The organism is Variovorax saccharolyticus (assembly GCF_030316765.1).
Taxonomy (GTDB): Bacteria; Pseudomonadota; Gammaproteobacteria; order Burkholderiales; family Burkholderiaceae_C; genus Variovorax; species Variovorax saccharolyticus.
In genome coordinates this window covers 562,059-617,849 of the sequence record NZ_JASZYT010000003.1, presented here as the reverse complement: position 1 = coordinate 617,849, position 55,791 = coordinate 562,059, and the positions used below count along the sequence as shown (strand labels likewise).

At 68.1% G+C, this 55,791-nt stretch carries 54 protein-coding genes (2 of these 54 running past the window's edge); 28 read left to right on the top strand and 26 right to left on the bottom strand.

Annotation, left to right across the window (positions count from 1 at the left end):
* Positions 1-450, top strand: the 3' end of a protein-coding gene (locus QTI45_RS13545) for a polysaccharide biosynthesis tyrosine autokinase (protein WP_286368354.1). The gene continues 1,803 nt to the left of window position 1, outside the view; 450 of the gene's 2,253 nt are visible here — the last part of the coding sequence; the start codon falls outside the window, past its left edge; its stop codon occupies positions 448-450.
* Between the two features lie 178 nt (positions 451-628).
* On the opposite strand, the gene QTI45_RS13540 is transcribed toward QTI45_RS13545, so the two are convergent.
* The 9 genes from QTI45_RS13540 to QTI45_RS13500 form a co-directional block, all read right to left on the bottom strand.
* On the bottom strand, positions 629-1,855 hold the full coding sequence (locus QTI45_RS13540; RefSeq protein ID WP_286368355.1) for a glycosyltransferase WbuB: 1,227 nt from the start codon (positions 1,853-1,855) through the stop codon (positions 629-631).
* Positions 1,852-3,072: a glycosyltransferase gene (locus QTI45_RS13535; RefSeq protein ID WP_286368356.1), complete on the bottom strand. Its 1,221-nt coding sequence runs from the start codon at positions 3,070-3,072 to the stop codon at positions 1,852-1,854. Before QTI45_RS13535 ends, QTI45_RS13540 begins: the two co-directional genes overlap by 4 nt.
* Positions 3,069-4,415, bottom strand: a complete 1,347-nt coding sequence (locus QTI45_RS13530) for an O-antigen ligase family protein (protein WP_286368357.1) — start codon at positions 4,413-4,415, stop codon at positions 3,069-3,071. Before QTI45_RS13530 ends, QTI45_RS13535 begins: the two co-directional genes overlap by 4 nt.
* Positions 4,412-5,593: a glycosyltransferase family 4 protein gene (locus QTI45_RS13525; RefSeq protein ID WP_286368358.1), complete on the bottom strand. Its 1,182-nt coding sequence runs from the start codon at positions 5,591-5,593 to the stop codon at positions 4,412-4,414. The genes QTI45_RS13530 and QTI45_RS13525 overlap by 4 nt, the downstream gene beginning before the upstream one ends.
* Complete coding sequence (locus tag QTI45_RS13520) at positions 5,590-6,636, bottom strand: hypothetical protein (protein ID WP_286368359.1); 1,047 nt, start codon at positions 6,634-6,636, stop codon at positions 5,590-5,592. Before QTI45_RS13520 ends, QTI45_RS13525 begins: the two co-directional genes overlap by 4 nt.
* Before the next feature lie 31 nt (positions 6,637-6,667).
* Entirely contained in the window at positions 6,668-7,633 is a 966-nt protein-coding gene (fcl, locus tag QTI45_RS13515; protein ID WP_286368360.1) for a GDP-L-fucose synthase, read from the bottom strand.
* A 33-nt stretch (positions 7,634-7,666) separates the two neighbouring features.
* Entirely contained in the window at positions 7,667-9,103 is a 1,437-nt protein-coding gene (locus QTI45_RS13510) for a mannose-1-phosphate guanylyltransferase/mannose-6-phosphate isomerase (protein ID WP_286368361.1), read from the bottom strand.
* 19 nt (positions 9,104-9,122) lie between these two features.
* Complete coding sequence (locus tag QTI45_RS13505) at positions 9,123-9,845, bottom strand: sugar transferase (RefSeq protein WP_286368362.1); 723 nt, start codon at positions 9,843-9,845, stop codon at positions 9,123-9,125.
* Between the two features lie 485 nt (positions 9,846-10,330).
* Positions 10,331-13,432, bottom strand: a complete 3,102-nt coding sequence (locus QTI45_RS13500; protein WP_286654697.1) for an Rne/Rng family ribonuclease — start codon at positions 13,430-13,432, stop codon at positions 10,331-10,333.
* A gap of 542 nt (positions 13,433-13,974) precedes the next feature.
* On the opposite strand from QTI45_RS13500, the gene QTI45_RS13495 reads away from it, so the two are divergent.
* From QTI45_RS13495 to QTI45_RS13480, 4 genes are all read left to right on the top strand, one after another.
* Positions 13,975-15,024 carry an RluA family pseudouridine synthase gene (locus tag QTI45_RS13495; RefSeq protein WP_286368364.1) on the top strand — a complete coding sequence of 350 codons (1,050 nt, stop codon included), beginning with the start codon at positions 13,975-13,977 and terminating at the stop codon, positions 15,022-15,024.
* Positions 15,017-15,685, top strand: coding sequence for an HAD-IA family hydrolase (locus QTI45_RS13490; RefSeq protein WP_286368365.1), 669 nt, complete (start codon positions 15,017-15,019; stop codon positions 15,683-15,685). Before QTI45_RS13495 ends, QTI45_RS13490 begins: the two co-directional genes overlap by 8 nt.
* A gap of 30 nt (positions 15,686-15,715) precedes the next feature.
* Positions 15,716-16,081 (top strand): Rieske (2Fe-2S) protein, encoded by a 366-nt coding sequence (locus tag QTI45_RS13485; protein WP_286368366.1) that lies wholly within the window; start codon positions 15,716-15,718, stop codon positions 16,079-16,081.
* Between the two features lie 72 nt (positions 16,082-16,153).
* Entirely contained in the window at positions 16,154-17,194 is a 1,041-nt protein-coding gene (locus tag QTI45_RS13480) for a S49 family peptidase (RefSeq protein ID WP_286368367.1), read from the top strand.
* A 34-nt stretch (positions 17,195-17,228) separates the two neighbouring features.
* Here QTI45_RS13480 and QTI45_RS13475 read toward each other — a convergent pair whose 3' ends face one another.
* Genes QTI45_RS13475 through QTI45_RS13465 form a run of 3 tightly spaced genes read right to left on the bottom strand, consistent with a single transcriptional unit; the run spans position 17,229 to position 19,724 of the window.
* A complete protein-coding gene (locus QTI45_RS13475; protein WP_286368368.1) occupies positions 17,229-18,365 on the bottom strand; it encodes an MFS transporter in 1,137 nt (378 codons plus the stop codon).
* Positions 18,366-18,378: 13 nt separating this feature from the next.
* Positions 18,379-19,137 (bottom strand): SAM-dependent methyltransferase, encoded by a 759-nt coding sequence (locus tag QTI45_RS13470; RefSeq protein WP_286368787.1) that lies wholly within the window; start codon positions 19,135-19,137, stop codon positions 18,379-18,381.
* Positions 19,138-19,142: 5 nt separating this feature from the next.
* On the bottom strand, positions 19,143-19,724 hold the full coding sequence (locus tag QTI45_RS13465; RefSeq protein WP_286368369.1) for a Maf family protein: 582 nt from the start codon (positions 19,722-19,724) through the stop codon (positions 19,143-19,145).
* 37 nt (positions 19,725-19,761) lie between these two features.
* On the opposite strand from QTI45_RS13465, the gene QTI45_RS13460 reads away from it, so the two are divergent.
* The 22 genes from QTI45_RS13460 (at position 19,762) to nagZ (ending at position 39,105) form a co-directional block, all read left to right on the top strand.
* A complete protein-coding gene (locus QTI45_RS13460) occupies positions 19,762-20,316 on the top strand; it encodes a YceD family protein (protein ID WP_286368788.1) in 555 nt (184 codons plus the stop codon).
* Between the two features lie 167 nt (positions 20,317-20,483).
* Positions 20,484-20,666: a 50S ribosomal protein L32 gene (gene rpmF, locus QTI45_RS13455; RefSeq protein ID WP_028248601.1), complete on the top strand. Its 183-nt coding sequence runs from the start codon at positions 20,484-20,486 to the stop codon at positions 20,664-20,666.
* A gap of 96 nt (positions 20,667-20,762) precedes the next feature.
* The gene (gene plsX / locus QTI45_RS13450; protein ID WP_286654696.1) at positions 20,763-21,815 is read left to right on the top strand and encodes a phosphate acyltransferase PlsX; all 1,053 of its coding nucleotides are present in this window, start codon (positions 20,763-20,765) and stop codon (positions 21,813-21,815) included.
* Positions 21,815-22,792, top strand: coding sequence for a beta-ketoacyl-ACP synthase III (locus QTI45_RS13445; RefSeq protein WP_286368371.1), 978 nt, complete (start codon positions 21,815-21,817; stop codon positions 22,790-22,792). Before plsX ends, QTI45_RS13445 begins: the two co-directional genes overlap by 1 nt.
* A gap of 51 nt (positions 22,793-22,843) precedes the next feature.
* Positions 22,844-23,797 carry an ACP S-malonyltransferase gene (gene fabD, locus QTI45_RS13440; protein ID WP_286368372.1) on the top strand — a complete coding sequence of 318 codons (954 nt, stop codon included), beginning with the start codon at positions 22,844-22,846 and terminating at the stop codon, positions 23,795-23,797.
* Positions 23,798-23,820: 23 nt separating this feature from the next.
* A complete protein-coding gene (gene fabG, locus QTI45_RS13435) occupies positions 23,821-24,564 on the top strand; it encodes a 3-oxoacyl-ACP reductase FabG (RefSeq protein ID WP_286368373.1) in 744 nt (247 codons plus the stop codon).
* Between the two features lie 100 nt (positions 24,565-24,664).
* A complete protein-coding gene (acpP, locus tag QTI45_RS13430) occupies positions 24,665-24,904 on the top strand; it encodes an acyl carrier protein (protein WP_007830471.1) in 240 nt (79 codons plus the stop codon).
* A 93-nt stretch (positions 24,905-24,997) separates the two neighbouring features.
* Positions 24,998-26,242: a beta-ketoacyl-ACP synthase II gene (fabF, locus tag QTI45_RS13425; RefSeq protein ID WP_286368374.1), complete on the top strand. Its 1,245-nt coding sequence runs from the start codon at positions 24,998-25,000 to the stop codon at positions 26,240-26,242.
* 13 nt (positions 26,243-26,255) lie between these two features.
* Entirely contained in the window at positions 26,256-26,726 is a 471-nt protein-coding gene (locus QTI45_RS13420) for a hypothetical protein (protein ID WP_286368375.1), read from the top strand.
* Complete coding sequence (rpoE, locus tag QTI45_RS13415) at positions 26,723-27,397, top strand: RNA polymerase sigma factor RpoE (protein WP_286368376.1); 675 nt, start codon at positions 26,723-26,725, stop codon at positions 27,395-27,397. Before QTI45_RS13420 ends, rpoE begins: the two co-directional genes overlap by 4 nt.
* Positions 27,398-27,410: 13 nt before the next feature.
* Positions 27,411-28,052, top strand: coding sequence for a sigma-E factor negative regulatory protein (locus QTI45_RS13410; RefSeq protein WP_286368377.1), 642 nt, complete (start codon positions 27,411-27,413; stop codon positions 28,050-28,052).
* Positions 28,053-28,075: 23 nt separating this feature from the next.
* Positions 28,076-29,134: a MucB/RseB C-terminal domain-containing protein gene (locus QTI45_RS13405; RefSeq protein WP_286368378.1), complete on the top strand. Its 1,059-nt coding sequence runs from the start codon at positions 28,076-28,078 to the stop codon at positions 29,132-29,134.
* A 41-nt stretch (positions 29,135-29,175) separates the two neighbouring features.
* Positions 29,176-30,648 (top strand): DegQ family serine endoprotease, encoded by a 1,473-nt coding sequence (locus QTI45_RS13400; protein WP_286368379.1) that lies wholly within the window; start codon positions 29,176-29,178, stop codon positions 30,646-30,648.
* 566 nt (positions 30,649-31,214) lie between these two features.
* Positions 31,215-33,026, top strand: coding sequence for a translation elongation factor 4 (gene lepA / locus QTI45_RS13395; RefSeq protein ID WP_286368380.1), 1,812 nt, complete (start codon positions 31,215-31,217; stop codon positions 33,024-33,026).
* Between the two features lie 69 nt (positions 33,027-33,095).
* Positions 33,096-34,067, top strand: a complete 972-nt coding sequence (gene lepB, locus QTI45_RS13390; protein WP_286368381.1) for a signal peptidase I — start codon at positions 33,096-33,098, stop codon at positions 34,065-34,067.
* Between the two features lie 31 nt (positions 34,068-34,098).
* Positions 34,099-34,455, top strand: coding sequence for a DUF4845 domain-containing protein (locus tag QTI45_RS13385; RefSeq protein WP_286368382.1), 357 nt, complete (start codon positions 34,099-34,101; stop codon positions 34,453-34,455).
* A gap of 10 nt (positions 34,456-34,465) precedes the next feature.
* On the top strand, positions 34,466-35,164 hold the full coding sequence (rnc, locus tag QTI45_RS13380) for a ribonuclease III (protein WP_286368383.1): 699 nt from the start codon (positions 34,466-34,468) through the stop codon (positions 35,162-35,164).
* Positions 35,161-36,114, top strand: coding sequence for a GTPase Era (era, locus tag QTI45_RS13375; protein ID WP_286368384.1), 954 nt, complete (start codon positions 35,161-35,163; stop codon positions 36,112-36,114). The genes rnc and era overlap by 4 nt, the downstream gene beginning before the upstream one ends.
* On the top strand, positions 36,115-36,873 hold the full coding sequence (gene recO, locus QTI45_RS13370) for a DNA repair protein RecO (RefSeq protein WP_286368385.1): 759 nt from the start codon (positions 36,115-36,117) through the stop codon (positions 36,871-36,873).
* A gap of 8 nt (positions 36,874-36,881) precedes the next feature.
* A complete protein-coding gene (locus QTI45_RS13365; RefSeq protein ID WP_444813105.1) occupies positions 36,882-37,643 on the top strand; it encodes a pyridoxine 5'-phosphate synthase in 762 nt (253 codons plus the stop codon).
* On the top strand, positions 37,640-38,035 hold the full coding sequence (acpS, locus tag QTI45_RS13360; protein WP_286368387.1) for a holo-ACP synthase: 396 nt from the start codon (positions 37,640-37,642) through the stop codon (positions 38,033-38,035). Before QTI45_RS13365 ends, acpS begins: the two co-directional genes overlap by 4 nt.
* Entirely contained in the window at positions 38,032-39,105 is a 1,074-nt protein-coding gene (gene nagZ, locus QTI45_RS13355; RefSeq protein WP_286368388.1) for a beta-N-acetylhexosaminidase, read from the top strand. The genes acpS and nagZ overlap by 4 nt, the downstream gene beginning before the upstream one ends.
* Positions 39,106-39,109: 4 nt before the next feature.
* On the opposite strand, the gene QTI45_RS13350 is transcribed toward nagZ, so the two are convergent.
* Genes QTI45_RS13350 through QTI45_RS13335 form a run of 4 tightly spaced genes read right to left on the bottom strand, consistent with a single transcriptional unit; the run spans position 39,110 to position 43,173 of the window.
* Entirely contained in the window at positions 39,110-39,625 is a 516-nt protein-coding gene (locus QTI45_RS13350) for a M48 metallopeptidase family protein (protein WP_286368389.1), read from the bottom strand.
* Entirely contained in the window at positions 39,622-40,908 is a 1,287-nt protein-coding gene (locus QTI45_RS13345) for an Hsp70 family protein (RefSeq protein ID WP_286654695.1), read from the bottom strand. Before QTI45_RS13345 ends, QTI45_RS13350 begins: the two co-directional genes overlap by 4 nt.
* A complete protein-coding gene (gene lysS / locus QTI45_RS13340) occupies positions 40,905-42,467 on the bottom strand; it encodes a lysine--tRNA ligase (protein ID WP_286368391.1) in 1,563 nt (520 codons plus the stop codon). The genes QTI45_RS13345 and lysS overlap by 4 nt, the downstream gene beginning before the upstream one ends.
* A gap of 58 nt (positions 42,468-42,525) precedes the next feature.
* Positions 42,526-43,173 carry an LON peptidase substrate-binding domain-containing protein gene (locus QTI45_RS13335; RefSeq protein ID WP_286368392.1) on the bottom strand — a complete coding sequence of 216 codons (648 nt, stop codon included), beginning with the start codon at positions 43,171-43,173 and terminating at the stop codon, positions 42,526-42,528.
* A 49-nt stretch (positions 43,174-43,222) separates the two neighbouring features.
* Here QTI45_RS13335 and QTI45_RS13330 point away from each other — a divergent pair, with 49 nt between their 5' ends.
* Positions 43,223-43,780 carry a YggT family protein gene (locus tag QTI45_RS13330; protein ID WP_286368393.1) on the top strand — a complete coding sequence of 186 codons (558 nt, stop codon included), beginning with the start codon at positions 43,223-43,225 and terminating at the stop codon, positions 43,778-43,780.
* A gap of 131 nt (positions 43,781-43,911) precedes the next feature.
* On the opposite strand, the gene accD is transcribed toward QTI45_RS13330, so the two are convergent.
* The 10 genes from accD to leuC form a co-directional block, all read right to left on the bottom strand.
* Positions 43,912-44,784 carry an acetyl-CoA carboxylase, carboxyltransferase subunit beta gene (accD, locus tag QTI45_RS13325; RefSeq protein ID WP_286368394.1) on the bottom strand — a complete coding sequence of 291 codons (873 nt, stop codon included), beginning with the start codon at positions 44,782-44,784 and terminating at the stop codon, positions 43,912-43,914.
* 21 nt (positions 44,785-44,805) lie between these two features.
* A complete protein-coding gene (gene trpA, locus QTI45_RS13320; RefSeq protein WP_286368395.1) occupies positions 44,806-45,651 on the bottom strand; it encodes a tryptophan synthase subunit alpha in 846 nt (281 codons plus the stop codon).
* The gene (gene trpB / locus QTI45_RS13315) at positions 45,648-46,925 is read right to left on the bottom strand and encodes a tryptophan synthase subunit beta (RefSeq protein WP_286368396.1); all 1,278 of its coding nucleotides are present in this window, start codon (positions 46,923-46,925) and stop codon (positions 45,648-45,650) included. Before trpB ends, trpA begins: the two co-directional genes overlap by 4 nt.
* Positions 46,926-46,973: 48 nt before the next feature.
* The gene (locus tag QTI45_RS13310) at positions 46,974-47,660 is read right to left on the bottom strand and encodes a phosphoribosylanthranilate isomerase (RefSeq protein ID WP_286368397.1); all 687 of its coding nucleotides are present in this window, start codon (positions 47,658-47,660) and stop codon (positions 46,974-46,976) included.
* Positions 47,657-48,469 carry a tRNA pseudouridine(38-40) synthase TruA gene (gene truA / locus QTI45_RS13305; RefSeq protein WP_286368398.1) on the bottom strand — a complete coding sequence of 271 codons (813 nt, stop codon included), beginning with the start codon at positions 48,467-48,469 and terminating at the stop codon, positions 47,657-47,659. The genes QTI45_RS13310 and truA overlap by 4 nt, the downstream gene beginning before the upstream one ends.
* Positions 48,470-48,495: 26 nt before the next feature.
* Positions 48,496-51,249, bottom strand: coding sequence for a FimV/HubP family polar landmark protein (locus tag QTI45_RS13300; protein ID WP_286368399.1), 2,754 nt, complete (start codon positions 51,247-51,249; stop codon positions 48,496-48,498).
* 165 nt (positions 51,250-51,414) lie between these two features.
* A complete protein-coding gene (gene asd / locus QTI45_RS13295; RefSeq protein ID WP_286368400.1) occupies positions 51,415-52,557 on the bottom strand; it encodes an aspartate-semialdehyde dehydrogenase in 1,143 nt (380 codons plus the stop codon).
* An 86-nt stretch (positions 52,558-52,643) separates the two neighbouring features.
* Positions 52,644-53,732, bottom strand: a complete 1,089-nt coding sequence (gene leuB, locus QTI45_RS13290; protein ID WP_286368401.1) for a 3-isopropylmalate dehydrogenase — start codon at positions 53,730-53,732, stop codon at positions 52,644-52,646.
* Positions 53,733-53,857: 125 nt separating this feature from the next.
* Positions 53,858-54,511, bottom strand: a complete 654-nt coding sequence (gene leuD, locus QTI45_RS13285; protein ID WP_286654694.1) for a 3-isopropylmalate dehydratase small subunit — start codon at positions 54,509-54,511, stop codon at positions 53,858-53,860.
* Positions 54,512-54,576: 65 nt separating this feature from the next.
* A protein-coding gene (leuC, locus tag QTI45_RS13280; RefSeq protein WP_286654693.1) for a 3-isopropylmalate dehydratase large subunit crosses the window boundary here: on the bottom strand, positions 54,577-55,791 show its 3' portion. Its footprint extends 207 nt past the window's final position; only the last 1,215 of its 1,422 coding nucleotides appear in the window; its start codon lies beyond the right edge, outside the window — the gene reads right to left on this strand; it ends in the stop codon at positions 54,577-54,579.

The window sequence follows — 55,791 nt, the reverse complement described above, 5'->3', positions numbered from 1 at the left end:
GGCGGCCTGTCCGAACTGATCGCCGGCAGCCTGACGGTGCAGCAGACCGTGCACCGTCAGGTGGTGCCCAGCCTGGACTTCCTGGCCACCGGCCAGCTGCCGCCGAACCCGGCCGAACTGCTGGTGTCGGACTCCTTCAAGTCGAACCTCGAACGCCTGTCGGAGCAATACGACCTGGTCGTCATCGATGCGCCGCCGGTGCTGGTCGCCGCCGACACGAGCACGATCGCGACGCACGTCGGCACCCTGCTGCTGGTGGCGCGCGCCGACCTGTCGACGATGGGCGAACTCAAGGAGAGCACCCGTCGGCTCGTGATGGGCGGCAAGGCGGCCACCGGTGTGCTGCTCAACGGCATGAACGTGAGCCGCAGGGCTTATGCGGCCTACAAGTACGGGCGCTATCGCTACACCAACTACAACTACGAGAGCATCCTGCCGGAAGAGCAGTAGGCGGCTCACCCCCCAGGTTGCCCGGCACTTCGTGTCCGGGCGCCCACCCCCTACCGGGGGCAACACCAGCGGCCTGGCAAAGCCAGTTCCGCGGTGTTTCACCAACAAAAGGCCTGGCTTCGCCGGCCTTTTTGCCGTTTGCGGGCTGGCTTCCTGGTCGAGAGTTTCGCCGGCCTTTTCAGTTCTTGCGGCAGGCGGCCTGGAGGTCGCGCTCGAACTGCGCCAGGACGGCGTCCCGGTCGAAGTTGGCTTCGGCGAAGGCGCGGGCGCGCAGGCTCAGGTCGCGGCGCAAGGCGGGGTCGGAGGCCAGCTTGAGCACGGCATCGGCAAAAGCGCGGGCGTCGTCCGGAGCGACGGCGATGCCGCATTGCGAGGCGACCTTGCCGAGTTCGGTTTCGGGCCGCGCGCCGGCGACCACCGGGCGGCCGCTGCTGAGCATGCCGGTGAGCTTGGAGGGCATCACGAGATCGGCGGCGTCCGCGCGCTGCGGCAGCAGATGGATGTCGGCAAGGCCCAGCAGGTCGCCCAGGCGCTCGACCGGCTGCAGGTCGAGGAAGCGCACGTTCGCCAGCTTCTCGCAGCGCTGCATCAGGTCGGCGCGGCCGGCGCCGTTGCCGCAGAAGACGAACTCCAGGTCGGGCTGCCCTTGCAGCAGATGCGCCATCTCGGCCAGCAGTTCGAGGCCCTGCTTGGCACCCATGTTGCCGGAATAGAGGGCCACCACTGCATCCGGGCGGATGCCCAGTTCGGCGCGATAGGGGCTCGCAGTGCGCAGCGGCTGCACGGCCTTCACGTCGGCCCAGTTCGGCAGCGAGACCAGCCGCGCGTCGTCGGTGCCTTTGCTGCGGGCGCGCTCCATCATGCGCAGGGAAATGGTCGAGATGCGGTCGAAGCGGCGCATCAGGCCGCGTTCGACGGCGGCGACGAAGGCGCGCACGCGAGCCCCCTTGAGCAGGCCCAGTTCGAAGGCGGCGTCGACCTCGTAGTCCTGGATGTGCAGCCATGCCTTCGCCGAACGCAGGCGCGCGAAGGCCAGCGCCGCCGGCGTGCAGAACAGCGGCGGCTCGGTGACCCACACCACGTCGGGCTTCCAGCGCCATTGCGCGAGCAGGGCGGGAATGCTGGACAGCGCGAAGCTGGCCAGGTGGACCAGCCTTTTCAATCCCGTCACCTTGCGCGGTACCCACAGCGGCGTCCGGAAGACGGTGGCGCCGTTCCAGTCTTCCCGGGTGTAGCGCGAGCCCTTGTAGCCCGGCCAGACCGCCCAGTCCGGATAGTAGGGCGGTGCCGTCACCACCCGGACTTCGTGCCCCCTGGCCGCGAGCCAGGCCACCATCTCGCCTGTGTACTTGCCGATGCCGGTCAGTTCCGGCGTGAAATTGATTCCGTAGACGAGAAGTTTCATTGGCCCTCGGGCAGCATTCCGGTACCGTTCCGGCGTTTCTTCGACGGCGCCGAGGCGTCGAGCGCCGGCGCGTTCTCGCTGACGATCCGCAGCAGCTTTTCCGCCACCTCGCCGACCTGGAAGCGCTGCCGGAACGAGCGCCGCGCGGCCGTGCGCATCGCGTCGGCTTCGGCTGGCGCCAGCGCCAGCCAGCGCTGCAGCGTCTCGATCGTGCCGGCCAGCGTGTCGGAGGCCACGATGCCGGCGCCGTCCTGCTCGATCTCGCGCCAGATGTTGACCTTGTCGCTCAGCAGGGTGGGCTTGCCGCAGGCCAGGGCTTCCACCACGGCGATGCCGAAGTTCTCCTGGTGGGAGGGCAGGCAGAACACATCCGCCGCGTGAAAGGCGCCCCACTTGAGGTCGCCCTGCAGCATCCCGGTCCAGGTGATGCGGTTCGCGATGCCGAGTTCGTCGGCGCGGTGCTTGAGTTGCCGCACCAGCGCTTCTTCGCCCGGACCGGCCATCACGAGCCGCAGGTCGGGCTCCGCGCCGGCGACGCGGGCGAAGGCATCGACCAGGAGATCGCCGCCCTTCTTCTCGTGGATGCGCCCCAGATAGAGCAGCGCCCGCTTGCCCCGAAGCTCGGGAAACCGGGCCAGGAAGGCTTCGGTCAGGGCCGCTGCGTCCGACGGCGGCTCGGAGGTGCCGTAGGAGCCCACGACTTCGCGCGCGCGATAGAGCCAGAAGGACCGGCGGGCGAGCAGACGCTCCTCCTCGCAGGTGAAGATCACCGCGGCCGCATCGCGCAGCACCCGGTACTCGCCCCATGGCCAGTAGAGCCACTTCTTGAGGTGCTTCAGCGGATAGCGCCGCTTGAACCACGGATCGAGCATGCCGTGCGTGTAGACGAAGTAGGGCGTGGGCGATGCGCGCAGGGCGCGCCACGCGGCAAAGCCGGTGTACTGCCACAGGCCATTGACGATCACCGCGTCGTAGCCGGTCGCGTGTTCGCGCAGCCATTCGACCACCAGCGGCGTGTAGCCGTAGCTGGTGCGCGACGGACCCAGCGCGTGGACCGGTGCCGGGCATTCGCGCACGCTGGCCGAGGATGGGTCGTCCAGGCTCAGCAACTCGCTGTCGTGGCCGAGGCCGACGAGCGCTTCATGGATGCGCAGCACGCCTTCGATCGGGCCGCCGCCCCGGGGGTCGACCGAAGGGATCAGGTGGAGCAGTCTCACGTCGATGGCTTGCGAGGAGGAAAGAACTCGGTCGTCGGGTGCCTGAAGACGAGCAATCCGAAGGCCAGGATGAGGCCCAGCAGCCCGTGCGCCGAGAGCTGGCCGATGGCCGGCCAGGTGAGCAGCGCGACCGCCACGCTCAGCCACAGCAGCAGCGGATAAGGCGATTGCAGCCGGTAGGCCAGGCGCAGGCTCTTGCCAATGCAGACCACGATGACGACCACCTTCAGCGCCGTGAAGGCATAGCCGATCAAGCCGCCTTCCAGCAGGATCCGGCCGGCTTCGATCTCCGCGATCGTGAAGGCCTGGCTGCCGGTGCGCACGTAGCCCGCCAGGTTGGAGCCCAGGCCGATCCCCTGGCCGAGCCAGCTGAAGTTGTCGTAGACGTGGGCCTCGCCGATGAAGGTCATGAGCAGCCGGCCCCAGAAACCCTCGTCGGCCGCCGCCTGTTCGAAGCGCTGGCTGGTGTTCTCGATCGCGCCGCTGAAGGCATAGAGCAGCACCGCAATGAGCAGCACGCCGACGACGACCGTCACGCCGGCACGCACGCGCGCCTTGCCCCGCGCCAGCCAGAGCCGGCCCAGGAAGTAGGCCATCAGGATGGCGCCAGCGAAAAGCACGGCGGCCCGCGAGCCGCTGACCAGGCTGCCGACCGCGAAGCCGCCCAGCGCCGCCATGGCGAACAGCGATTGCGCCCGCGTTCGCTTGCGGGCCGCGACGACGCCGAAGACCAGCGGCGCCACCATCGCCAGGAAGGTGGCGTAGCCCAGCGTGAAGCTGAAGGTGCCGGTGGTGCGGACCACGCCCGGGACCACGGTGAAGACGGTGGTCTCGTCGCCGCCGTCCGTCTGGGCGTTGATGCGGGCGCTGGGTGGCGACAGGTACTGCAGCACGGCCAGAGGGGCCATGAGCACCAGGCAGCCGACGGCGACCAGCACCGCGGTCCGGTAGTCGGTCTCGTTCATCGACGCCGCCGCGGCCACCGCGAACCAGGCGTAGAAGAGCCAGAAGCGCAAGCCGATCAGCAGGATGGTGGGCGAACTCGCGCCGCCCACGAGTTGCATCAGGCCCCAGGCCACCACCAGGCAGGACCATGCGAGCATCACCGCGGTGGCGACCGGCTGCCGCTTCAGATGCCCGTGCGACCAGGCGTACATGATCACGTAGGCCGCCAGCACGTCGCGCAGCAGGATCAGCGGCAGCGTGGCGGACGACACCGCCCACTTGCGGATGGCGCCCTCGAGCACGACGACGAGCAGCACCCCGATGAACGCGTAGCCCGCCCGGCTCATCGAAGCCCGGCGAACCCGGTCGAACGGCAGGGAGGCCGCAGTGCTGTTCATCGAACGAACTCCTCGATCAGTTGTCCCGCCCGGTCCCGGTAGCTGGCCCACGAGAAGGTCTGGCCGGCGCGCAGCGCCGCCGGCCGTGCGGCGCGCAGCAGTCCGGGCTCTTCGATCAACCGGCGCGCCGTGGCATACAGAGAGTCGACCTCGGGCTCGACGATCCAGCCGGCGCCCGGGTGATTCTCGATCATTGCCTTGGCACCTGTCTGCGTCGACACGATGGCCGGCGTGCCGCAGGCCATCGCCTCGGCGACCACCATTCCGAACGAGTCGGAGCGCGACGGCAGCAGCAGGCAGTCGGCCTGCGACAGCACCGCATACAGCGTCTGCTGCGGTGCGTTGGCGCGATGGCGCGCATCGGGCGTCGCCTCGACCGCCGCCAGCAACGCCGGATCTGCGACACCGCCCATGAACTCCAGGTCGTAGCGCAGACCCTCGGCGTGCAGGCGGCGGAAGGCCTCGACGATCACGTCGACCGCCTTGCGGTGGCACAACGTGCCGGCGAAGACGAAGCGGGGCGCACCCGGGCCGGGCTGCCATGCCGGGATGTCCGCCGGCGGTTCGGCGCCGAGCAGGACGGGACGCAGCTTGTCCGCGGCGACGCCGTTCGAGACATAGCTTTCCGCCGCCAGCGGGGAGCAGGTGAGGATCAGGTCAGCGAGGCGGACTTCCTCGTCCTTGCGACGGTTGATCTCGGGCGTGTAGGGGGTGTCGAAGCCGCCGAAGAGCTCCTTGGCCGCCTGGTGGTGGAACGCCGCCGCATCCAGCACGCAGCGCGCGCCGATCGACCGCGCGGCCTGGAAGCTGTGGTAGGCCGCATTTTCGTAGGCGACCACGACCTTGGGCCTGTGCTTGAGGATCTGCCGCGCCGCCCAGGCGTCGAACCAATGGAAGATGCGGTGCGCGCCGTCCAGGCCCGGGCCGCCCCAGTGGAACTTCTGCGAGGCACGCATCGCGATCTGGAAACGCGCCGGGTGGCGGCGCAGCGCGCGCGGAATGTCGACGGTGCGGATCTTCTGCCGGTATTGCTCGGGCATCCACCAGGGCGCCGGTTCGCCTCTTGCGGCCACCGGCACGCCCGACCAGAACGATTGCAGCAGCGAGCGCTCGTGAAGCGCCAGGGCCAGCTGATGCGAATGCTGCAGCCCCGGATGGGTGACGAGCACGGGCGTCATGGTGGCGAGCCGACGCCGTGCATCGGCGGCTTGGCGACGCTCGGCAGCGCGCCGCGGCGGGCCTGCGCCGTCTGAGCCGCCAACTGTCGAAGCACCGCCTGGTGCGCCGACAGCCGATGCGGCTCGTACCAGTTCCTCGCCTCCCGGCCGACGCGTGCGGGATTGATTCCTGCATCGTCGAGCGCTTCGAATCCGAAGGCGTAGTGACGGTTGGCGACCAGTCCGTCCCTGGTCCGGTTCGAGGGCGACAACAAGATCGTGCAGAGCCCGTGCGCGCAATAGGCGGCGAAGACGCTGCTCTTCGCGACGTCCTCGGCCGGATAGGCCAGCGCCCCGTACCGGGCCTCGGCCATGCGGGCGTCCACTTCGTCGGCGGGCAGCTTGCCGTGGACCACGGCGCCGCTGGCTGCCAGGCGGGCGGCCAGCGCACTCTGGGGCGGGAAGGCCGGGCCGATGTCGTGGATCTGCAGGCCCTTGCGCTCGGCGCTGCGAAAGATCTCGCCGTCGGCCCATTGATAGACGTTCGCCCGCACGCCCGAGGTGCCGAAAACGACGATCTCGTCCTTGCGGGAGGTCGCGATCGCATCGGGCTCGCCCACGGTCGAGAAGATCGGCAGCACCCGGTGCGGCACGGCCCCGGCCCGCGACGCGAGCAGCCAGCGCGCCGAGTCGTCGCGGCTGGTGATCCAGAAATCAGCCATCGCCAGCATGTCGCGTGCAATGACCTTCTGGATGCCGCTGAGCCAGAAAGCCGAACGCCACGGCGGGCCGACCGCGAACAGCTCGTGAAAGACGAAACCGACGCTGTCGAAGCGAGGCCGCATCTCGCGCACGGCACGCACCAGCCACAACGGAACGCCGCGCTTCTGGTAGCCGTAGCCGCTGAAGTGCACCAGCAGCACGCGGCCGCCGAAGCCGTCGATCGGGGTCTGCGGCGTCAGCTCGACCAGCGGGGCGTCCAGCGCTGCGCCGACCAGCGAGGCGTAGTCCTTCACGCCGCCCGGTCCCGGCGGAATGATGGAAATGGAGGAAGAAGCGTTCATCCCTTGGATCGCGGCGACCACGGCCGGCCCTTCAGGCGACCAGCGCTTCGCTGCAGAAGTCCTCGTAGGCGTTGGCAATCCCTTCGCGCAGGGCCACCTCCGGCTGCCAGCCGAGCTTGCGGATGCGCGAGATGTCCAGCAGCTTGCGCGGCGTGCCGTCGGGCTTGCTGGTGTCGTACTGGATGCTGCCCTGGTAGCCGACCACGTCGCTGACCAGCTGCGCCAGATCTGCGATCGACAGGTCCTCGCCGGTGCCGACATTGATGTGGCTGGCCATGACCTCGGTGTGGGCTGCGTAGGTCTCGCGCGGCAGGTCCATGACGTGGACGCAGGCCCGCGCCATGTCGTCGACGTAGAGGAACTCGCGCTTGGGCGAACCCGTACCCCAGATCACGACGGCCGGGGCGTCGTTGAGCTTCGCCTCGTGGAAGCGCCGGATCATCGCCGGCAGCACATGGCTGTTCTCGGGGTGGTAGTTGTCGCCCGGCCCGTAGAGGTTGGTCGGCATCACGCTGCGGAAATCGCAGCCGTACTGGCGGTTGTAGCTCTCGCACAGCTTGATGCCGGCGATCTTGGCGATCGCGTAGGGCTCGTTGGTCGGCTCCAGCTTGCCCGTCAGCAGCGCGTCTTCCGACATCGGCTGCTGCGCGAGCCGCGGATAGATGCAGCTCGATCCCAGGAACAGCAGCTTGGCGACACTGGTGCGCCAGGCTTCGTGGATCAGGTTGGCCTCGACCATCAGGTTCGAATAGATGAACTCGGCCGGATAGCTGTTGTTGGCGTGGATGCCGCCGACCTTCGCGGCCGCGACATAGACCTCCTGCGGCTTCTCCTCGGCGAAGAAGGCCCGCACCTGCGCCTGGTCGGTCAGGTCGAGTTCGGAGCGGCTGCGGGCGATGATCCCGGTGTAGCCCTGCTGTTCGAGGCAGCGCACGATGGCGCTGCCGACCATGCCGCGGTGGCCCGCCACGAAAATCCGCTTCTGCAATTCGTTCATTTCAATATCGCCTGGGGCGCCGCCATCGGAAATTCAGGCCAGCTTTCTTGCATCGCCTAGGCCGGGCGACTCGACGTCGGCGATACGCACGATGTCGTCTTCGCCCAGGTAGCCGCCGGTCTGGACCTCGATCACCTCGAGCTCGGTCTTGCCGGCATTCTCGAGCCGATAGACCGCGCCAACTGGAATGTAGATCGACTCGTTCTCCTTCACCAGCACGGCCCGGTCGTCGCAGAGCACGCGGGCCGTGCCCTTGACCACCACCCAGTGCTCGGCACGATGGTGGTGCATCCGAAGGGCCAGGCGCGCACCGGGTTTGACCGTCAGCCGCTTGACCGCGAAGCGCTCGCCATCGTCGATGCTGTCGTAGGCGCCCCAGGGCCTCGGAATCCGACGATGCCGGGTGGCCTGGCTGTGGCCGTGCGTGGTCAGCAGCGCGACCACGTCCTTGACCTGCTCCGCGCATTCCCGGTGCACCACCAGCAGGGCGTCGGGGGTGTCGATCACCAGCAGATCCTTGGTCCCGAGCGCGACGACCGGACGGCTCGGCGCATGGATGAAGGTGTTGGTCGCACCCATCGCGAAGCCCTGGCCGCTGATGCGGTTGCCGTTGGCATCGGCGTCGTGGAGGTCGGCGACCGCGTTCCAGCTCCCGACGTCGCTCCAGCGACCCTGGAAGGGGATGACCGCCACGCGGTCGCATTTCTCGAGCACCGCGTAGTCGATGCTCTGGCTGCGGCAGCGGCCGAAGGCTGCGCTGTCCATCCGCAGGAAGTCGCCATCCGTCTCGATGGCGGCAGTGGCCTGCTTGCAGCTGTCGAGGATGTCCGGGGCATGCGCCTGCAGCGCCGCGATCAGGACCTTCGCCTGGACCAGCAGGATGCCTGCATTCCAGAGGTTGCCGCCTTCGAGCAGCAACTGTTCGGCGCGCTCGGCCGGCGGCTTCTCGATGAAGGCCGCGACCTTGCGGCCCGACTCGTTCTCCAGCGCGAGGTCGAGCTTGTCGCCCTGGCGGATGTAGCCGTAGGCCGTGCTCGGAAAGGATGGCTCGACGCCGAAGGTCACGAGATGGCCGGCGAGCGCCGCCGCCACGCCCATCTGGACCGTTGCCGCGAAGCGCTCCGGCTCGGGGATGTAGTGGTCGGCTGGCGCGAACAGCAGCAGCTGTTCAGGATCGGCCAGCAGGGCGGCCGCGGCCATGGCGGCGGCGGTGTTGCGCGCCACCGGTTCGAGCAGCTGCTTGCCGCTGACCCGGGCGGCATCGATCGCCTCCTGCACCAGGAAGCGGTGCTCTTCCGCGGCCACGCAGGTCACTTCGGGGTTGAGCAGGCGCAGGCGTTCGAGCGTGAGCAGCAACAAGCTCTTGTTGCCGACCAGCGGCGCGAACTGCTTGGGCAGGGTCTTGCGGGAAAGCGGCCACAAACGGGTGCCACTGCCACCGCACAGAACGACCGGCCGGATTCGGGTCATCGGCAAGTCTCCGCGCGGCTCATCGGGAGCCATCGCCCGTGACGACGGCGCGAACCGTCTTCAGCAGGATCTTGATGTCGAGCCACAGCGACCAGTTGTTCACGTATTCCACGTCGAGTTCGACGCGGCGGGCATAGGAGAGCCGATTGCGGCCGCTGACCTGCCAGAGGCCGGTGATGCCGGGACGCATTGCGCAATAGTGCTCCCAGCCCTTGCCGTAGAGGCTGCGCTGGCGCTCCATGCAGGGACGCGGGCCGACCAGGCTCATGTCGCCCTTGAGGACGTTCCAGAACTGCGGCAGTTCATCCAGGCTGAGCTTGCGGATGACCTGGCCGATCGGCGTGATGCGCGGGTCCTTCTCCAGCTTCTGGAAGGTGTCCCATTCGGTGCGGGCCATGTCGCTGCGGCTCAGAAACTCGTCCAGCACGTTGTCCGAGTTGCGCACCATCGAGCGGAACTTGTAAAAGCGGAAGCGCTGGCCGCGTTCGCCGAGCCGGGTCTGCCAGAAATGGACCGGACGTCCCATGCTGACCAGCACGCCCAGCGCCACCAGCAGGTAAATCGGCCCGAAGACGGCGAAGAAGAACAGCGCACCGGCGATGTCGAAGCCGCGTTTTGCGATGCGTGCGACGAGGGTCAGCCGCGGCGGCCGGGCCTGCACGGGGGGGGCGGAAGAGCCTCCGCCATCCGGGGGGAAGCGTCGGACCACGTTGCCGCTGGCGGTCGAATCGGAACGAAACATCTGATATTCCCCCGTAACGGGTGCTGCCTCAAACTAGAGCGTGGCAGTGTAACGCTTTACTACTATCCGCAAGAATTTGAACATATGTCGCAGCGGCTGTCGTGTCAACAAAAGCCGTACGTCGTCCGCCAAACGGCGTAGGCTGCCCCCTCTGTACGGACCTTCATCGAGGTCAATGGTGCAGCGCAACATCGTAAGTAAGAGTGTAGTCCTTTGGTATGACAAATTGTTAATGCGAATGCGCATCAAGGTGTTGTTTGTGCACGCCGTTCGTTGATTTGAGAACTAGTACCGATGGTTTCGTTTGTGAATAGCCACACAGCATCGGGGCGTCACGGTTTCCGCCGGCGGAACGGCCCTGCCGACGAACGGTCGGCGGCGGCGGACACGAAAGCACCATCGGCTGTCCGGCCGACGCCCGGCGCGGGTTCGGAAGACAAAAAAAGGGAGGCCGCGGCCTCCCTTTTTCGTAGGCGCCCGGCCTTTCAGTGTGCCGCGTCGGCTCCGCGTGCAGCGTCTTCGAACGGCAGCGTCATCGATCCGAGGTCGCGGCGGGTTTCCACCAGGACCAGCGGACCTTCGTCGATCACGATCGCCGGCGGGCGCTCGCGCGGAACGTGCTGGGGCTTGGGTTCGGCCGCAATCGCCGCGCGAACCGCCGCCACGCGCTCGGCGTCGGAATTGACCCAATGCAGGCCCGAGCCTTCCGCCACCTGCGCCAGTTCGTCCAGCGGCAGTTCGAAGGGCTGGACCTTCGGCAATGCGCGCGAGGACGGCGCCTTCGCTTCGACCACGATGGGCGTCGAAGGCGCCGCGACCGGGCGTTCCGTGCGCACCGGTGCCGGCGGCAAGGCCGTCCGGGCGACCGCTTCTTCGTCTTGCACGGCGGCCGCGGCGGCAGCAGCAGGCAGGGCCTCGGCGGCGTCTTCGCGCGGCGCGCGCTCGCGGCGATCGCGTCCGTAGCGGTCGCGCGACCGGCCACGTCGTTCGTCGCCTTCGCGGCGCGGCGCGGCCTCGCCCTGGTCTTCGCCGTTCGCGAACTCCGTGGTGGCACCGATCGCAGCTTCGGGCAGCGCAGCGTCGGCTGCTTCCGGTGTCGGCGCCGGTGCGTCGTTGCGGCGCTCCCGGCGGCCGTCGTTGCGTTCGCCGCGAGGCGGGCGGTCCTCGCCCCGGCCGTTGCGTGTGCCGCGCTCGCCCGAGGCGCCTTCCGGGACCACCTCGCCCTGAAAGTCGCGCGAGGCGTCGCCGTTGCGTTCGCGGGCGCCTTCTCCGCTACGTTCTCCAGTGCGCTCTCCAGTGCGCTCTCCGGTGCGCTCTCCGGTGCGTTCGCCGCGTTCGCCGCGTTCGCGGCGCTCGCCACGTCCGCGCGGTGCGCGCTCCGACGGGCTCGGCGACTCGTTGCCCTCGGCTGCGCTCGGCGCCAGCGCCTGGGCATCGATCTGGACGTCGGTGGCTTCGGCCGGCAGTTGGCGGGCTTCGCCGTCGCGGCGCTCGCCGCGTCCGCGACGCTCGCCGTCGCGCGGTGCCCGGGTCTCGCGGGGCTCACGCGGCTCGCGCTGCTCCCGGACCTGGGTCTCGGTGCGGGCTTCGCCTCGCCCTTCGCGGCGCTCGCCGTCGCGGCGTTCGCCGGAGCGTCCGCCTCGGCGCTCGCCGCCACGGCCTTCACCGTCGCGGCCACCGCGGCCTTCGCCCCGGCCGCCGCGGCGCTGTTCGCCGTCACGTGCTGCACGCGCGCCTTCGCCATCGCGACCGCCGCGGCCGTCGCGGCGCGGCTTCGGGGGTTCCACCGGAATCACGGCGGGGGCCGGAGCCGGGGCGGGAGCCGCCGTCGTGGCGCCGCCGAACAGGCTCTTGATCCAGCCGAACAAGCCCGATTCGGCCGATTTGGCAGGGATGGCCACCGGAGCGGGTGCCGCAGCGGCCGGCGCGGGTGCCGCCACCGGCGGACGCACCGCTTCGGGCTTCGGCACCGCGACCGGCGCCGGCGCGTCGGGCAGCACGCCCTTGATCACCGGCGTCTGCTTGTTGGTCGGCTCCTGCGAGCGGCGCGTGACCGAGGTCGGATCCTCGATCTCGTCGGCCATGCGGTAGCTGGCCTCGATGTGGTCGAGGCGCGGATCGTCGTGCTTGAGGCGTTCGAGCCTGTAGTTGGGCGTCTCGAGCGTCTTGTTGGGCACCATCAGCACGGTCACGCGCTGCTTGAGCTCGATCTTGGCGATCTCGGGGCGCTTTTCGTTCAGCAGGAACGACGCCACCTCGACCGGCACCTGGACGTGCACGGCGGCCGTGTTGTCCTTCATCGACTCTTCCTGAATGATGCGCAGGATCTGCAGCGCGCTCGATTCGGTGTCGCGGATGTGGCCCGAGCCGCCGCAGCGCGGGCAGGGGATCGACGAGCCTTCGCTGAGCGCCGGCTTCAGGCGCTGGCGGCTCATCTCCATCAGGCCGAACTTGCTGATCGAGCCGAACTGGACGCGGGCGCGGTCTTGCCGCAGCGCGTCGCGCAGGCGGCTTTCGACCTCGCGGCGGTTCTTCGACTCGTCCATGTCGATGAAGTCGATCACGATCAGGCCGCCGAGGTCGCGCAGGCGCATCTGGCGCGCGACTTCGTCGGCGGCTTCCAGGTTGGTGCGGGTGGCGGTTTCCTCGATGTCGCCGCCCTTGATCGCGCGGGCCGAGTTGACGTCGACCGAGACCAGCGCCTCGGTGTGGTCGATCACGATCGCGCCGCCGCTGGGCAGCTGCACCGTGCGGGCATAGGCCGATTCGATCTGGTGCTCGATCTGGAAGCGGCTGAACAGGGCGGCGTCGTCGCGGTAGCGCTTCACCCGGGCGGCATGCTCGGGCATCACGTGCGCCATGAACTGCTGCGCCTGGTCGTAGATGTCGTCGGTGTCGATCAGGATGTCGCCGATGTCGTGATTGAAATAGTCACGGATCGCGCGGATCACCAGCGAGGATTCCTGGTAGATCAGGAAGGCGCCCTTGGCGCCCTTGGCGGCGCCGTCGATGGCGCTCCAGAGCTTGAGCAGGTAGTTCAGGTCCCATTGCAGCTCGGGGGCCGAACGGCCGATGCCGGCGGTGCGGGCGATGATGCTGGCGCCCTTCGGGTACTCCAGCTGGTCCATCGCCTCCTTGAGCTCGGCCCGGTCGTCGCCCTCGATGCGCCGGCTGACGCCGCCGCCGCGCGGGTTGTTCGGCATCAGCACGACATAGCGGCCGGCCAGCGAGATGAAGGTGGTCAGGGCCGCGCCCTTGTTGCCGCGCTCTTCCTTCTCGACCTGCACGACCAGTTCCTGGCCTTCGCGGATCGCGTCCTGGATCCGGGCCTGGCTGGCCGAGACGCCTTCGGCGAAATACTGCTTGGAGATTTCCTTGAACGGCAGGAAGCCGTGGCGGTCTTCGCCGTAGTCGACGAAACAGGCTTCCAGCGAGGGCTCGACGCGCGTGACGACGGCCTTGTAGATGTTGCCCTTGCGCTGTTCGCGCCCTTCGATCTCGATTTCGTAGTCGAGGAGCTTCTGCCCGTCGACGATGGCCAGGCGGCGCTCTTCAGGCTGCGTGGCGTTGATCAGCATCCGTTTCATGATGCGTTGTCCTTATGTCTGTTCGTATCGCTCTTACCGGTCCATGACGGACCTAACGATGCACGGACGACGCTCGCGAAACGAAGGAATTGCCGCTAAACCCAGGCTGCTGGGGCCGCCGCGCGAACGCGGACAACCACACCGAGAGTCAACTCGATGTCAGACGGGGTGGGGGCGCGTGGATGAGCGCAAGCCGCATGAGGTGTCGATCTGCTATTGGTTTGATAGCAACTGGCGCAGGGGTGGCGCGCGCTGGCGGAGATTCAATGGCTGACGCTGCCGGCTTTTGCCAGCGCAGGATCAGTTGAATCAGCAGCATCAACACAAGGGACTCGCTTCGATCCGCCGGCAGATTGGGGCCTGCCGGCTGGGGTATTCCGTATCGGTGTTTCGTGGGCGTCGGCTTGACTCGGCTGCAGGGCCCGCCGCCTTGCGCTCTTGCGCGTGGCCTGCGGACGCTGCCTCAAAGCGGCATCGACCTCACAGCGCTCCCTGCAGTGCTCTAAACTTCTGATTAATCAAGCACTTACAAGACCGCGCTGGTGAAAAACATTATAGGTGCGAAGCCGGGCCCCGCGGCGGCAGAAGTTCGCTTTCTGACGGTCGACGAGGATTCCGCCGGCCAAAGGCTGGACAACTACCTGTTCCGCCATCTCAAGGGCGTGCCCAAGACCCACGTCTACCGGATCATCCGTTCCGGCGAGGTGCGCATCAACAAGGGACGTGCCCAGGCCGAGTCGCGGCTGGCCGCGGGCGACGTGCTGCGGCTGCCGCCGGTGCGGGTCGCGGCCCGTTCGGAGGAGGGTGGTGCGCCGGCGGCACCGGCGCGCGAATTCCCGCTGCTGCTCGAAGACGATGCCCTGCTGGCGATCGACAAGCCTGCCGGCGTCGCGGTGCACGGCGGCAGCGGCGTGAGCTTCGGCGTCATCGAGCAGCTGCGCCGGGCCCGGCCCGCGGCGCGCTTCCTCGAACTGGTGCACCGGCTCGATCGCGAAACCTCGGGCATCCTGCTGGTGGCCAAGAAGCGCAGCGCCCTGACCGCGCTGCAGGACCAGTTCCGCGAGCGCGAGACCGGCAAGACCTACCTGGCGCTGGTCGAGGGCGCCTGGCCGGCCAACAAGAAGGTGCTCGACGCGCCGCTGGCCAAGTACCTGCTGCCGCCGGCCGCGGGCGCCGCCGAAGGGGAGCGGCGCGTCCGCGTGGTCGCGAAGGACCATCCGGACGCGATGCGCGCGGTCACGCTGGTCAGGGTGCTCGCCCGTTTTCCGCTGGCCGGCGATGCCGCCGGCTTTTCGCTGCTGGCCGTGACCATCAAGACCGGCCGCACCCACCAGATCCGCGTCCACCTCGCCTCGGCCGGGCATCCGATCGCCGGCGATGACAAATACGGCGTCTTCGAGCGCAACAGGGCCTTGCAGAAGCTGGGCCTCAAGCGCATGTTCCTTCATGCGTGGCGGCTCCAGTTCACCCACCCCGCGAGCGCCGAGCGGGTCGCGCTGCAAGCCGACCTGCCGCCCGAACTGCATGCGCTGATGCCTCCGGCCGCGCTCGATGCACTCGCCACCCATCCCTTCGTCCAAGCCCATGACTGACACCCGACCCCGCCGTTTCGACCTGATCGCCTTCGACTGGGACGGCACCCTGTACGACTCCACGCGGCTGATCGCCCGCTGCATCCAGGCCGCCGTGGTCGACGTCGGCGGCGCCAGACCGAGCGAGAGCGATGCCGCCTGGGTGATCGGCCTCGGCCTGGCCGAGGCGCTGGCCCGCGCCGCGCCGGACGTGCCGAAGGAGAAGTACGCCGAGCTGGGCCACCGCTACCGCTTCCATTTCCTGCAGCACCAGGACGATCTGGTGCTGTTCGACGGCGTGCTGGAGATGCTCGATGCCCTTCGTGCGCGCGGTCACAAGCTGGCGGTCGCCACCGGCAAGTCGCGCCGCGGGCTCGACGAAGCCCTGTCCACCGTCGCGCTGCGCGATCGCTTCGACGCCTCCCGCACCGCCGACGAGACTTTCGGCAAGCCGCATCCGCGCATGCTGCTCGAACTCATGGAGGAGCTGGAGGTGCCGGCCGAGCGCACGCTCATGATCGGCGACACCACGCACGACCTGCAGCTGGCGATCAATGCCGGCTGTGCGAGCGTCGGCGTCAGCTACGGCGCGCACGAGCCGGGCAGCTTCGATGTGCTGGCGCCGCTGCATGTGGCGCATTCGGTGGACGGCCTCTCGCAGTGGCTGGTCGAGAATGCCTGAGCCCCGCCCGGCCGCGTTCCGGTGAGCCCCATGAGCGATCCGATTCCCCTCTGCAACTCGGCCGACTTGGTCGAAGGCGGCCATGCCGTTCCATTCGACGTGGTGCACGGCGGCGAGACCTGCCGGGCTTTCGCGGTGCGCTTCGAAGGCAGGCCGCATGCCTACCTGAACCGCTGCAGCCATGTGGCGATGGAAATGGACTTCCAGCCCGACCGCTTCTTCGACGACAGCGGCCAGTGGCTGCTGTGCGCGACCCACGGCGCGGTCTACAAGCCGGACACCGGTGAATGCGCAGGCGGCCCCTGCCGCGGGGGCCTGGTGAAGATCGCGCTGAGCGAGCGGGACGGCGTGGTGCACTGGCATACTGCCTGGAACCTCCAGGCCCTGGCTTTTTAGAATGAATCACCCCCCACGCTCATCACTCCGTGCATCGCGCCCCTTCGGGCGGCCGGACGGGCGCTGACCGACATGAACGATTCCAACCGCACGGAACCCGAAGGTTTCGAGCCTTTCGAGCGCACGGCGCCCACACTTTCCGCAGACGGCACCAGAAACATGGCAAAGAACGATCCGACGCAATCGGCTGGCTGGGAGCGCGCGACGCTCGAGAAGCTGGCCTTCGCGGCCGTGCGCGAACAGCGCGCCACGCGCCGCTGGAAGACCTTCGTCCGGCTGAGCTGGCTCGCCTTCTTCGTCTTCCTGCTCTGGTTCGCGATGTCGCGCGGCACGCCCGCGACCGCCAAGGCAACGCCGCACACCGCGGTGGTCGAGATCAAGGGCGAGATCGCCGCCGGCGCCGATGCCAGTGCCGAATTCGTGGTCGCGGCCATGAAGACGGCCTTCGAGGACGATGGCGCCAAGGGCATCGTGCTGCTGATCAATTCGCCGGGCGGCAGCCCGGTGCAGGCCGGCATCATCAACGACGAGATCAAGCGGATGCGCGCCAAGTACAACAAGCCGGTCTATGCGGTGGTCGAGGAAACCTGCGCGTCGGCGGCCTACTACATCGCTGCCGCGACCGACAAGATCTTCGTCGACAAGGCCAGCATCGTCGGCAGCATCGGCGTGCTGATGGACGGCTTCGGCTTCACCGGGCTCATGGACAAGGTGGGCGTGGAGCGCCGGCTGCTCACGGCCGGGGACAACAAGGGCTTCATGGACCCCTTCAGCCCGATGAACGATGCGCAGAAGGCGCACGCCCAGCAGATGCTCGACCAGATCCACGGCCAGTTCATCGAGGTGGTCAAGAACGGCCGCGGCGACCGGCTCAAGACCGGCACGCCCGGCTTGTTCAGCGGCCTCTTCTGGAGCGGCCAGCAGTCGATCGAGCTCGGCCTGGCCGACCAGCTCGGCAATGTCGATCTGGTCGCCCGCGACGTGATCAAGGCCGAAGAGGTCATCGACTACACGCGCCGCGACAACGTGGCCGAGAAACTGGCCAAGAAGTTCGGCGCTGCCCTCGGGGACGCCACGGTGCGGGCGATGCGCGCCGCGCCGGCGCTGCGCTGAGCCTCCGGCCCGGCCCCGGCGGCAGAACTCGCGTCTACGCCGGATCGGCGTAGCGGGCCGACATCGCCAGCGCTGCAGCGAAGGCCACGACCACGTAGAGCGCGTGGGTCAGCGAGCTCAGCTGGGCCAGGAAACCGATCACCGGCGGGCCGGCCATGAAGCCGAGATAGGCCATCGCCGAGACTGCTGCGATGCCGCGGGCGGGTTCCACGCCCGGCACGCGCGCCGAGGCTGCGAACAGGATCGGCACCACGTTGGCGAAGCCGACGCCGACGCCCGCGAATCCGACCAAGGCCAGCCAGGGCAGGTCGGTCAGCAGCACCAGCGTCATGGAGCCTGCGGCCACCAGCGCGCTGCCGCGCAGCAGCAGCGCCGGCGCGAAGCGGGCGCGCATCGCGTCGCCGCCGAAGCGGGCCAGCGCCATCGCCGCCGAGAAGCTGGCGTAGGCCAGCGCGGCCTGCTGCTGGGGGCTGGCCAGTTCCTGGTGCAGGTAGAGCACGCTCCAGTCGTAGATGGCGCCCTCGGCGATCAGGCCCAGTGCCGCCAGCAGACCCAGCAGCAGAAGCGTGCCGCGCGGAAGGCGGAAGCCGTTGCCCGCACCGGAGAACGCGGTCGCTTCCTTGGGGAGCATCGAGCGTGCCGCCACGGCGATGGTCAGGGCCATGCCCGCGGCCACGAGCAGCAGGTGGATCTGCGGCCGCAGGCCCGCCGCCAGGGCGGCGCTGCCGGTCACGGCGCCGACCATGCCGCCCAGGCTGAACATGCCGTGCATGCCGCTCATCAGCGGCTTGTCGTCCCGGAGCTCGAGCTGCGCCGCTTCGGTGTTGATCGCGACGTCGAACACGCTGGTCACGATGCCGAAGACGGCCAGCAGGCACAGCAGCGCGGAGTAGGCCGGCATCGCGAGCAGCCCGGCCAGCAGCAGGGCATAGGTGGCGCCGCAGACGCCGGCGCTGCGGCGGGCGCCGTAGCGGCCGATCCAGCGGCTCGCCTGCGTCAGGCCGAGGAGGGCGCCGACGCCGGCAGCCAGCATCGCCAGGCCGAGTTCGGCCTCGTCGACGCCGTAGTGGGACTTCACGGTCGGGATGTGCACGCCCCAGGTCGCGAAGACGAAGCCGGAGCAGAAGAATTGCGCGCGCGCGGCCCAGCGCATGCGATGGGAGATGTCCATGGACGAGAGCGGATCAGCGGCCGATCGCGAACACCGCGGGTGCGCGTTCGTCGGCCTGCTGCGGTTTGGCGCGCCAGCCCTTGACGGTCTCGCTGCGCACGCTGGCGGAGGCCAGCGTCAGTCCGCGCGCCACCGCCAGCCGGGTGTTGTGCTGCAGGGTCTGCGTCAGGGCCTGCAGCAGGGCGGCGTTGCGGTAGGGCGTTTCGATGAAAAGCTGGGTCTGGCCGGTACGCAGCGCAAGCGCTTCGAGCTCGCGGATCCGCTGGCTGCGGGCGTCCGAATCCTGCGGCAGGTAGCCGACGAAGGCGAAGTTCTGGCCGTTGAGCCCGCTGGCAGCCAGCGCCAGCAGCAGCGACACCGGCCCGGTCAACGGGATGACCGCGATGCCGAGCTCGTGCGCCGCCCGCGCCACCGAGGAGCCGGGGTCCGCGACCGCGGGCATCCCGGCCTCGCTCAGCAGGCCGACGTCGTGGCCGGCGAGGGCCGGCGCAAGAAGCGGCCGTGCATCGAACTGCCCCGCATGATCGCCCTTCTTGTGGACTTCGCGCGGCAACTCCTGGATCTGTTGCGCCTGCAGCGGTGCCGCCAACGGAATGACGGCGTCGATCCGCTTGAGGTAGGCGCGCGCCGACTTGGCGTTTTCGCAGATCCAGTGCGTGATGCCGGCGGCGGCGGCCAGCGTGCCGCGTGGCAGCGCCTCGTCGAGCGGCGCCTGCTCGTCGCAGCCGAAATCCAGCGGCGCGGGCACCAGGAAGAGCTTCCCGGGCGACACGGAGCTCACAGCAGGTCGACCCCGGCGGCGCGCAGCATGCGGGCGGTGCGGATCAGCGGCAGCCCCACGAGGGCGGTGGGGTCGTCGCTGTCGATCGATTCGAGCAGCGCGATGCCCAGGCCCTCGCTCTTGGCGCTGCCGGCGCAGTCGTAGGGTTGTTCGGCCTGCAGGTACTGCTCGATGGCGGCGTCGCCGAGCTCCCTGAACACCACGCGCACCGGCGCCAGGTCGCGCGCCTCGAAGCCGGTCGCGTGGCAGACCACCGCGACCGCGGTCTGGAAGATCAGGGTCTGGCCGCGCATCCGGCGCAGCTGTGCCGTGGCGCGTGCATGGTCGCCGGGCTTGCCGAGCGGTTCGCCGGCCAGGTCGGCGACCTGATCGGAGCCGATCACGATCGCCTCGGGGAAGCGCAGCGCGACCGCGCGCGCCTTCTCCAGCGCCAGGCGCTCGGCCAGCGCCCGCGGCGTCTCGTTCGCCAGCGGGGTTTCGTCCACTTCCGGTGCCTGGACCTCGAAGGGCAGGCGCAGGCGGGTCAGCAGTTCGAGTCGGTAGCGGGAGGTCGAGGCAAGAATCACTTGGCGTTGCATGGGCGTGATTGTGCGCGAGCGGTTTAGACTGGCGCCGATGACCAAAGAATTTGCCCCCGGGCGGCTCGACGTGAACGGCTTTGCCGAGGCGGCTGCGACCCTGTCCGGCAGCGATCCGCTGTCGGCCTTCGAGCGCCTGAGCGCCGAACTGGCCGAGCCGGCCGCCGACGCGACGGTGGCCTGGCAGGCTGCCGGCCAGTCGCGCAGCGGCGCCGATGACGTACCGGTGTCCTGGCTGCACCTCGACGCGCAGGCCACCGTGCCGCTGATCTGCCAGCGCTGCCTGCTGCCGGTCGATGTTGAGCTGAAGGTCGACCGCTGGTTCCGATTCGCCCCCGACGAAGACACGGCCGCGCTCGAGGACGAGGAGTCCGAAGAAGACGTGCTGGTCGCCAGCCGCGATTTCGATCTCCGCGTGCTGGTAGAGGACGAACTGCTGATGGAGATCCCGGTCACGCCGCGGCACGAGACCTGTCCGGAGCCGACCCGCCTGTCGGCCGCGGATCCCGATTTCGACCAGGCCGAGGCGGCCCGTCCGAACCCGTTCGCGGTGCTCGGTGCCCTGCGCTCGGACAAATCCGGAAAGCCCTGAAAGGGCCCTGCTAGAGGCTCTAAGGGCGACGGACTGGTCATGCGTCCGTGGATGGGCTATAATCATGGGCTTCGCGCGCGCCGTCGGGCATGTTCTATACCCCATGGAAGACATGAGCCGCCCCGCATGCACCCCGCCAACCCACCCCAACATTTCCAGGAGCCAGCATGGCCGTCCAGCAAAACAAGAAGTCGCCGTCGAAGCGCGGCATGCACCGTTCGCACAATGCGCTGGGCGTGCCCGGCATCGCCGTCGAGCCGACCACCGGCGAAACGCATCTGCGTCACCACATCAGCCCGAATGGCTTCTATCGTGGCCGCAAGGTTCTCAAGACCAAGTCCGAAGCCTGATTTCCGTTCCAAGGCCAAGGCCCGAAGCTACTTTTGGCGTAGCGTCGGGCCTTTGTTTTGATGGCCACGCCTTCAGCCTCCGTTCCAGGAACCGCCGTGATCACGCTCGCCGTTGATTGCATGGGCGGCGACCATGGGCCGCGCGTCACGCTTGCGGCCTGCAAGGCATTTCTCGATCGCCACGCGGAAGCCTCGCTGCTGCTGGTCGGTGCGCCGGCTGCGCTGGCCGGCTTTTCGCACCCGCGCGCCCGCATCGTCGGCGCCAGCGAAGTCGTCGGCATGGACGATCCGATCGAGGTGGCGCTGCGCAAGAAAAAAGACTCGTCGATGCGGGTCGCGATCCAGCAGGTCAAGGATGGTGCTGCCCAAGCCGCGATTTCTGCCGGTAACACGGGCGCATTGATGGCTATCGCGCGCTATCTTCTCAAGACCCTCGATGGCATCGACCGGCCGGCGATCGCTCCCCAGTTGCCCAACAGCAAGGGCGGCGCCACGACCGTGCTCGATCTCGGCGCCAATGTCGATTGCGACGCCGAGGACCTGCTGCAGTTCGCGGTGCTCGGTTCGGCGCTGGTCTCGGCCCTGACCGGCAACGAATCGCCCAGCGTCGGCTTGCTGAACGTCGGCGAAGAAGCCATCAAAGGCAGCGAAACCATCAAGAAAGCCAGCCAACTGCTGCGAAAAGCCGCGAGTTCGCAGGACCTGAACTTCTACGGCAATGTCGAGGGCAACGACATCTTCAAGGGCACGACAGACATCGTGGTCTGCGACGGCTTCGTCGGCAACGTGACCTTGAAGGCCACGGAAGGCGTGGCGTCGATGATCGTCGACTTCCTGAGAATCGAGTATTCGAGCGGCATTTTCAGTAAATTTGCGGCGATCGTTTCTTATCCGGTTCTAAAAGCGCTCAAAAAGCGCCTTGATCATCGTCGGTACAACGGTGCTGCACTGCTGGGCCTGCGCGGCCTGGTGTTCAAGAGCCACGGTTCGGCGGACGAGGTGGCCTTCGGCCATGCGCTCGATCGCGCTTATGATGCCGCTCGCAACAACCTGCTCGACCGCGTTCGGGCCCGCATCGCTCACGCCGCGCCTCTGCTGGCGCGGCAAGACCCGGCGGTGCCAGCCGACGCGCCGGCGCTCCACGTCTGATGACCCTCTTCTCCCGCATCACAGGCACCGGCAGTTTCCTGCCGCCCCGCCGCGTGACCAATGACGATCTGGCCAAGGAACTCGGCGCCCGTGGCATCGAGACTTCCGACCAGTGGATCATCGAGCGCACCGGTATCCGGGCGCGCCACTTCGCCGCTCCCGAAGTCACCAGCAGCGACCTCGCGCTGCAGGCCTCGAAGCATGCGCTCGAAGCCGCCGGGCGCAGCGCCGGCGATGTCGACCTGATCATCGTCGCGACCTCGACCCCGGACATGGTGTTCCCGTCCTCGGCGGCGATCCTCCAGCACAAGCTGGGCGTCGCCGGCTGCGCGGCCTTCGACGTCCAGGCGGTCTGCAGCGGCTTCGTCTATGCGCTGACGGTGGCCGACGCGATGATCCGCACCGGTTCCGCGAAGTGCGCACTGGTGGTCGGTGCCGAGGTGTTCTCCCGCATCCTGGATTTCAATGACCGCACGACTTGCGTGCTGTTCGGCGACGGCGCCGGCGCCGTGATCCTCGAGGCCAGCAGCGAGCCCGGCATCCTGGCGAGCGATCTGCATGCCGACGGCAAGCATGTCGGCATCCTGTGCGTGCCGGGTCAGGTCTCGGGCGGCGAAGTGCTTGGCAAGCCGCTGCTGCACATGGACGGCCAGGCCGTCTTCAAGCTCGCGGTGCGGGTGCTCGAGGAAGCCGCGCGCGCCACGCTCGCCAAGGCCGGCAAGACCGAGGCCGACATCGACTGGCTGATTCCGCACCAGGCCAACATCCGCATCATGGAAGGCACGGCCAAGAAGCTGAAGCTCGCGCGCGACAAGCTGATCGTCACCGTCGACGAGCACGGCAACACGTCGGCGGCTTCGATCCCGCTCGCGCTCGACCACGCGGTGCGCTCGGGCAAGGTGAAGAAGGGCGACACGCTGATGCTCGAAGGCGTTGGCGGCGGCTTCACCTGGGGCGCGGTGCTGTTGAACTATTAAGCAGAGCGCGCTGCCCGGCGTCGGGCGGCAGCCTCTTGGAGACACAAGATCATGAAGTCCTTTGCTTTCGTCTTTCCGGGTCAGGGTTCGCAGGCCGTCGGCATGCTCGACGCCTGGGGCGATCACCCGGCCGTGGCCGAAACGCTGCGCGAGGCCTCCGACGCGCTCGATGAAGACATCGCGCGCCTGATCCACGAAGGCCCCAAGGAAGCCCTGGCCCTGACCACCAACACCCAGCCCGTGATGCTGGTTGCAGCGATCGCCGCCTGGCGCGCCTGGCGGTCCGAAGGCGGCGCCGAGCCGTCGGTGGTGGCCGGCCATTCCCTGGGCGAGTACTCGGCCCTCGTGGCCTCGGGCGTGCTGACCCTCGCGCAGGCGGCGCCCCTGGTGCGTTTTCGCGCCCAGGCGATGCAGCAGGCCGTGCCTGTGGGCGTCGGTGCGATGGCCGCCGTGCTCGGCATGGAGGCCGCCAAGGTGCAGGCCGGCTGTGCCGAGGTCACGGCCTCGTTCGGCCCCGGCAGCGCCGAGGTGGTGGAGGCGGTGAACTTCAACGACCCGATGCAGACCGTGATCGCGGGCAGCAAGGCCGCGGTCGACAAGGCCTGCGAGGTCCTGAAGGCCAACGGTGCCAAGCGTGCGCTGCCGCTGCCGGTCTCGGCGCCGTTCCATTCGAGCCTGATGAAGCCGGCGGCCGAAGCGCTGCGCGAGCGGCTGGCTTCGGTCCAACTGGCGGCGCCTCGGATTCCGGTCGTCAACAACATCGATGTCGCGGTCGAGACCGATCCCGAGCGCATCCGCGCCGCCCTGGTGCGCCAGGCGGCCGGCCCGGTGCGCTGGGTCGAGACCGTGCAGGCCCTCGAGGCCCGCGGTGTCGAGGCCATCGTCGAATGCGGCCCCGGCAAGGTGCTGGCCGGCATGGCCAAGCGGATCGCACCGGCGCTGGCTGCGGCCACGGTCTACGATCCGGCGACGCTCGCCGAAACCAGGCAAACGCTCGGCGCCTGAGCGCCAGCCCAGAGGTTCTGTTCATGAGTACTGTCAAATTCGAAGGCCAGGTCGCCCTGGTCACCGGCGCGACCCGCGGCATCGGCGCCGCCATCGCGCTCGAGCTGGCCCAGCGCGGCCTCAAGGTCATCGGCACCGGCACCTCTGCGGACGGCGCCGCCAAGATCACCGCCGCCCTGGCGGCCCACGACGGCCGAGGCTGCGTGCTGGACGTCAATGACGGCGCCGCCGTCGAGGCCCTGATCGACGAGATCGTCAAGGTGTACGGCGCGCTCCACGTGCTGGTCAACAACGCCGGCATCACGCGCGACATGCTCGCCATGCGCCTCAAGGATGCCGACTGGGACGCCGTCATCGACACCAACCTGAAGGCCGTGTTCCGCCTGTCGCGCGCCGTGATCAGGCCCATGATGAAGCAGCGCTACGGCCGCATCATCAGCATCACCAGCGTGGTCGGCGCTTCCGGCAATGCCGGCCAGGCCAACTACGCGGCCGCCAAGGCCGGCGTGGCGGGCATGACGCGCGCGTTGGCGCGCGAGCTCGGCAGCCGCAACATCACGGTCAACTGCGTCGCCCCGGGCTTCATCGAGACCGACATGACGGCCAGCCTGCCCGAGGCCCAGCAGCAGGCGCTGCTGGCCCAGATTCCCCTCGGCCATCTCGGCAAACCCGCCGATATCGCCCATGCGGTGGCCTACCTGGCCTCGCCGCAGGCCGCCTATGTCACGGGGCAGGAACTGCACGTGAACGGCGGCATGCACATGTAGCCCCAGGAACGCAAGCGCTTTCACCCACGGCCGTGCGGCAAATGCCACAATGCGGCCGGCTAAAATCAACCGATTACCTACAACCCTCAGAGGGAACCAAATGAGCGATATCGAAGCACGTGTCAAGAAAATCATTGCCGAACAACTCGGCGTTGAAGAGTCCCAAGTCACCAATGAAAAGGCTTTCGTGGCCGACCTCGGCGCGGACTCGCTCGACACGGTCGAACTCGTGATGGCGCTCGAAGACGAATTCGGCATCGAGATCCCCGACGAAGACGCCGAGAAGATCACGACGGTGCAGAACGCCGTCGACTACGCCACCAAGAATCAAAAGGCCTGATACGGCCGCGCTGAGTCGCCGTCGCCTCGGTCCGCGGTTTCAACGCCTGCGTGCACCGGCCAGCGGCCTCAGCTTCCAGAAAGGTTTGCCGGCATGACCAAACGCCGCGTCGTCGTGACCGGACTCGGTTGCCTCGCTCCTGTCGGAAATTCCGTCGCCGAGTCCTGGGCCAACCTGTTGGCCGGGAATTCGGGCATCGACACCATCACCAAGTTCGATGTGAGCGCCTTCTCCTGCAAGTTCGCAGGCGAGGTCAAGGGTTTCGACATCAAGGACTACATCCCCGAGAAGGAAGCGCGTCACATGGACCGCTTCATCCATCTCGGGCTCGCCGCCGCCATCCAGGCGGTGCAGGACAGCGGCTTGCCCACCGGCGACGCACTGTCCGAAGAAGAGGCGGTGCGCATCGGTTGCAACATCGGCTCCGGGATCGGCGGCCTGCCGCTGATCGAGGATACGCACGCCGAACTGGTCAACCGCGGCCCGCGCCGCGTGTCGCCGTTCTTCGTGCCGGCGTCGATCATCAACATGATCTCGGGCCATGTTTCCATCAAGTATGGATTCAAGGGCCCGAACATCGCGATCGTCACCGCCTGCACCACCGGCCTGCATGCCATCGGCACCTCGGCCCGCATGATCGAGTACGGCGATGCCGACGTGATGATCGCCGGCGGCGCCGAATCGACCGTGTCGCCGCTCGGTCTCGGCGGCTTCGCAGCGGCCCGCGCGCTGTCCACCCGCAACGACGATCCCAAGACGGCCTCGCGCCCCTGGGACAAGGATCGCGACGGCTTCGTGCTGGGCGAGGGTGCCGGCGTCGTGGTGCTCGAGGAGTACGAGCGTGCCAAGGCGCGTGGCGCCAAGATCTATGCCGAAGTCTCGGGCTTCGGCATGAGCGGCGACGCCTTCCACATGACCGCGCCCAACGTCGACGGTCCGCGCCGCTCGATGCAGATGGCGCTGGCGAATGCGGGCGTCAATGCCGATCAGGTGCAGTACGTCAACGCGCACGGCACGTCGACCCCGCTGGGCGACCTGAACGAAACCAACGCGATCAAGAACGCCTTCGGCGACCATGCCGGCAAGCTGGTCGTGAATTCGACCAAGTCGATGACCGGCCACCTGCTGGGCGGCGCCGGCGGCATCGAGTCGGTGTTCACGGTGCTGGCGGTGCATCACCAGAAGAGCCCGCCCACCATCAACATCTTCAATCAGGACCCCGAGTGCGATCTCGACTACTGCGCCAATGAGGCGCGCGATCTCAAGATCGATGTCGCGGTCAAGAACAACTTCGGCTTCGGCGGCACCAACGGCACGCTGGTGTTCAAGCGCGTTTGATAGTTTCCGACCCATGCACAGCGCCCCGTCGGTGAACTATCCGGTGGGGCGTTCGCGCTATGCGCGGCGACTTCTGGTGCTGGTCTGGGCGATCGGCGTCGCCGTCGTCACGCTGGCGTCGATGCAGGCCGACGGTTTCGACTGGCGGCGCGCCATGCTGGCGCTGAGCGCGGTCGTGGCCAGCGCGGCCGCGTGGACCGGCCTGCTGCAAAGCGCGGCGCCGGCCCGGCTGGCCTTCGATGGCCGGCATTGGTCGATTTCCGGCGGCGCGCCGCTTCGGGCGGCCCGCGCCAGTGTCGCGCTGGACCTGCAATCCCTGCTCCTGCTGCGCCTGGACGAACCCGCGCGGCGCCGGCGCTGGGTGTGGGTCGACCGTCAGGCGATGCCGGAGCGCTGGCTGGATCTGCGCCGCGCGCTCCATGCGCGCGGTCTCGAGACCGGCCCGGACACCGGCGCTCCCACGGTGCATCATCCCGGCGTATGACAGTGACCCCGCCTCCCGTGCCGCCCGGCACCGGCCAGACCGACGCGCTTGCCGCAGCGGAAAGGCCGGGCGAGGTCGATTTCCAGCTGGTGCAGCGCACCGTCGCGGGCGACCAGAAGGCCTTCGAGCTGCTGGTCATCAAATACCAGCGGCGGATCGAGCGCCTGATCGGGCGCATGGTGCGCGACGTCAACCTGGTCGAGGACATCGCCCAGGAAACCTTCATCCGTGCCTACCGCGCCCTGCACCAGTTTCGTGGCGAGGCCCAGTTCTACACCTGGCTCTACCGGATCGCGGTCAATACGGCCAAGAAGGCGCTGGTCGACATGAAGCGCGACCCGACCATCTCGGAGAGCGCCTTGCGCTCGTCTTCTGATGACGAGGATGAAACTTACCGGCCCGGAAACGAACCAATCAGCGACGAGACCCCCGAAACCGTGATGGCGGCCAACGAAATCGCTGCGGCTGTCGAGGCGGCGATGGAAGCGCTGCCGGCCGAATTGCGGCAGGCCGTGACGCTGCGCGAGATCGAGGGCATGAGTTACGAAGAGATCGCCGAGGTCATGAACTGCCCGATCGGCACGGTGCGGTCGCGGATTTTCCGCGCCCGCGAGGCGATTTCGACCCGGGTCAAGCCCCTGCTGGACAACCAGTCGGGCAAGCGTTGGTAAGCAGGTGAACGAGATGAACCAGACAAATACAGTGCAAGAGCAGGTATCCGCGCTCGCCGACGGGCATTTGCCCGAGGACGAATTCGCCGAGGTGGTCGGCAAGCTCTGCGTCGACCCTCAATTGAGGGCCAGCTGGCAGACCTACCACCTGGTGGGCGATGTGCTGCGTTCGGGTGCCCATACGGTTTGCAGCGACAGTTCGGCCTTTCTCTCGCGGTTCCAGAGTCGCCTGGCGGCCGAGCCGGCGCTGCCGGCCCTCGTCTCCGTGCCCACGGAGGTCCGGCCGGTGCGGGCGCCGGTCGAAGCCGCCAACGAGCCGGTGTTCCGCTGGAAGCTGGTGGCCGGCGCGGCCTCGCTGGCGGCGGCGGCAGCGATCGGATGGAACTGGGTCGGCGGCGCCGGCTCCGGTGCCGCAGGCGCGCAGCTGGCGCTGCAGCGGGCGGCGCCGGCAGTCGTCGCCACGGCCGAAGCGCCCGCCCCGGCGGCGCCCGCCCTCTCGTCGACCCGGGTCATGATCGGCAACGGCAATCCGCAGGTGATGCTGCGCGATCCGCGGCTCGACCAGTTGCTCGAAGCCCACCAGCAAGCCGGCGGCGCCTCCCAGATGCCGTCGGGCTTCCTGCGCAACGCCACCTTCGATCGGCCCTCGCGCTGAGCCGCGCGCCCGCAGACAGTGCAATGAATCGTTCGATGCCGATCTCCGCGCGCGGATTCCTGGTTCTGGTGGCGGCGCTGTGCATGGCGCAGGTGTCGCTCGCACAGAGCCGCAATCCGGCGCCTCCCGTCAAGAGCCCGCCCAGCGCCACCGGAGGCGACACGCCCGCACTCGGCGTGGTCGAGTGGCTGGAGCGCATGCATGCCGCGGCACGCCAGCGCAACTACGTGGGCACCTTCGTGGTGTCGGCGCCGGCCGGGAATCTTTCGAGTGCACGCATCTGGCACGTGTGCGAGGGCGACCTGCAGATGGAGCGCATCGAGGCGCTGTCGGGGCCGCCGCGCTCGACCTTCCGGCGCAATGACCAGGTCGTGACCTTCCTGCCCGATGTGAAGGTCGTCAAGCGCGAGAAGCGCGAGAACCTCGAGCTCTTTCCCAATCTGTCGGGCACGCCCGATTCCTCGATCGCCGAATCCTACGGCGTCCGCATGATCGGCAAGGACCGCGTGGCCGGCTTCGATGCCGACGTGGTCCAGATCGAGCCGCGCGATGCGCTGCGCTTTGGCTACAAGGTCTGGAGCGAGCGCCGCTCGGGCCTGGTGATCAAGCTGCAGACCGTCGATCGCGACAACCGGGTGATCGAGCAGTCGGCGTTTTCCGAGCTCCAGCTCGACGCGCCGGTCAAGGTCCATACGCTGACCCAGATGATGGGCAGCACGGCCGGCTACCGGGTCGAGAAATCGGAGCTCGAGCGCACCACCGCGCAACGCGAAGGCTGGGCGCTCAGCAAGCCGGTGGCGGGATTCAGGCCGGTCAGTTCCTTCCGCCGTCCGATGGGCGGCGACGCGCAGGGGCACACGATGCAATGGACCTTCTCGGATGGCCTCGCCACCGTGTCGCTTTTCATCGAGCCCTACGATGCGCAGCGCAAGCCCGATGAAGTGCTGCTCGCGCTCGGCGCCACCTACACGCTGACGCGCCGGCTGTCCGGCAAGGACGGCGACTGGTGGCTGACTGCGGTCGGCGAAGTTCCGCCGCAGACACTGGACGCGTTCGCGCAGAATCTGGTTCGCTCGCGTTAGCCTGTCGCCGGCAGTTTTTGTCTCTCCAACGAAAGATACCGATGATGCTCAAGATCAAGGGGGACACCTTCCGTTCGTCCCTGATGGCCTGCGCGCTCGCGCTCGCTTCGACCACCGCGCTGCTGCCGGCGACGCCTGTCCACGCCCAGGCGCGGGCACTGCCCGACTTCACCGACCTCGTCGACCAGGTCGGCCCGGCGGTGGTCAACATCCGCACCATCGAGAAGGTCGCGCAGGCCGGCAACGAGCCCGACGAGGAGATGCAGGAGTTCTTCCGCCGCTTCTTCGGCCAGCCGATGCCCGGCGTTCCGCGCCAGGGGCCGCGCCCGAACCGTCCGCAGGCGCCTGACGAGGAGCGTCCGCGCGGCGTCGGCTCGGGCTTCATCCTGTCGTCCGACGGCTTCGTGATGACCAATGCACACGTGGTCGACGGTGCCTCCGAAGTGCTGGTCACGCTGCCCGACAAGCGCGAGTTCAAGGCCCGGATCATCGGGGCCGACAAGCGCACCGACGTGGCGGTCGTCAAGATCGAGGCCACCGGACTTCCGGCGGTCAAGGTCGGCGACGTGTCGAAGCTGCGCGTCGGCGAGTGGGTGATGGCCATCGGCTCGCCCTTCGGCCTCGAGAACACCGTCACCGCCGGCATCGTGAGCGCCAAGCAGCGCGACACCGGCGACTACCTGCCCTTCATCCAGACCGACGTGGCCATCAACCCCGGCAACTCGGGCGGTCCGCTGATCAACATGCGCGGCGAAGTGGTGGGCATCAACAGCCAGATCTACTCGCGCTCGGGCGGCTTCATGGGCATCTCGTTCTCGATCCCAATCGACGAGGCGACCCGGGTCGCGGACCAGCTGCGCACCTCGGGCCGCGTCTCGCGCGGCCGCATCGGCGTGCAGATCGACCAGGTCACGAAGGACGTGGCGGAATCGATCGGCCTCGGCAAGGCGCAGGGGGCGCTGGTGCGGGGCGTGGAGTCCGGCTCGCCGGGCGACAAGGCCGGCATCGAGCCGGGCGACATCATCACCAAGTTCGATGGCAAGGCGATCGAGAAGCCGAGCGACCTGCCGCGCCTGGTGGGCAACACCAAGCCGGGCACGAAGAGTTCGGTCACCGTGTTCCGTCGCGGCAGCACGCGCGACATCAACGTGACCATCGCCGAGATCGAGCCCGACAAGCCGACCAAGGTCGCCGCCGACCGCGACGAACCGGCGGCCAAGCCCTCGGCTTCGGCGGCCGCCAAGTCGATGGGCCTGGCGCTCAGCGACCTGACGGAAGCACAGAAGAAGGAACTCAAGCTCAAGGGCGGCGTCCGCATCGATTCCGCCACCGATGCGGCCGCGCGTGCCGGCCTGCGCGAGGGTGACGTGGTGCTCGCGGTGAGCAATGTCGAAGTCGCGAACCTCAAGGAATTCGACGCCGCGCTGGCCAAGGCGGACAAGAGCAAGCCCGTCAGTCTGCTGTTCCGCCGCGGCGACTGGGCCCAGTACGCGCTGCTTCGGCCGGCCCGCTGATCGGGCGCGAGACCGGCGCCGGACCCGCGCGAAGTGGGGGTGCGCGGGCCATGGCCGGTCAAGTGGCCCCACCCCGCAGTCGGGTTTGGGGCCATTTTTTGGCCGCTGTCGCGTCCGGGCCGCAGCCTCCAAGAAATTTTTTTGACAGCTCGAGCCCCGGATTTTGGTTTGCGACCACTAACTTAACGAGGCTCTAACGATGAATTTCGGTAGAATAGGGTCCTTCCGATCCCCGCTCGTCGCATAAGCAGACCCAGGTGCTTCACGATGCGAGATTCCCGCGTCCCGTCCACCGGCGCTCCACAGTTCGCCCACAAGTTGTTAAGCAATTGCTCCACCGATCCTGTTGATAAGTTGTTGACAAGTTGCATGTTGTTGACCTGCAACGACCCCTCTCGGGCTTTGGCCCGGCTGTACGCGCCCCCCTTTTTGCCTACAATGAAGTTCCAACTACTGCAGTTGCCATTGCTTGTTGGTTCAGGGCGCGTCTCTTGGGGACGCGCCCTTTTTTCTTGCCTGTCGCCTTCTGCGTTCGAGCCAATTCAAGTACTTAAGCGTTCCCGTTGATGAATCACATCAGAAATTTTTCGATCATTGCGCACATCGATCACGGCAAGTCGACGCTTGCCGATCGCTTGATCCAACGTTGTGGTGGTCTCGCCGAGCGCGAGATGGAAGCGCAGGTTCTGGACTCGATGGACATCGAGAAAGAGCGTGGGATAACCATCAAGGCGCAGACCGCTGCGCTGCACTACAAGGCCAAGGATGGGCAGGTCTACAACCTCAATCTGATCGACACGCCGGGCCATGTCGACTTCTCTTATGAAGTGAGTCGCTCGCTCTCGGCATGCGAAGGCGCATTGCTCGTCGTCGATGCGAGCCAGGGCGTGGAAGCGCAGACGGTGGCCAACTGCTACACCGCGCTCGACCTCGGCGTCGAGGTGGTGCCGGTGCTCAACAAGATGGACCTGCCGAACGCGGACCCCGACAACGCGCGCACCGAGATCGAGGACGTCATCGGCATCGATGCGACCGATGCGATCCCGTGCTCCGCGAAGACCGGCTTGGGCATCGAGGAAATTCTCGAGGCCGTGGTGGCGCGCATGCCAGCGCCGCGCGGCAACCCCGATGGTCCGCTGCGCGCGATGATCATCGACAGCTGGTTCGATCCCTATGTCGGCGTCGTGATGCTGGTGCGCGTGGTCGACGGCCGCCTGGTCAAGGGCGAGCGCATCAAGATGATGGCGTCGGGCGCGATGTACAACGCCGACAACATCGGCGTGTTCACGCCCGCCAACGAGCCGCGCGCCTCGCTCGAGGCCGGCGAGGTGGGCTACATCATCGCGGGCATCAAGGAACTGCAGGCCGCCAAGGTCGGCGACACCGTGACCTTGATCCGGCCCGGCACCGGCGGCGCGGCCGCGACCGCGACCGAGGCGCTGCCGGGCTTCAAGGAGATCCAGCCGCAGGTGTTCGCCGGCCTCTATCCGACCGAGGCCAGCGAGTACGACTCGCTGCGCGACGCGCTCGAGAAGCTCAAGCTCAACGATTCGTCGCTGCGCTACGAGCCCGAGGTGAGCCAGGCGCTGGGCTTCGGCTTCCGCTGCGGCTTCCTGGGTCTGCTGCACATGGAGATCGTGCAGGAGCGGCTGGAGCGCGAGTTCGACCAGGACCTGATCACGACCGCGCCGAGCGTGGTCTACCAGGTCATGAAGAACGACGGCGAGGTGATCCTGGTCGAGAACCCGTCGAAGATGCCCGATGTCGGCAAGATGGCCGAGATCCGCGAGCCTATCGTCACGGTTCACCTCTACATGCCGCAGGAGTACGTCGGCGCGGTGATGACGCTGGCCAACCAGAAGCGCGGCGTGCAGATGAACATGGCCTACCACGGCCGCCAGGTCATGCTGACCTACGAGATGCCGCTGGGCGAGATCGTGCTCGACTTCTTCGACAAGCTGAAGTCGGTCAGCCGCGGCTACGCCTCGATGGATTACGAGTTCAAGGAGTACCGGGCCTCGGACGTGGTCAAGGTCGACATCCTGCTGAACGGCGAGAAGGTCGATGCGCTGTCGATCATCGTCCATCGCAGCCAGAGCCAGTACCGCGGCCGGGCGGTGGTCTCGAAGATGCGCGAGATCATCTCGCGCCAGATGTTCGACGTCGCGATCCAGGCCGCCATCGGGGTCAACATCATCGCCCGTGAGACAATCAAGGCCCTGCGCAAGAACGTGCTCGCCAAGTGCTACGGCGGCGACATCACCCGCAAGAAGAAGCTGCTCGAGAAGCAGAAGGCGGGCAAGAAAAGAATGAAGCAGATCGGCTCGGTCGAGGTCCCGCAAGAGGCCTTCCTCGCCATCCTGCAAGTCGAAGACTGATGAATCCCCCCCGATGCAACGCCGGTTCTGCGGCATCTCCGGCATGGGGCTGCACACAAGAAAACTAAGATGGCATTTCTTACATCCCTGATCCTTGCGGCCTTCGCGGGCTACATTGGCGCCTGGTATTTCGGCGTGGTCGAAGGCAACTTCGCGCTGCTGCTGTTCCTGGCGACCGTGGTCACCGGGCTCTTCTGGCTGGCCGAACGCTTCTATTTCCTGCCCAAGCGCCGGCGCGCAGCCGATGCGCTCGACGCCTCGCTGGCCCAGCGGCGCGAGGAGCTTGCGCGCCAGGGCATCACGCAGGTCGACACGGTCGACACCAAGGCGCGCGAACGCCTGGTCATGCAGCCCTGGTGGCTGGACTGGACTGCCGGCCTGTTCCCGGTGATCCTGGCCGTGTTCCTGCTGCGCTCCTTCCTGTTCGAGCCCTTCAAGATTCCGTCGGGCTCGATGATGCCGACGCTGCTCACGGGCGACCTGATTCTGGTGAACAAGTTCGTCTACGGCCTGCGGCTGCCGGTCATCAACACCAAGATCACCGAAGGCCGGGCGCCGGAGCGTGGCGAGGTCATGGTGTTCCGCTACCCGCCCAAGCCGAGCATGGACTACATCAAGCGCGTGATCGGCGTGCCGGGCGACGAGGTGTCCTACCTCAACAAGAAGCTCACGATCAATGGCCAGCCGGTGCCCAAGGTGGCGATCCCCGAGTACTTCGACGAGGAGACGATGCGCTACCTCAAGCAGTACAACGAGGATCTGGGCGGCAGGGAGCACCGCCTGCTCAACGACGACAGCCGCCGCGCCGGGCTCTCCGAGGCCGAGATCATGCCGTTCCCGAACCAGGAAAATTGTCGTTACAGTGTCGAGGGCGTGGTGTGCAAGGTGCCGCCCGGACACTATTTCATGATGGGTGACAACCGCGACAACTCGCTCGATTCGCGTTACTGGGGTTTCGTTCCGGACCAGAACATCGTAGGCAAGGCCTTCCTGGTGTGGATGAACTTCGGCAACCTCAAGCGCATCGGCACATTCCAATAAGCATCCGGTTCCAGATCGAGGGGAAGAGGGCATGAGAGCAAGGAAGACAGGACACAAACAGCGTGGCATCTCGTTCGTCGGGTTGCTTTTCGTGGCGATCGTGCTGGCTTGCGTCGGCGTGGTCGTCGCGCAGGTGATCCCGACGCTGATCGAGTACCAGGCCATCGGCAAGGCGGCGCAGAAGGCGGCCGAGGGATCGACGGTGCCCGAGGTGCGTGCGATCTTCGACCGCGCGCAGGCGATCGACGACTTCCAGTCGGTCAGCGGCAAGGACCTGGAAGTCCGCAAGGACGGCGACAAGGTGGTCGTGTCCTTCGCCTACGACCGCGAAATCCATCTGTTCGGCCCGGCCTATCTGCTCCTGAAATACCAGGGCCAATCCCGTTGACGTTCTCTCCGTGACCGACGGCGGCCTCGTCGCGCTGCAGGCGCGCCTCCAGCACTCCTTCGCCGATGCGCGGCTGTTGCAGCAGGCGCTCACCCATCGCAGCTTTTCGGCGGATCACAACGAGCGGCTGGAGTTTCTCGGCGACTCGGTGCTGAACCTGGCGGTGTCGCACTTGCTCTTCGAGCGCCTGGCGACCCTGCCGGAGGGCGATCTGTCGCGGGTGCGCGCCAACCTGGTCAAGCAGGACACGCTCCACCAGCTGGCGCTCAAGCTGGCGCTGTCGCCCTTGCTGCGGCTGGGCGAGGGCGAGTCGCGATCGGGCGGCCAGAACCGGCCGTCGATCCTGGCCGATGCGCTGGAGGCGGTGATCGGCGCCGTCTACCTCGATGCCGGCTACGGTGCGGCGCAGGCGCTGGTGCATCGCCTGTACGAGTCGGTGGCGATCAGCCCGCGCATGGAGGCGGCCTCCAAGGACCCCAAGACCGAATTGCAGGAATGGCTGCAGGGTCACAAAATGAAGCTGCCGGCCTACCGCGTCGTCGGGACGCTCGGGGCGGCACACAAGCAGACTTTCGATGTCGAATGCGAGGTGGCCGACCTGGACCTGCGCGAACGCGGCATCGGCGGCTCGCGCCGCGCCGGTGAGCAGGCCGCCGCGGCGGCCATGTTGATCCGGCTCAAGGCGCGAGGCGCGAAGGCAACCCCATGAACGAAGTGAACGAATCCATCCTCCCCCCGGCCGGCGACGGCGCGGAGGGCGGCCGGCGCTGTGGCCTGGTGGCCATCGTCGGCAAGCCCAACGTGGGCAAGTCGACCCTGCTCAACGCCCTGGTCGGGCAGAAGATCAGCATCACCTCGCGCAAGGCGCAGACCACGCGGCACCGCATCACCGGCATGCGCACGCTGGGCGCGACCCAGTTCGTCTTCGTCGACACGCCGGGCTTCCAGACCCTGCACGCCAATGCGCTGAACAAGTCGCTCAACAAGACCGTGCAGGGCGCGGTGGGCGATGTCGACCTGATCCTGTTCGTGGTCGAGGCCGGCAGTTTCACGCCGGCCGACGAACGCGTGCTCAAGCTGCTCGGCAAGGGCATCCCGACCGTGCTGCTGGCCAACAAGCTCGACAACGTGCACCGCCGCGGCGACATCGCCCCCTGGCTGCAGACCATGCAGCAGAAGCACGAGTTCGCCGAATTCGTGCCGATGTCCGCCAAGAACGCGAAGGATGTCGAGCGCTTGTTCGGGATCTGCGAGAAATACCTGCCCGAGCAGGACTGGTTCTACGCCGAGGACGAACTCACCGACCGGAGCGAGAAATTCCTGGCCGGGGAGCTGGTGCGTGAGAAGCTGTTCCGCCTGACCGGCGACGAACTGCCCTACACCTCGACGGTCGTGATCGACAAGTTCGAGGAAGAACCGCCCCAGAAGAAGGGCCACAAGCGGCTGCTGCGCATCGCCGCCACGATCGTGGTCGAGCGCGACGGCCACAAGGCGATGGTGATCGGCGACAAGGGCGAGCGCATCAAGCGCATCGGCATGGAAACGCGCGTCGAGCTCGAGAAGCTGGCCGACGCCAAGGTGTTCCTCGAGCTCTGGGTCAAGGTGCGCTCGGGCTGGGCCGACGACGAAGCACGGGTCCGCTCCTTCGGATACGAGTGAGTGGCCGTCAAGCGCGTTTCGCATGAACCGGCCTATGTGCTCCACCGCTACGACTGGAGCGAGACGAGCCTGATCCTCGAGGTTTTCACGCGCCACCTGGGGCGGATCGCGCTGGTGGCCAAGGGCGCCAAGCGGCCGAGCTCCAACTTCCGGCCGGTGCTGCTGCCGCTGCAGCCGCTGCAGCTCAATTTCACCGGCGAGGCCGAGATCCGGACGCTGAAGGCGGCCGAATGGATGGGCGGCCACGTGATGCCGACCGGCGAGTCGCTGCTGTCGGGCTACTACGTGAACGAACTGCTGATGCGCCTGCTGGCTCGCGACGATCCGCACGAGCTGCTGTTCGACGCCTACGCGGCGGTGGTCCAGGTGCTGGCGAGCGACCATGGGACGGCGCAGGCGGCGACCCAGGCGGCCGGGCTGCGGGCCTTCGAGCTGCTGCTGCTGCGCGCGGTCGGGCTGCTGCCGTCGCTGGACGCCCAGACCGCCACCCTGACGCCGCTGGCGCCGGCGGTGCGCTATGCGCTGGTGGCCGAGGCTGGGCTGCGCCAGGCCGACGATGCCGAAGCGGCGCTGGCCGGGTCCGATTGGCGGGCCCTGCAGGCGGCGCTCGACGACGCCGCGCCCTTCGCCTCGACGCTCAGGGTCTGCGCCGGCATCAACGGCGCGCTGCGCACCCAATTGCGGGTGCTGCTCAACTACCATTGCGGCGTCGCAACGCTGCACACGCGGCAGATGATGCGGGATCTGCAAGCCCTATGAGCACTCCTATGTCCACAGTCCTGTCGGTCAACCTCAACAAGGTCGCGCTGGTGCGCAACACGCGCGCGCTCGGCATCCCGAGCGTGCTGTTCGCCGCCGCGCTGTGCCTGGATGCCGGCGCCCACGGGATCACCGTCCACCCGCGCCCCGACGAGCGCCACATCCGGCCGCAGGACGTGCGCGACCTGTCGGGCCTGCTCAAGACGGACTGGCCGGCGGCGGAATTCAACATCGAAGGCAATCCCTTCCACAACCTCATGGAGTTCGTGCGCGAGCTGCGGCCGCATCAGGCCACCTTCGTGCCCGACAGCCAGACCCAGGCCACCAGCGACCACGGCTGGAGCTTTCCGGAGGACGCCGAGCGGCTGCGGCCGCTGATCGCCGAGACCCGTGCGCTGGGGGTGCGGGTGAGCCTCTTCATGGACCCGGCGCCGGAGATGATGGCGGCCGCCAAGGCGGTCGGCGCCGATCGCGTGGAGCTCTACACGGAGGCCTATGCCGCCTCGCGCGCCACCTCCAAGGCCGACGCGGTGCTGCAGCTCTACGCCGAAACGGCCCGCGCCGCGCAGGCGGCAGGGCTCGAGGTCAACGCCGGTCACGACCTGAGCCGCGACAACCTGAGCGCCTTCCTGCGCGCGGTGCCGGGCGTGCGCGAGGTCTCGATCGGCCATGCCTTCGTCGCTGATGCGCTGGAACTCGGCTATGCCGCGGCAACGCGCGAGTACCTGCAGCGCATCGACGAAGCGCGAAACAAGACGGCGCCGCAGTGATCTACGGCATCGGCACCGACATCTGCGACATCCGGCGCATTGCCGCCACCTTCGAGCGCCAGGGCGAGCGCTTCGCCCGGAAGGTGCTGAGCGATGCCGAGTTCGCGATCTGGCAGGCCCGCAGCGCGCGCTGGCCGAAGCGCGGCCTGCGCTACCTGGCGACGCGCTTTTCGGCCAAGGAGGCCTTCAGCAAGGCGGTCGGCATGGGCATGCGGATGCCGATGAGCTGGCGGCTGTGCGAGATCGTCAACGAGAAGAGCGGCAAGCCCGTGATCGTGCTGCACGGCGGTCTCAAGGACTGGTTCGAGGCCCAGGGCCTGACCGCCCACGTGACCGTGACCGACGAAACCGACTATGCGGCGAGCTTCGTCGTGGTCGAACGCAAAGAATGACCGACAAGACCTTGCACGCGCCCCTGATCATCGATGTGGCGGGCACCGAACTGAATGCGGCCGACCGCCGGCGGCTGGCCGACCCTCTGGTGGGGGGCGTGATCCATTTCGCGCGCAACTGGAAGGACCGCGCGCAGATGACGGCGCTCAATGCCGAGATCAAGGCGATCCGGCCCGACATCCTCGTCTGCGTCGACCACGAAGGCGGCCGGGTGCAGCGTTTCCGAACCGACGGCTTCACGCGCCTGCCGTCTATGCGCACGCTGGGCGAGCTGTGGATGCGCGACCCGCTGCGCGCCACCCAGGCGGCCGTCGCCTGCGGTCGGGTGCTGGCCGGCGAGCTGCGGGCCTGCGGCGTCGACTTCAGCTTCGCGCCGGTGCTCGACCTCGACTACGGCGAAAGCAGCGTGATCGGCGATCGCAGTTTCCATCGCGACCCGCGCGTGGTCGCGCTGCTGGCGCGCAGCCTGATGCACGGGCTGCTGCAGGCCGGCATGGCCAACTGCGGCAAGCACTTTCCGGGGCACGGCTTCGTCAAGGCCGATTCGCATGTCGCGATGCCGGTCGACCGGCGCAGTCTCAAGGCGATCCTGGCGGACGACGCGCGGCCCTACGACTGGCTCACGGGCACGCTGGCGGCCGTGATGCCGGCCCACGTGATCTACCCGAAGGTCGATGCCCGGCCGGCCGGCTTCTCGCCCAAGTGGCTGCAGCAGGTGCTGCGCGGCAAGCTGGGCTTCGACGGCGCGGTGTTCAGCGACGACCTCAGCATGGAAGCGGCCCGGCGCATCGACGGCCGGCTGCTGAGCTACACCGATGCCGCGCTGGCGGCGCTCGATGCGGGCTGCGACCTGGCGCTGCTGTGCAACCAGAGCATCGGGGAGGGCGCTGCGCTCGACGCCTTGCTCGATGGCTTCGCCGAGGCCCGGCGCAGCCGTCGCTGGACGCCGAATCCGGCCAGCGAAGGGCGCCGTCGCGGCCTGATGCCACGCGGCGATTCGCTCGGCTGGGATGCGCTGGTCGCGTCTTCCGCCTACCGCCAGGCGGTGGACATGCTGCCGCACGCCTAGTCGTTCAGTCGGTCAGGGTCGGCGTCCACAGCCGTGCGCCGCCGCCGTCGAGGTGCGTCAGGTACAGCCGCAGGTCGAACTCGTGCTGGTGGTAGTCGGGTTCCATGTGCGTGCACAGCTTGTAGAAGGCCTTGTCGTGCTCGCGCTCCTTCATGTGCGCGAGCTCGTGCACGACGATCATGCGCAGCCACTCGAGCGGCACTTCCTTGAACAGGCTGGCCACGCGGATCTCGCGCTTGGCCTTGAGCTTGCCGCCCTGCACGCGCGACACCGTGGTGTGGGTGCCGAGCGCGTTGCGGATCACATGCAGCTTGTTGTCGAACGCCACCTTGGAAAGCGGCTCGGCGTTGCGCAGGAACTCGCTCTTGAGGTCGGTCACGTAGTCGTACAGCGCGCGGTCGGTGCGGATGTCGTGCGTGGCGCCGTAGCGCTTCGACAGCCAGTCGCCGAGCCGGCCTTCGGCGACCAGCGTTTCGACCTGGGCGCGCAGCGCCGCGGGGTACGCGGCGAGGTACTTCATGCGGGTTGCGGGCTTCGCTGGCCGGCATCGGCCGAGGCGGCGTACGCCAGGCCGGCCGCCACGCCGCCGAACAGATCGCCTTCGACCAGGTCGACTCCCGGGAACGCATCGCGCAGGGCACGCTGGAACGGGCGCAGCGCCGAGGAGCCGCCGGTCAGGTAGATGGCGTCGAGATCGCCGGACTGAAGGCCCGCGCGCTGCACGCATTCGCGGGCGCAGCCGACCACGCTGTCGAGCAGCGCTGCCAGGTGTTGCGCCATGTCGGCGGCGGTCAGCGCGGCCCTCAGGCCGGGTTCGGCGCAGGAGAGGTCGATCGCCACCTCGTCGGCGGTCATCGAGCTGCGGATCTTGGCCTCCTCGACCTCGCTCGCCACGCGGTGGCCCTCGCGGTTCACGAGCACGTTCATGAGGCGGTCGTGCAGCCGGGTGTCGAGGTAGCTGCTGCGCAGCTCCTGCACCTGGCGGATCGACTTCGGTGTCTGCAGCCAGTTGATCAGGTGCCAGGTCGAGAGATCGAAGAAGGTGCGGCTTGGCACTTCGCGGCCCTGTGGTCCGTGATGGCGGAAGCCCAGCAGCGGCATCGCGCAGGCGAGGCTCAGGCGCTGGTCGTAGTCGGTGCCGCCGATGTGGATGCCGGTGGTGGCCAGGATGTCGCTGGCGCGATCGGGGTGGCCCATGCGCTCGGGGCCGAGCCGAACCACCGTGAAGTCGGAGGTGCCGCCGCCGATGTCGACGATCAGCACCAGCGACTCGCGCCTCACGCGGCGCTCGAAGTCGAAGGCGGCCGCGATCGGTTCGTACTGGAACGAAACCTCGCCGAGCCCGGCGTTTTCGGCCGCCTGGCGCAGTGAGGCTTCGGCCTGCGCGTCGCGCTTGTCGTCGTCGTCGACGAAGCGGATCGGGCGCCCGATGACGACGCGGCCCGGCGTCGCGCCGAGCTGCTTGCTCGCCCGGCTGCCCAGCTCCGACAGGAACAGCGTGATGATGTCCTCGAAGCTGACCAATTGGTTGTCGATCTCGGTCGGCTCCTGCATCAGCGCGCTGCCGAGGATGCTCTTGAGCGAACGCATCAGGCGGCCTTCGGTGCCGGCCAGGTAGAGCGCCATCGCCTCGCGGCCGAAATGCGTGCTGCGGTCCTCGGCATTGAAGAAGATCGCGGTCGGGATCGCGATCGCCGAGCCTTCGAGCAGCAGCGGCCGGGCGAGCCCGTCCTCGCCCACGCAGGCGGCGGCGGAATTCGACGTGCCGAAGTCGATCCCGATCGCGGGTGCGGGCCGGCTCAAGATTCGCGGCGCAGGGCCGGGAACAGGATCACGTCGCGGATGCTCGGCGAGTCGGTCAGGAGCATCATCAGGCGGTCGATGCCGATGCCGCAGCCGCCGGTGGGCGGCATGCCGTATTCGAGCGCGCGAACGAAGTCGTGGTCGTAGAACATGGCTTCGTCGTCGCCGCTGTCTTTGGCCGCGACCTGGGCGTTGAAGCGCGCGGCCTGGTCCTCGGCGTCGTTGAGCTCGCTGAAGCCGTTGCCGAATTCCCGGCCCGTGATATAGAGCTCGAAGCGTTCGGTGACCTCGGGGCGCTCGTCGTTGGCGCGCGCCAGCGGCGAGATCTCGGTCGGGTGCTCCATGATGAAGGTCGGCTGCCAGAGCTTTTCTTCGACGGTTTCCTCGAAGTACATGACCTGCAGGCTCGCCAGGCTGCGCTGCGAGAGCTTGTCCTTTTCTTCGCTGAGGCCGAGCTTGCGCAGGGCATTGACCAGCCAGGCGGCGTCGTCGACGTTGGCGCCGGCGTCGGTGTGCTTCAGGATCGCCTCGCGGATCGTCAGCCGCTCGAAGGGCTGGGCGAGGTCGACCGGCTTGCCTTGGTACTCGAGCTGCTGGCTGCCCACCGCCTTGTCGGCGATGGTGCGGATCAGCGTCTCGGTGAAGTCCATCAGGTCGCGGTAGTTCCAGTAGGCCGCGTAGAACTCCATCATCGTGAATTCCGGGTTGTGCCGGACCGAGATGCCTTCGTTGCGGTAGCTGCGGTTGATCTCGAACACGCGCTCGAAGCCGCCGACGATCAGCCGCTTGAGGTACAGCTCGGGTGCGATGCGCAGGAACATCTCCTGGTCGAGCGCGTTGTGGTGCGTCTTGAAGGGCTTGGCGTTGGCGCCCCCCGGGATCGGATGCAGCATCGGCGTCTCGACCTCGAGGAAGTCGTTGGCCACCATGAACTCGCGCAGCGCGCTGACGGCCTTGCTGCGGGCCGCGAAGCGCTCGCGCGCGGCGCCGTCGGTGATCAGGTCGACATAGCGCTGGCGGTACTTCTGCTCCTGGTCGGCCATGCCGTGGAACTTGTCGGGCAGTGGCCGCAGGCTCTTGGTCAGCAGGCGCAGCTGCGTGACCTTGACCGACAGCTCGCCGGTCTTGGTCTTCATGAGCGTGCCGACGGCGCCGATGATGTCGCCGAGGTCCCAGCGCTTGAAATCGGCGTAGGCCTCTTCGCCGATGGCGTCGCGCTGGACATAGAGCTGGATGCGGCCGGTGGCGTCCTGCAGGGTGGCGAAGCTGGCCTTGCCCATCACCCGCTTGAGCATCATGCGGCCGGCCACGCTGACCTCGATCGGCGTCGCCTCCAGCAGTTCGGCCTCGGTCTCGCCATGGGCGGCGACAAGCGCCGCCGCGCGGTGGCCGGGCTTGAAGTCGTTCGGAAAGGCCACGCCCTTGCCTTCCGCCTGCGCGCCGCGCAGCGCCTTGAGCTTCTCGCGCCGTTCGGCGATGAGCTGGTTGTCGTCGACGGCCGGCGTCGGTGCGGGGGCCGCGGCAGGCGCGGGAACGGAAGGAGTCAGGTGGTCGGACATGGGCGCTGGAGTGAGGGCGCGTCAAAAAGCGCGCAACCCGCCATTTTAACGGCCAGCGCTAATTCGTGATTCCGGCCCGCACGAGGAGGTCGCTGACCAGTTCGAGGCGCATCAGGGGGCTGTCGAGGGCCATCAGGCGCTGCTTGAGCTCGGATTTCATCGGCAGCAGCTCGCACCAGCGGTTGGCGACCCAGCCGCAGTCCTCGAAGCGGTGCGGCTGGCCGATCGGCAGGCGCACGCTGGCATCGCCTTCCATGCGGCGCCGCTCCTCGAGCGTGTCGACCAGCCGCCGCAGCGCGTCGCCGGTGTGCTTCAGGTCATCGGGCAGCGCCAGCGGCAGGTCGTCGGCGACCGGCTCGACTTCGGCGGTCCAGAGCCCGTTCTTCTGCAGTTCGCTCGAACGCAGCCTGAAACGCTGCGTGCCCACGCATTCGATCTGGAGCAGGCCGGCTTGCGGTGCATCGAACTCGCGGATCGCGGCCAGCGTGCCGACCTCGGCGAAGGTCTCGGCCTCGGCGCCGGCGCGGCGGACCTCGGAGCCTTGCGTCAGGCTGACGACGCCGAAGGGCGCGCCGTTCCTGTGGCAGCGTCCGATCATGTCGAGATAGCGGACCTCGAAAATCCGAAGTGGCAGCAGGCCGTCCGGAAACAGCACCGTGCCGAGCGGGAACAAAGGAAGGGAGCGCAGAAGGGGTTGTGTCGTCATCGATGAACCTTTGCGTGGCTATCATCGCATTCCTTCACGACCAAGCGCCATGTTCTATCAGATCCCCTCGTTCCTGCTCGACGTGATCGTCGGCCTCCTGGGCGGCGCTTGCCTGCTGCGTCTCTACATGCAATACCACCGGGTGCCTTTCGGCAATCCGCTGGGGCGCTTCGTGTTCGCGGTCAGCGACTGGATCGTGCTGCCGCTGCGCCGCGTGATCCCGTCGGTGAAGCGCTGGGACCTGGCCAGCGCGGTGGCCGCATGGCTGCTGGTGCTGGCCAAGTTCCTGTTGCTGTGGCTGCTGGTCGGCGGGGCCGTGCGCTGGGCCGCGTTGCCGCTGGTGTCGCTGGTCGGACTGCTGCAACTCGCGGTGTCGGGCCTGACCGCGCTGCTGATCGTGCACGCCGTGCTGTCGTGGGTGCCGAATGCGTCGTCGATGCTGCACGATTTGATCGCACGCCTGGCCGAACCGCTGGTGCGCCCGCTGCGTCGCTTCATTCCGCTGGTCGGCGGCGTCGACCTGTCGGTACTGGCCGCGATCGTGCTCCTGCAGGTGGTCGCCATCGTCCTCGGCAACCTGATGCAGACAGCTTTCACCCTCGGCTGATGCTGGCGGCCGGCGCAGCCAGGCCCATTCGTGAAACACCGCGGAACTGGCTCTGCCAGGCCGCTGGTGTTGCCCCCCGGTAGGGGGGTGGGCGCCCGGACACGAAGTGCCGGGCAACCTGGGGGGCGAGCCTAATCCACCGCGTCGGCGGGCTGGCGCAACAGCATGGCCAGGGTGCTGGCCACGGTCTTGCGCAGTTCGCGGCGGTCGCAGATGAAGTCGATCGCGCCCTTGGACTGCAGGAACTCGGCGCGCTGGAAGCCTTCGGGCAGGGTCACGCGGACGGTCGACTCGATCACGCGCGGGCCGGCGAAACCGATCAGCGCCTTGGGCTCGGCGATCACGACGTCGCCGACGAAGGCGAAGCCGGCGCTCACACCACCCATCGTGGGGTCGGTCAGCACGCTGATGTAGGGCAGGCCCTTCTTGGCCAGTCGGGTAAGTGCCGCATTGGTCTTGGCCATCTGCATCAGCGACAGCAGGCCTTCCTGCATCCGCGCGCCACCGGTGGCGGTGAAGCAGACGAAGGGCACCTTCTGCTCGATGGCGGTCTCGACGCCGCGCACGAAGCGCTCGCCGACCACGCTGCCCATGCTGCCGCCCATGAAGTCGAATTCGAAGCAGGCGACCACCAGGTTGATGCTGTGCACCGAGCCGCCGATCACGACCAGGGCGTCGGTCTCGCCGGTGTTCTCGAGGGCTTCCTTGAGCCGCTCGGGGTACTTGCGGCTGTCCTTGAACTTCAGGGCGTCGACCGGCAGCACTTCCTGGCCGATCTCGTAGCGGCCTTCGGGATCGAGGAAGGCGTCGAGCCGCGCCCGGGCGCCGATGCGATGGTGGTGGCCGCAGCTCGGGCAGACGTTCTGGTTGTGCTCGAGATCGGTCTTGTAGAGCACGGTTTCGCAGCTCGGGCACTTGATCCAGAGGCCCTCGGGCATCTGGCGCCGCTCGCTCGGGTCGGACGGCGTGATCTTGGGGGGAAGCAGTTTTTCAAGCCAGCTCATGGTGCTCCTTTTGGGGCTGCATTATCCGCCAGCCGCGTTTCGGGGCGTCGCCGACGGCAGTGCGTCGAGCGCCACGCGGATTCCAGCCAGGAATTCGCCCACCAGCGGGACCACGGCGTCGCGCGGCTGGCCGTCGATCAGCTGGATGATGCGGGTGCCGATCACGACCGCGTCCGCGGCGGCGCCGACCGCCTGCGCGGTGCGGGCATCGCGGATGCCGAAGCCGACGCCGACCGGCACGCCCACATGCTGCCGGATGCGCGGGATCATGCGGCCGACCGCGTCGGTGTCGAGGTGGCCGGCACCGGTCACGCCCTTCAGCGAGACGTAGTAGACGTAGCCGGTGGCGATGCGTCCGACCTGGGCCATGCGCTCGTCGGTGCTGGTCGGCGCCAGCAGGAAGATCAGGTCGATGCCGTGCGCCTGCAGGGCGGCGGCGAAGTCCTCGCATTCCTCGGGCGGATAGTCGACCACCAGCAGGCCGTCGACGCCGGCGGCCGCAGCGTCGCGGATGAAGGCACCCTTGCCGTGCACGCCGTCATAGCGCTCGACCGGGTTGGCGTAGCCCATCAGCACCACCGGCGTGGCCTGGTCCTGCTCGCGGAAGGTGGCCACCATGGCCAGCACCTGCTTCATGCCGACGCCCAGCGCCAGCGCGGCCTCGCCGGCCTGCTGGATCACCGGGCCGTCGGCCATCGGGTCGGAAAACGGCACACCGAGCTCGATCACGTCGGCACCGGCGGCGACCATGCCGTGCATCAGGGCGGGCGTGATGTCGGCGTAGGGGAAGCCGGCCGTCACATAGGGAATCAATGCCTTGCGGCCCTGTTTGTGCAGGGCGTCGAAGGTGGCGGCGATGCGGCTCATTGCTTGCCTCCCTTCACCTGCAGGCCGCGCATCGACGGCCGGTCATAGAAATCGACCCCCGACAGGTCGGCCACGGTGCCGATGTCCTTGTCGCCGCGGCCCGAGAGGTTGACCAGGATCGACTGGTCCGGTCGCATCGTCTTCGCCAGCTTCATCGCGTAGGCGAAGGCGTGGCTAGATTCGAGCGCCGGGATGATGCCTTCGGTGCGGCACAGGTAGTGAAAGGCCTCCAGCGCCTCGGCGTCGGTGATGCCGACGTACTCGGCGCGGCCGATGTCCGCCAGGTAGGCGTGCTCGGGGCCGACGCCGGGATAGTCGAGTCCGGCGCTGATGCTGTGGGTCTCGGTCACCTGGCCGTCGTCGTTCTGCAGCAGGTAGGTGCGGTTGCCGTGCAGCACGCCCGGGCTGCCGCGCAGGATCGAGGCCGAATGCTTGCCGCTGTCCAGGCCTTCGCCGGCCGCCTCGACGCCGATCAGCCGCGTGCGCTCGAACGGGATGTACGGGTGGAAGATGCCCATCGCGTTGCTGCCTCCGCCGACGCAGGCCACGACCACGTCGGGCTGGCAGCCTTCGGCCTCGCCCGTGATGCCCTGCGCCGCCAGCATCGCCGGCATCTGCGCGATGCACTCGGTGCCGATCACGCTCTGGAAATCGCGCACCATCATCGGGTAGGGGTGCGGGCCGGCCACCGTGCCGATGATGTAGAAGGTGTTCTCGACATTGGTGACCCAGTCGCGCATGGCTTCGTTGAGCGCGTCCTTCAGGGTCTTGCTGCCCGATTCGACCGGCACCACGGTGGCGCCGAGCAGGTTCATGCGGTAGACGTTCGGGCTCTGGCGCTTGACGTCCTGGCTGCCCATGTAGACCACGCATTCGAGGCCGTAGCGGGCGCAGATGGTGGCCGTGGCCACGCCATGCTGGCCGGCGCCGGTCTCGGCGATCACGCGCGGCTTGCCCATGCGCTTGGCGAGCATGGCCTGGCCGATCGTGTTGTTGACCTTGTGGGCGCCGGTGTGGTTCAGGTCCTCGCGCTTCAGGTAGATCTGGGCGCCGCCGATCTCGCGGCTGGTGCGCGCCGCGTGGTAGATCGGGGACGGGCGGCCGACGAAATGGGCCAGCTCGGAGTGGAATTCGGCGAGGAATTCCGGGTCGTCCTTGTAGCGGGCGTAGGCGTCGCGCAGTTCGCTGATCGCGTGGGTCAGCGTCTCGCTGGCGAAGGTGCCGCCGTAGATGCCGAAATGGCCGCTGGCGTCGGGTTGCTGGTAGGTTTGCATGGTCTCGCTTCGTTGGGCCGGCGCCCGCGGATCGAAGCGGGGCGCCAGTCAGGAAAGGGCATCGGCCGCACGCACGGCGGCCACGAATGCGTGAATCTTGGCGGCGTCTTTCAGGCCCTTGGCGGCCTCGACGCCCGAACTCACGTCAACGGACAGCGATTTGCAGCGTGTCCGCAGCTGGCGAATGCCATCGCCCACGTTTGCAGGTGCGAGCCCACCACTCAAGACGAGGTGAGCGTCGACGGCGGGTGGAAGAAGTGACCAATCGAATGCCTTGCCGCCGCCGCCATAGGCCTCGACATGGGCGTCGAGCAGGATGGCGTGGGCGCGGGAGTAATCGGACGCGTATTTTACGAGGTCGAAGGCCGCTCCGGCGGCGCCGAGCGGAATGCGGGCCGCGCGCATGAAGCGATGGGCACCGCGCCCACTGGCCTCCCAGCACTGTTCGGGGGTCTCGTCGCCGTGGAACTGGGCCATGGCGCCGCTCACTTCCGCCAGCGCAGCGAGGGTGGCCGGCACGCCTTCGTTGACGAACAGCAGCACCGGCGTCACGAAGGGCGGCAGCCGGCCGGCCAGTTCGGCGGCGCGCTCGGCCGTCACCGCGCGCGGGCTGGCGGGATAGAGCACGAAGCCGATCGCGTCGGCGCCGGCTTCGACCGCGGCATCAACGTCGGTCTCGCGCGTCAGGCCGCAGATCTTGATGCGGGTGCGCGCGTGCGGGAGCGGAACTGTCATGGCGGGCCATCATACGCAGCGCGCGCGGCCTGCAGCGTCGCCTCCGGCGGCAAGCCCCAGCCGGCGTCGTACAGCGGCCCCAGGAAGTAGAGCCCGGCCGGCGAGAAGGTCGGCGCCGCCACCACCCGGCTGCGCGCCGCCAGCACCTCGGCCATCCATTCGGGCGCCGCGTCGCCGTGGCCGATGCGCACCAGGCAGCCCATGATGTTGCGGATCATGTGGTGCAGGAAGGCATCGGCCTCGAACTCGAAATGCCAGCGGCAGCGCTCGCCCTCGCCGTGGCGCGTGATCTCGATGCGGCGCAGGTCCTTGACCGGCGAGCGGGCCTGGCAGGCCGAGGCGCGGAAGGAGCTGAAATCGTGCTGTCCCACCAGCACGGCGGCGGCGCTGCGCATCGCATCGCCGTCGAGCGCATGCATCGACCAGCCGACGCGCCCCGCATCGAGGCTGGGGCGCACCGGCGACTGCGACAGCACGTAGAGGTAGCGGCGGGTGAGGGCGCTGGCGCGGCAATGGAACTGGTCGGGCACGGGCTGCGCCCACTGCACTGCGATGTCGGGGGGCAGGAAGCGATTGGTGCCGCGGACCCAGGAGATCGGCAGGCGCTCGACCGAAGTGTCGAAGTGCACCACCTGCATCAGGCCGTGGACGCCGGTGTCGGTCCGGCCGGCGCACAAGGTCGAGATCGGCTGCGCGGCGAACTGGCTCAGCGCCGCCTCGAGCTTGTCTTGAACCGTGAGGCCCGAGAGCTGGCTTTGCCAGCCCTGGTAGGCCTGGCCGTTGTAGCGGATGCCGAGGGCCAGCCTCACAGCGGAATCGGCGGCCGCATGGCCGCTCAGCGCAGCTGGCCGAGCAGTTGCTTGGCTTCGGCCTTGATGTCGCCGGCGCTTTCCGCGGCCACTTCCTCGACCAGCGAACGGGCGCCCTCGACGTCGCCGAGCGCCTTCAGTTCGCGTGCCAGCGACAGCTTGATCGCGTGCGGGCTTTCGCTGCTGTCGTCGATCGCCTCGAGGCGGCCGCGCTCGGTGTCGGGCGGGGTGCGGTTCGACAGGCCGGCCAGCGAGCTCATGTCGAATTCGATGAAGCCGGAGTCGGCGGGCAGGCCGGCGCGCAGCGGCGCGGGCTGGGTGCGCTCCTCGTCGGGTTGCGACTCGGAACGCGCGAGCGGCTCGAGGGCGCCGGGGGCGGTGTCGAAGTCGTTCTCGAGGTCGAGGCGGCTCGGGGCTTGGCTGGCCGGCCGGGCGTGGCCGTTGAGCGGTGCGGTGACCGTGCTCGGCAGTTCATCGACGGTCGTCTGGAAGGGTTTTGGCACCGGTGCCGGTGCCGGCGGCAGGCTGGCCGTGACGGGTGCCGGCGCGGTCACGGCCGGCGGTGCGTTCAGGTCGAGGTCGAAATCCAGGGGCGCCACCGAAGGCACGAAGGCCGGCGGCGGGGCTTCGGCGACGACCGGTGCCGGCGACGGGGCGAGGGGTGCAGGGGCGCTCGCCGCGGCGAGGGTACCGGCGAAGGCGGCGGCCTCGGCAGCGGACACGCCGCCGCGGCTGCCGGTTTCGTAGAGCGGATTGCCCGGATCGAGATCCTTGCCGAGTTCGACCACGCGGTTCCAGTCGCTGCCGGTGCCGCCGGTCAGCTTGTGGACGTCGGCTGCGAGGGCCTCGTAGGCGCGCAGATCGCGGCGCTTGGCATGGATCTCGAGCAGCTTGAGGTGGATCGCGGTGCGTTCCGGATTGACGCGCAGCGCCTCGCGCAGGATCTCCTCGGCCTGGAGGTCGCGGCCGTAGGCCAGGTAGACATCGGCCTCGGCCACCGGATCGACGTCGCCGGCGTCCAGCTGGCTGGGCGAATAGGACAGCGAGGACACCACGGAATTGCCGCGATTCTTGGTGTCCACCGACTCGCCGCCGCTGGCGCCGAAGAAGGAGTCCTTGGGAATCCGGCTTTCGATGAACACGCTGTCGCCGGCGTCGCGGCGCTTGCGGCCGAGCACGCGGTAGAGCAGGAATCCGATGAGCAGGGCGATCAGCGCGGCTGCACCGGCCATCAGCGGGTTGTCGAGCAGCTCGGAGAAGAAGCTCTGCTGGGGCGGCGGCGGGGGCGGCGCCTTGGCGACGGGCTTGGCAGCCGCTGCAGGCGGGGTCACGGCGGGCGCGGCGGCCGGGGCGGAGGCGGCTGCGGCGGGCGTGGTCGCTGCGGCGGCGGTGTCGGCGGCAGCAACTGCCGGCGTGGCGGGAGCGGCCGTGGTCGCGACCGCGGCAGGAGGCGTCGAGGCCGCAGGCGTTGCGGGAGCTGCTGGAGCGGCAGCTGCCGCCGGGGCTGCAGCCGCAGGCGCCGGAGCCGCCGCAGCGGTGGCAGCCGGGGCAGGGCTGGCGGCAGCCGCTGGCGCAGCCGCGACGGCCGCCGGGGCCGGACCGGCCGCCGTCGGCGCCGCGCCGCTGGCGGCCTGGAGCTTGTTCAGTTCCGAGATGTTCTTGGACAGCTCGGCGACCCGCGCATTGCTGGCCTGTGCCTGGCGCGCCTGGGCGATCTGCTCTTCGGTCGGGCGCCCCGGGGCGATGCCCTGGGAGATCTTGAGCTTGTCGCTGGAGGCGTTGGCCGCGTTGCGGTCTTCGACGTTCGCCTGCAGCTTGCCGGAGGTCTGGCGATCGGCATCGGCCACCCGCGTGGTCGGTGCGTTGTCTGCCAGGCGGCGGCGGTACTCGCCGAAGTCCTGGCTCTGCGCGGTCACGGTGCGGCGGGCTTCGGCTGCAGGAACGGCCTCGGCCTGGGGCGCGCCGGGCACTTCGAGCACGGCACCGGCCTTGATCCGGTTCACGTTGCCGCCGATGAAGGCGTTCGGATTGGCGCGCAGCAGGGCCACGAGCATCTGGTCGAGCGAGACCTCGGCCGGCTTGTAGGCGGCCGCGATCTTGCCTGCGGTGTCGCCCGGCTGGACCTTGACCTGCTGTTCGCCGTTGCCGGTGCGCACCGTGCTCTCGACGGGGGCAACAGGGGCGGCGGGTGCGGCCGCGACCGGGCGCTCGCGCCGGGCCGGGGGCGCCTGCACCACGGCAGGCGTGACGCGCTGCGGGGCTGGCGCCGAGATCTGCGGTGCGGTCGGAGCGATGGGGGCAGCGGCCTGGCGGCTGGTCGGCGGATCGAGCAGGACCGTGTAGTCGCGAACGATGCGCCCGGACCCCCAGTTGGCCTCGAGCAGCAGGTCGACGAAGGGTTCGCTCAGCAGGCGGTTGCTGCTGAGGCGCACGACATAGCGGCCGTCAGGGCGCTTCTGGACGCCGACCCGGACGTCCGACAGGGCCGCGTTGTACGGAACGCCGGCCGCCCGGAAGGCATCGGCCGAGGCGATGTTCACCTTCAGGCTGTCGGCTTCGGCGGCCGTGATCTCGGTGACCTCGATTTCGGCACGCAGCGGTTCGCCCAGCGCCGACTGCACGTTGAGACGTCCGAGCGCGAGCGCGTTGGCGTCGGCGGCGAATCCGCCCAGAGCCAGGACCACCGCCGCACTGACCAGCGTGAGCTGACTGCGGCCAGGGATCGTCGAACTCGAGGGGGTGGCCGAAAGGCGGGCCGCAGGCAACGGTTGTCGTGTCATGCTGGTAGGGGCAGCTCGGCCCAAAAGTGTAAGGGGACGTTAACATCAACACCCTGCACTGACAAGGCGACAGGCCTTATCTACCCAGTGCGTGCAAACTTCGTCATGCATTTGCCGTTGCTGTTGAGCAACGGCGCGGGCACCCGGGGGTGCCCGCCAGCCGGTTCAGGCCTCCAGCAGGATACGCAGCATGCGGCGCAGCGGCTCGGCCGCACCCCACAGCAGCTGGTCGCCGATCGTGAAGGCGCCGACATACTCCGGGCCCATGGCGAGCTTGCGCACGCGGCCGACCGGGATCGACATGGTGCCGGTGACCGCCACCGGCGTCAGGTCCTTGACGGTCGCCTCGCGGGTGTTCGGCACCACCTTGACCCATTCGTTGTCGGCGGCGATCAGCGCCTCGATGTCGGCCACGGGCACGTCCTTCTTGAGCTTGAAGGTCAGCGCCTGGCTGTGGCAGCGCATTGCGCCGATGCGCACGCAGAAGCCGTCGACCGGCGTCGCCGCGGTGCCGAACTGCGCGCCCTGGCCGAGGATCTTGTTGGTCTCGGCGCCGCCCTTCCATTCTTCCTTGCTCATGCCGTCGCCCAGGTCCTTGTCGATCCAGGGGATCAGGCTGCCGCCCAGCGGGGCGCCGAAATTGGCCGTTTCGGCGGCGCTCAGCGACTGCTGCTTGGCCAGCACCTTGCGGTCGATCTCGAGGATGGCCGACTTCGGGTCGTCGAGCAGCGAGCGCACCTCGGCGTTGATCGTGCCGAACTGGGTCAGCAGCTCGCGCATGTGCTGGGCGCCGCCGCCCGAAGCGGCCTGGTAGGTCATGCTGGTCATCCACTCGACCAGGCCGGCCTTGTAGAGCGCGCCGACGCCCATCAGCATGCAGCTGACGGTGCAGTTGCCGCCGATCCAGTTCTTGCCGCCCTTGGCGAGCGCATTCTGGATCACGGGCAGGTTGACCGGATCGAGCACGATGATCGCGTCGTCGTTCATGCGCAGCGTGGACGCGGCGTCGATCCAGTGGCCCTTCCAGCCGGCGGCGCGCAGCTTGGGGAACACCTCGGTCGTGTAGTCGCCGCCCTGGGCGGTGATGACGATGTCGCACTTCTGGAGCGCGGCGATGTCGTGGGCGTCCTTGAGCGTGGTCTCGTTCTTGGCCATCGCCGGGGCCTTGCCGCCGGCGTTGGAGGTCGAGAAGAAGACCGGCTCGATGAGCCCGAAGTCGCCTTCGGCCTGCATCCGGTCCATCAGGACCGAGCCGACCATGCCGCGCCAGCCCACCAGGCCGACCAGAGGTTGATTTGCGTTCGCCATTTCAATTTGCCCTTGTGAAAAAAGAAAAAACTTCTCTTTGCGCCCGGCTCGTCAGAGCCGGGGAGGGCGTGACGAAGCGGGCTGGTTTAGCCGGTAATCGTCTTTTTGGTGATGGCAGCCACCACGGCGTCGCCCATCTCGCGGGTGCCGACCTTGGTCGTGCCCGCGGACCAGATGTCTGCCGTGCGCAGCCCCTGGGCCAGCACGGACTGGACCGCCGACTCGATCCGGTCGGCAGCCTCGGGCTGGTTGAGGGAGAAGCGAAGCATCATGGCAGCAGACAGGATTGTAGCCAAAGGATTGGCAACCCCTTTGCCGGCAATGTCGGGCGCGCTGCCGTGGCTGGGCTCGTAGAGGCCCTGGTTGCTGGCGTTCAGCGAGGCCGAGGGCAGCATGCCGATCGAGCCGGTGAGCATCGCGGCCTCGTCCGAGAGGATGTCGCCGAACATGTTGCCGGTGACCACGACGTCGAACTTCTTCGGTGCCTTGACCAGCTGCATGGCGGCGTTGTCGACGTACATGTGGTCGAGTTCGACGTCCGGGTACTCCTTGCCGACCTCGGTCACGATGTCCTTCCAGAACTGGAAGGTCTCCAGCACGTTGGCCTTGTCGACGCTGGTCACGCGCTTGCTGCGCTTGCGGGCCGCCTGGAAGGCGACGTGGGCGATGCGCTCGACCTCGGGGCGCGAGTAGCGCATGGTGTCGAAGGCTTCCTCGGCGCCCGGGAAGTGGCCGTCGACCGCGGTGCGGCGGCCGCGCGGCTGGCCGAAGTAGATGTCGCCGGTCAGCTCGCGGATGATGAGGATGTCGAGGCCCGAGATCAGCTCGGGCTTGAGGCTGGAGGCGCCGACCAGCTGCTCGTAGCAGATCGCCGGGCGGAAATTGGCGAACAGGCCGAGGTTCTTGCGCAGGCCCAGGATGGCCTGCTCGGGACGCAGCGAGCGCTCGAGCTTGTCGTACTTCCAGTCGCCGACGGCGCCGAACAGCACGGCGTCGGCTTCCTTCGCCAGCTTGAGGGTGGCCTCGGGCAGCGGATGGCCGTGGGCCTCGTAGGCGGCGCCGCCGACCAGGGCCGACTCCATCTCGAACTTGAGGTCGAGCGTTTCGAGCACGCGGATGGCTTCGGCGACGATTTCGGTGCCGATGCCGTCACCGGGGAGGACTGCGATTTTCATGGGGAAGGGAGAGTTGAGGTTGATGAGTGGTGGCTCAGGCCGGCGCCGGGCCGCCCCAAGGCGGCCTGCGGCCCCCTCGGGGGGCAGCGACCCACACGAAGTGGGGGAGCGTGGGGGCCATATCCTTAGACGTCGAGCATCGTGTGCGCCAGCCAGGGCTTTTGCGCCAGACGGGCGGCCTCGAAGGCCTTGATCTCGTCCTTGTGGCGCAGCGTGAGGCCGATGTCGTCGAGTCCGTTGACCAGGCAATACTTGCGGAAGGCCTGGACGTCGAAGGCGAATTCGCCGCCGTCCGGCTTGATGACCACCTGGCGCTCGAGGTCGATCGTCAGGCTGTAGCCCGGGAAGGCGAAGGTCTGGTCGAACAGTTGGGCGACCTGCGCTTCGGGCAGCACGATCGGCAGCAGGCCGTTCTTGAAGCTGTTGTTGAAGAAGATGTCGGCATAGCTCGGCGCGATGATCGCGCGGAAGCCGTACTGGTCGAGCGCCCAGGGCGCATGTTCGCGCGAGGAGCCGCAGCCGAAGTTCTGGCGCGCCAGCAGGATCGAGGCGCCGGCGTAGCGTGGCTGGTTCAGCACGAAGTCGGAGTTCGGCTTGCGCGATGCCGGATCCTGGCCCGGCTCGCCCGGATCGAGGTAGCGCCAGGCGTCGAACAGGTTCTGGCCGAAGCCGGTCTTGCGGATCGATTTCAGGAACTGCTTCGGGATGATCGCGTCGGTGTCGACGTTCTCGCGGTCCATCGGTGCCACGAGGCCCTTGTGTACGGTGAATTTTTGCATGCTGATCTATTCAGTTGAGGACAGAGCAAAATTGCTTCGCAATTCTTGGTCTGTCCCGCAAGGTTTCAAGAGAACTGTCGGACATCGACGAAATGGCCGTGCACCGCGGCGGCCGCGGCCATGGCGGGGCTCACGAGGTGGGTGCGCCCGCCCGCGCCCTGGCGGCCTTCGAAGTTGCGGTTGCTGGTCGAGGCGCAGCGCTCGCCCGGCTCGAGGCGGTCGGCGTTCATCGCCAGGCACATCGAGCAGCCGGGCTCGCGCCACTCGAAGCCGGCGGCCTTGAAGATCTGGTCGAGCCCTTCGCGCTCGGCCTGCGCCTTCACCACGCCGGAGCCCGGCACGACCATCGCGAGCTTGACGTTCTTGGCGACCTTCTGGCCGAGCTTCTTGACCACGGCCGCGGCCTCGCGCATGTCCTCGATGCGGCTGTTGGTGCAGGAGCCGATGAATACCTTGTCGATGAAGATGTCGTTCATGGGCTTGTTGGGTTCCAGGCCCATGTAGACCAGGGCGCGTTCGATCGCGCCGCGCTTGTTGGGATCCTTCTCCTTGTCGGGATCGGGCACGCGGCCGTCGACCGGCACCACCATCTCGGGCGAGGTGCCCCAGGTGACCTGCGGCTTGATCTGCGCGGCGTCGAGCTCGACCACGAGGTCGAAGTGCGCGCCGGGGTCGGAATGCAGGGTCTTCCAGTAGGCGACCGCCTGGTCCCATTCGACGCCGTTCGGCGCCAGCGGACGGCCCTTGACGTAGGCGATGGTCTTTTCGTCGACCGCCACCAGGCCGGCGCGCGCACCGGCCTCGATCGCCATGTTGCAGACGGTCATGCGGCCTTCCATGCTGAGGTCGCGGATCGCCGAGCCGGCGAACTCGATCGTGTAGCCGGTGCCGCCGGCGGTGCCGATTCGGCCGATGATCGCCAGCACGATGTCCTTGGCGGTGCAGCCGAGCGGCAGCTTGCCCTCGACCTTCACGAGCAGGTTCTTCGCCTTCTTGCCGAGCAGCGTCTGGGTGGCCATGACGTGCTCGACCTCGCTGGTGCCGATGCCGTGCGCCAGCGCGCCGAAGGCGCCGTGCGTCGAGGTGTGCGAATCGCCGCAGACCACGGTCATGCCGGGCAGGGTGGCGCCCGACTCGGGGCCGATCACGTGCACGATGCCCTGGCGCTTGCTCAGGAACGGGAAGAACGCGGCGGCGCCGAATTCCTTGATGTTGCTGTCGAGGGTCGTGACTTGTTCCTTGCTGGTCGGGTCGGCGATGCCGTCGTAGCCGCGCTCCCA

What these genes read in the sequence shown, in the direction of transcription:
- QTI45_RS13540 (WP_286368355.1), bottom strand. Translation starts at nt 1,855, where the DNA reads ATGAAACTTCTCGTCTACGGAATCAATTTCACGCCGGAACTGACCGGC.
- QTI45_RS13530 (WP_286368357.1), bottom strand. Translation starts at nt 4,415, where the DNA reads ATGAACAGCACTGCGGCCTCCCTGCCGTTCGACCGGGTTCGCCGGGCT.
- QTI45_RS13525 (WP_286368358.1), bottom strand. Translation starts at nt 5,593, where the DNA reads ATGACGCCCGTGCTCGTCACCCATCCGGGGCTGCAGCATTCGCATCAG.
- QTI45_RS13520 (WP_286368359.1), bottom strand. Translation starts at nt 6,636, where the DNA reads ATGAACGCTTCTTCCTCCATTTCCATCATTCCGCCGGGACCGGGCGGC.
- fcl (WP_286368360.1), bottom strand. Translation starts at nt 7,633, where the DNA reads ATGAACGAATTGCAGAAGCGGATTTTCGTGGCGGGCCACCGCGGCATG.
- QTI45_RS13510 (WP_286368361.1), bottom strand. Translation starts at nt 9,103, where the DNA reads ATGACCCGAATCCGGCCGGTCGTTCTGTGCGGTGGCAGTGGCACCCGT.
- QTI45_RS13505 (WP_286368362.1), bottom strand. Translation starts at nt 9,845, where the DNA reads ATGTTTCGTTCCGATTCGACCGCCAGCGGCAACGTGGTCCGACGCTTC.
- QTI45_RS13500 (WP_286654697.1), bottom strand. Translation starts at nt 13,432, where the DNA reads ATGAAACGGATGCTGATCAACGCCACGCAGCCTGAAGAGCGCCGCCTG.
- QTI45_RS13490 (WP_286368365.1), top strand. Translation starts at nt 15,017, where the DNA reads ATGACTGACACCCGACCCCGCCGTTTCGACCTGATCGCCTTCGACTGG.
- QTI45_RS13485 (WP_286368366.1), top strand. Translation starts at nt 15,716, where the DNA reads ATGAGCGATCCGATTCCCCTCTGCAACTCGGCCGACTTGGTCGAAGGC.
- QTI45_RS13480 (WP_286368367.1), top strand. Translation starts at nt 16,154, where the DNA reads ATGAACGATTCCAACCGCACGGAACCCGAAGGTTTCGAGCCTTTCGAG.
- QTI45_RS13475 (WP_286368368.1), bottom strand. Translation starts at nt 18,365, where the DNA reads ATGGACATCTCCCATCGCATGCGCTGGGCCGCGCGCGCGCAATTCTTC.
- QTI45_RS13465 (WP_286368369.1), bottom strand. Translation starts at nt 19,724, where the DNA reads ATGCAACGCCAAGTGATTCTTGCCTCGACCTCCCGCTACCGACTCGAA.
- QTI45_RS13460 (WP_286368788.1), top strand. Translation starts at nt 19,762, where the DNA reads ATGACCAAAGAATTTGCCCCCGGGCGGCTCGACGTGAACGGCTTTGCC.
- rpmF (WP_028248601.1), top strand. Translation starts at nt 20,484, where the DNA reads ATGGCCGTCCAGCAAAACAAGAAGTCGCCGTCGAAGCGCGGCATGCAC.
- QTI45_RS13445 (WP_286368371.1), top strand. Translation starts at nt 21,815, where the DNA reads ATGACCCTCTTCTCCCGCATCACAGGCACCGGCAGTTTCCTGCCGCCC.
- fabD (WP_286368372.1), top strand. Translation starts at nt 22,844, where the DNA reads ATGAAGTCCTTTGCTTTCGTCTTTCCGGGTCAGGGTTCGCAGGCCGTC.
- fabG (WP_286368373.1), top strand. Translation starts at nt 23,821, where the DNA reads ATGAGTACTGTCAAATTCGAAGGCCAGGTCGCCCTGGTCACCGGCGCG.
- acpP (WP_007830471.1), top strand. Translation starts at nt 24,665, where the DNA reads ATGAGCGATATCGAAGCACGTGTCAAGAAAATCATTGCCGAACAACTC.
- fabF (WP_286368374.1), top strand. Translation starts at nt 24,998, where the DNA reads ATGACCAAACGCCGCGTCGTCGTGACCGGACTCGGTTGCCTCGCTCCT.
- QTI45_RS13420 (WP_286368375.1), top strand. Translation starts at nt 26,256, where the DNA reads ATGCACAGCGCCCCGTCGGTGAACTATCCGGTGGGGCGTTCGCGCTAT.
- rpoE (WP_286368376.1), top strand. Translation starts at nt 26,723, where the DNA reads ATGACAGTGACCCCGCCTCCCGTGCCGCCCGGCACCGGCCAGACCGAC.
- QTI45_RS13410 (WP_286368377.1), top strand. Translation starts at nt 27,411, where the DNA reads ATGAACCAGACAAATACAGTGCAAGAGCAGGTATCCGCGCTCGCCGAC.
- QTI45_RS13405 (WP_286368378.1), top strand. Translation starts at nt 28,076, where the DNA reads ATGAATCGTTCGATGCCGATCTCCGCGCGCGGATTCCTGGTTCTGGTG.
- QTI45_RS13400 (WP_286368379.1), top strand. Translation starts at nt 29,176, where the DNA reads ATGATGCTCAAGATCAAGGGGGACACCTTCCGTTCGTCCCTGATGGCC.
- lepA (WP_286368380.1), top strand. Translation starts at nt 31,215, where the DNA reads ATGAATCACATCAGAAATTTTTCGATCATTGCGCACATCGATCACGGC.
- lepB (WP_286368381.1), top strand. Translation starts at nt 33,096, where the DNA reads ATGGCATTTCTTACATCCCTGATCCTTGCGGCCTTCGCGGGCTACATT.
- QTI45_RS13385 (WP_286368382.1), top strand. Translation starts at nt 34,099, where the DNA reads ATGAGAGCAAGGAAGACAGGACACAAACAGCGTGGCATCTCGTTCGTC.
- era (WP_286368384.1), top strand. Translation starts at nt 35,161, where the DNA reads ATGAACGAAGTGAACGAATCCATCCTCCCCCCGGCCGGCGACGGCGCG.
- QTI45_RS13365 (WP_444813105.1), top strand. Translation starts at nt 36,882, where the DNA reads ATGTCCACAGTCCTGTCGGTCAACCTCAACAAGGTCGCGCTGGTGCGC.
- nagZ (WP_286368388.1), top strand. Translation starts at nt 38,032, where the DNA reads ATGACCGACAAGACCTTGCACGCGCCCCTGATCATCGATGTGGCGGGC.
- QTI45_RS13350 (WP_286368389.1), bottom strand. Translation starts at nt 39,625, where the DNA reads ATGAAGTACCTCGCCGCGTACCCCGCGGCGCTGCGCGCCCAGGTCGAA.
- lysS (WP_286368391.1), bottom strand. Translation starts at nt 42,467, where the DNA reads ATGTCCGACCACCTGACTCCTTCCGTTCCCGCGCCTGCCGCGGCCCCC.
- QTI45_RS13335 (WP_286368392.1), bottom strand. Translation starts at nt 43,173, where the DNA reads ATGACGACACAACCCCTTCTGCGCTCCCTTCCTTTGTTCCCGCTCGGC.
- QTI45_RS13330 (WP_286368393.1), top strand. Translation starts at nt 43,223, where the DNA reads ATGTTCTATCAGATCCCCTCGTTCCTGCTCGACGTGATCGTCGGCCTC.
- accD (WP_286368394.1), bottom strand. Translation starts at nt 44,784, where the DNA reads ATGAGCTGGCTTGAAAAACTGCTTCCCCCCAAGATCACGCCGTCCGAC.
- trpA (WP_286368395.1), bottom strand. Translation starts at nt 45,651, where the DNA reads ATGAGCCGCATCGCCGCCACCTTCGACGCCCTGCACAAACAGGGCCGC.
- trpB (WP_286368396.1), bottom strand. Translation starts at nt 46,925, where the DNA reads ATGCAAACCTACCAGCAACCCGACGCCAGCGGCCATTTCGGCATCTAC.
- QTI45_RS13310 (WP_286368397.1), bottom strand. Translation starts at nt 47,660, where the DNA reads ATGACAGTTCCGCTCCCGCACGCGCGCACCCGCATCAAGATCTGCGGC.
- QTI45_RS13300 (WP_286368399.1), bottom strand. Translation starts at nt 51,249, where the DNA reads ATGACACGACAACCGTTGCCTGCGGCCCGCCTTTCGGCCACCCCCTCG.
- asd (WP_286368400.1), bottom strand. Translation starts at nt 52,557, where the DNA reads ATGGCGAACGCAAATCAACCTCTGGTCGGCCTGGTGGGCTGGCGCGGC.
- leuB (WP_286368401.1), bottom strand. Translation starts at nt 53,732, where the DNA reads ATGAAAATCGCAGTCCTCCCCGGTGACGGCATCGGCACCGAAATCGTC.
- leuD (WP_286654694.1), bottom strand. Translation starts at nt 54,511, where the DNA reads ATGCAAAAATTCACCGTACACAAGGGCCTCGTGGCACCGATGGACCGC.